The organism is Pseudoduganella violaceinigra DSM 15887 (assembly GCF_000425385.1).
In the GTDB taxonomy this organism is placed as follows: Bacteria; Pseudomonadota; Gammaproteobacteria; order Burkholderiales; family Burkholderiaceae_D; genus Rugamonas; species Rugamonas violaceinigra.
In genome coordinates this window covers 1-56,445 of record NZ_AUDI01000012.1, presented here as the reverse complement: position 1 = coordinate 56,445, position 56,445 = coordinate 1, and the positions used below count along the sequence as shown (strand labels likewise).

Genomic DNA, 56,445 nt, shown 5'->3' with positions numbered 1-56,445 from the left:
GCCCTCAACCTGAGCATCACCAAAGCCAACGTCGAAAAAGGTTCCGCCGCAGCGCGCGAGCTGCTGGCAGCGAAAGATCCCCAAGAATTTTTCGCCAAGAGCTCGGCCCGCGTGCCGAACTTCGATGGCGTCTTTGCCTACAACCGCGAGCTGTTCAGCATTGCCAGCAACACCCAGGCCGAACTGTTCCAGGCCGCGCAAGAGCAGTTGAAGGAAGCGGGCAAGCAGACTGCGCAAGTGCAGCAGCTGGCCACCCCGGTCGCCGTACCGGTGGAAGCCCCGGTCCCGAAAGTCGTCAAACCAATCCCGAAGATTGAAAAGGTCGAAGCCAAGGTCGAAGCGGAAGAAAGCAAGCCGGAAGTCAAGGCCGAAAGCAAGCCGGTCAAGCAGCCTGCCATCTTCCCCGACGCGAAGTCCGAAGCCATCGCCGCAGCCCCCACCGCAGTACCGAAGCAAAAAAAATAAAGCAAAGCCTTCTGATTTAAAAGTCTGGGTCAGCTCTGGCAATCGGACATTTCGCTACGCGCAGCGCAGCGAAATGTCCGATTGCCAGAGCTGACCCAGACTTTCATTCACAAAGCCCGCTCGGCGAAAAATTCAGGGCTGATGTATGCTTGCAGGCTCGCCAGCATTTTTCTTCCAAGCATATGAGTTTATCGCGCCTGATCGGTGGCTTCGTCCGTAGCCATTGGCGTCCTTACGTCGCCGCCGGCGCCATGCTGACCGGCGTCGCCATTATCGGTATCTGGATCCCGCGCCAGATCGGCTTCATGGTCGATGGCCTGGCGGCGGGCAAGCTTGGCCGCGAGGCCTTGTTGCAGGCGATGGGCCTGCTGCTCCTGCTGGGCGTGGCCAATTACGGCTTGCGCGTGGCGTGGCGCATGAAGCTGTTCTCCGCCGCCTATCAGTTGGGTGTCGAGCTGCGCACGCGCTTCTATCGCCGCCTGTCCTTGCAGGGGCCGCAGTTCTTCCAGAAGCAGCGTACCGGCGACCTGATGGCGCTGGCGACCAACGATATCGATGCCATCGAAATGGCGGCCGGCGAGGCCATGCTGGCCGGCTTCGACGGTTCGCTGACGCTGCTGCTGGTGCTGGGCATGATGCTGGTCGGCGTCGACTGGCGCCTGGCTTTGTTTGCGCTGATTCCTTTTCCGCTGATGGCATGGGCCTTCTGGCGTATTTCCTCGCACATCCATACTGCTTCGGCGGATTCGCTCAAGCGCTTCAGCGCCCTGAATGACCACGTGCAGGAAACCCTGTCCGGCGTGCGCACCCTGCGCGCACTGGGCCTGGAGCAGCGCAGCAGCCAGCACTTCGAGGAACTGGCAGGCGCCGCCGCCGATGCCAGCCTGACGGCGCAGCGCTGGGAGGCGGCCTACGAGCCGGCAGTCGGCCTGACGCTGACCGCCGCCACCGGCCTGTCGCTGGGCTTGGGCGGCTTCCTGGTCTGGCGCAACGAGCTGACCATCGGCGAACTGACTTCCTTCAGCATGTACCTGGGCCAGCTGATCTGGCCGATGTTCGCGGCCGGCTGGGTGCTGTCGCTGATTGAACGCGGCCGTGCCGCCTATGCACGCCTGCAGCCCATGCTGGATGCGCCCTTGACCATCGAAGACCATGGCAGCCTGCCGCATGTCGCGCCGGGCAATCTCGAGCTGCGCGGCGTGGGCTTCTCCTATCCCGGCCAGCAGGAAGCGGCGCTGTCCGATATCTCGCTGACGCTGCAGCCGGGCCAGACCCTGGGCCTGGTCGGCCCCACCGGATCCGGCAAATCGACCCTGCTGCGCGTGCTGCTGCGCCAGGTCACGCCGACGCATGGCCGCGCCGAGTGGAGCGGCCATGCGCTGGACCAGTACACCTTGCAGGCCCTGCGCGCGGCAATCAGCTGGGTGCCGCAGGAGTCCTTCCTGTTCTCGGCAACGATTGCCGAGAATATCGCGCTGGCCCGCCCCGGCGCCAGCCGCGCCGAAGTGGAACGCGCCGCCGACCTGGCGGCGATCCATGACGACATCCTGCTGTTCCCGCACCAGTACGAAACGGAAGTCGGCGAAAAAGGCATCACGCTGTCCGGCGGTCAGCGCCAGCGCGTGGCGATCGCGCGCGCGCTCCTGTCCGACAACGATTTGCTGCTGCTGGACGATGCCCTGTCGGCCGTGGATACCGGCACCGAAACGGCCATCCTGGAACACCTGGAGGAGCTGCGCCGCGCCCACACCACGCGCTGCGCCATTATCGCCAGCCACCGCCTGAGCGCCGTGGTGGACGCGGACCAGATCGTGGTGCTGCAGCATGGCCGCATCACGGAATCGGGCACGCACGCAGAACTGCTCGCGCTGAACGGCTGGTACGCCAGCCAGTGGCGCTACCAACAATTGGAGGCCAGCCTTGACGCAGCCTGAAAAACACAGCGCGCGCGAACAGACGCGCCAGGCCGTCGGGCTGCTGCGCGCAGCTTCCGCTCCCGACCTGCACCATCTCGGCTGGGCCGTACTGTTCCTGGTGCTGGCGGCCGGCATGGAAGTGCTTGGCCCCTTGCTGGGCAAACGCCTGATCGACGAACACCTGTTGCCAAGGCAGCTGGACTGGCCGCGCATGGCCTGGCTGCTCGGCGGCGTGCTGCTGACCGGCTGGATCGCGACCTGGGTGCGCTACCGGCAGCTGGTGCGCCTGTCCGGCGTGGCCATGCGCTCGGTGCAGCGCCTGCGCGAGCGCGTCTACAGCCACGTACTGCGGCTGCCGATGGCGTTCTTCGACCGCGCCATCACCGGCCAGCTGGTGTCGCGCGTGACCAACGATACCGAAGCGGTGAAGGGGCTGTACATCCAGGTGCTGTTCGTGATCCTGGACAGCACCATCGTCCTGCTCGGCACCGTCGCCGCCATGGCCTGGCTGGACTGGCGCCTGATGACCATCGTGGTGGCCTTGCTGCCCTTCGTGCTGGTGATCGTCTGGGCCTACCAGCGCCTGAGCGCCCCGGCCGTGACGCGCGCGCGCCAGCTGCGCAGCGATATCAATGCGCAGATCGCCGAATCGATCGGCGGCATGACGGTGCTGCAGGCGAACAATGCGGAGCAGCGCTTCGGCGAACGCTTCGCCGCCACCAATGCGGAACATTACACCCAGCGCCTGGCGGAAATCCGCGCCAACGCCTGGCTGCTGCGCCCCGCGCTCGATATGCTGAACGTCCTGCTGCTGGCATCCGTGATCTTCATGTTCGGCCAGCGCGATATGAGCGCGGCGGAAGTGGGCGTGCTATATGCATTCATCAACTACATCGCACGCGTGATCGAGCCGCTGATCCAGATCACCATGCAATTCAGCCAGCTGCAGCAGTCGGTGGTGGCGACGTCGCGTGTGGCGATCCTGCTTGGCGAACAGAGCGCGCCCGAACATCGTGCTGGCGCCAATGCCCATGCGCGCCACGCCGCCAACGATGAAGGCGCGCCGGCCATCGATATCCGCAACCTGGATTTCGAATACATCGAAGGCCAGCGCGTGCTGCACCAGCTGTCGCTGGAAATCCCGCAAGGCGCCTTCTTCGGCATCGTCGGCCATACTGGCAGCGGCAAGTCGACCCTGCTGTCGCTGCTGCTGCGCTACTACCCGGCACCGCAGGGCAGCATCCGCATGAACGGCATGCAGCTCGATGAAATCGACAATGAGCAGTTCCGCGCCGAAGTCGGCCTGGTGCCGCAGGACCCGTTCCTGCTGGCCGCGTCGGCGCGCGAGAACATCGACATGGGGCGCGGACTGTCGCAGCAGGAGATCGAGGCGGCGGCGCGCGCCGCCCACTGCCACGACTTCATCATGGCGATGGAAGACGGCTACGATACCGTGATGGGGGAAGGCGGCTCGCGCCTGTCATCCGGCCAGAAGCAGCTGATCGCCATTGCCCGCGCATTGGCCGGCAAGCCGCGCATCCTGCTGCTCGATGAAGCCACGTCGCGCATCGATTCGCACACGGAGCAGATCGTCCAGGTGGCGCTGAAGGAGCTGCGCGGCCAGGTCACCATCATCGCCATCGCGCACCGCCTGTCGACCATCCGCGAGGCGGACCGCATCGTGGTGCTGAACCATGGCCGCATTGCGGAACAGGGACCACATGAAGAACTAATGCAAATCGACAACGGTTTGTATCAGCGCCTCTACCTTTTACAACAACTGGCCGCCTGATTTTTTGTTTCCGCACGAAAAGAATTACTAGTCAAAATGTAGTCGGGGTATGCTGCCCTCAGAGGAGGACAGTGCCATGCCAAAGAATCTTTCCATCAAGCGGATCTTCATCGCGTTTTTCACCATCACAGTGGTGTTGGCGGCATTGACGATGCTGTCGCTGCTGCGCGTGTCGAGCAAGGAGGCGGAAGCAAAACGGGCCGCCGATTCGCGCTACCAGTCCTACCTGCTGGCCGACGAATTGCGGCAAAGTTCGGACGACCTGACCCGCCTGGCGCGTACCTATGTGGTGTCGGGCGAGGCCGCCTACGAGCAGCAATACATGGACATCCTGGCCATCCGCAACGGCCAGAAACCGCGCCCGCAGCATTATGAACGCATCTACTGGGACTTCGTCGCGGCTGGCGCTCCCGTACCGCCCTCCTCGGGCCAGACCATCGCCCTGTCGGAGCTGATGAAACGCGCCGGCTTCACCGACCAGGAATTCGCCAAGCTGAAAGAAGCGGAAGCCAATTCCAATGAGCTGGTTCACACCGAGGTGATCGCGATGAACGCGGTCAAAGGCAAATTCGATGACGGCAAAGGCGGCTTCACCCGCGAAGCGCCGCCCGATCCCGAGATGGCGCGCCGCATCATGCACGACAAGGCCTACCACCAGAACAAGGCCAAGATCATGCAGCCGGTGAATGAATTCCTGGCCCTGCTCGACGAACGCACCAGCGCCGAAGTGGCGTCCGCCAGCGCGGCCTTCGACAAGGCGCAGTTCCTGGCACAGTTGCTGCAGGCGCTGTCGGTGATCGCCGCCGTGGCCTGCCTGTTGTTCGCCTACCGTTACATCCGTGCCGGCCTGCAGGAGGCGATCGATACCGCGGAATGCATCGCAGGCGGCGACCTGAGCCGCGATATCGACGCTTCGCGCAGCGATGAAATCGGCCAGCTGCTGCAGGCGATGGAGCATATCAACAAGGGCCTGGCGGACATGATCGGCAATATCCGCAGCAGTACCAACCAGATGACCGTAGCAACCGGCGAAATCGCCACCGGCAACGCGGACCTCTCTTCCCGCACGGAGTCGCAGGCGTCCTCGCTGGAAGAAACGGCCAGCGCCATGGAAACCCTGACCGATACCGTGCAGCAGAATGCCAGCAACGCCAACCAGGCCAACCAGCTGGCGGCCGAAGCGGCGCATGTGGCGGAACAAGGCGGCGACGTGGTGTCCCAGGTGGTCACCACGATGGGGGCGATCAAGGACAGCTCGGCGCGCATCGGCGACATCATCGGCGTAATCGACGGCATTGCCTTCCAGACCAACATCCTGGCGCTGAACGCGGCGGTGGAAGCGGCGCGCGCCGGCGAACAGGGGCGCGGCTTCGCGGTGGTGGCATCGGAAGTGCGCAACCTGGCGCAGCGCAGCGCGGCGGCGGCCAAGGAAATCAAGGAATTGATCGGCGCCTCGGTGGCGCGCGTCGAGGAAGGCGGGCGCTTGGTCGACGCGGCGGGCGACACCATGCACCGCATTGTCGCCTCTGTGCACAAAGTGGCCGGCATCATGGGCGAGATCACCAACGCCAGCCAGGAGCAGAGCAGCGGCATCGGAGAGGTCAACACGGCCATCGGCCAGATGGATGCCATCACCCAGCAGAATGCCGCGCTGGTCGAGCAGGCCGCCGCGGCGGCGGAAAGCCTTCAGGAACAGGCGCAGGCACTGGCCAAGGCGGTCAGCATCTTCCGCATCAAAGGCGGCATCGCGCAACGGGCGCCTGCCGCCGCCCCGGTGCGCGCTGTCGCGCCCCGGCCTGCCGCTGTGGCGCCCAAAGTGACGCGCGCTGCGCCCGTCAAACCGGCCGCGCAAACGCCGGCGCCGGCGCGCAAGGCCGCTGCCGCCGATGAATGGGAAGAGTTCTAAGGCGATGAGCGGCAGGCCTGCGTGACAAAGCGGGAGATTTGGCGTCTTAAGGCTGAGGTAAGGTGGCAGGGTTACTTCGTCCTGGAGAAAGCCGTGAAACGAAGCGTCCTTGCCTATCTGCTCTGTCTGCCCGGCGTTGCCTGTGGCGAGGAACCATCCGGCCCGAATGAACGCCCCGCTTACCTGCAAGCCTACGAATCCAATTACGCGATGTACCGGCGTGCGAGTCCGGACAAGAATACCTTCACCGCCCACTATTCATTCCGCTACCTGCTCTCCGAACCAGTAAACCCAGGCACGCAACAGCCGCAAGGCTGCGCGCTGGCCACCTTTTGGCATTGCAAGCCGGAGTACTTCGCGGCCTATACCGGCGAATTCGACTTTTATTGGAACACGAGGCCCTCCTCGCCCGTCATCAACCGCATCAACAATCCCGCCCTGCATATGCGGTGGATTGCCGAGCAGCTGAGCTGGTTCGATCTGGGGCTGGAGCATCGCTCGGACGGGCAAAGCCTCGACATCAAGGATGCGGACGTGCGAGCCCGCGCCGACCAGGCATACCGCTCCGGCGACCGGGCATTTTTCGATACGATCAGCCGCAGCGCCAACTATCTTTCATTCACCGGTGCCTGGCCCGGACCAGGAAGCACCCAGAACCAGGGCGGGCAACTGATGCTCCAATTGAAGCAATACGTGTTCGGCGAAGAGAGCGACGTTACCTGGGGGCCGCTGAGCCACTCGCATCCGCGTTTCGCCGATTACGACCGCTTGCGCATTTCGGCAATCGCATGGCGTTCGGACGGGACTGAATTCAGCCTGCACTGGAGCTTGGGGAACAAGGGGCTGAAGACCGACTCTGCAAACGCCGATCTCGCGTTTCGGGTTCGGGGAACGCCAACGCTGACCATGTATCTGCGCTACCACCACGGGCCCATGTTCACCTTATCGAATTACACGCAGCCGCAAAACTCCATCGGCATCGGATTCAAGCTTATCCCCTTTGCCAATGCACATGGCTTCAATCCCGCGCCATACTAGCCGCCCGCCATTCTCCTAATAGGCTCCCCTGCGGGTGTGGACAAGTCCCGCCACCCAAGCCAGGCAAGCGGCCAGGCCCCACGCAGCCGCACTGGCTGCATTGGCGGCTCCGTTGAAGCCAACCAGATCGAGCGCCGCCTCCTTCGGCGTGTTCAGCGCCACATACCATGTGAACAGGAACAGCGCCATAAACAGCCGTGCCCCGCGCGTCAGGCTTCCCAGCAAGCTGGCGGCCGATGCCAGCGCCAGCATCCCGGCGAAGGCGGCGGCAGCCCGCGTGGGCGATTCGCCGCTCCAGCGCAGCGCCACCACGCCTAATGGAAGCGCGAGCACCAGGCTCGCAGCCCAATGCCGCAGGTAGCGCCGCAGCGCGCCGCCCGGCAGCACGCCAGTCATCGCATCGGCGCCGTTCTGCCAGTCGCGCGGCACGATACCGCACACAATCACGCCCCAGCAGGCGACGCCGATCGTCATCACCCCCTGCAGCGCCGCACCGCGGGCCAGCATCGCTGCCGCCCCGATTCCGGCCAGCGCCAGCGTGGCGGCAGGCGACATGGCCAGCACCAGGGCCACTTCCGCCAGCACTTCGCCCGCGAATCCGGGCACGCGCATCGCCAGGGCCGGCAACGGGCGCACCAGCCAGCCCACCGGACGCAGGATGCGGTCCGCCAGCGCCAATAAGCGGTTGCGGCGCGAAGAGCGCGGCCGCACCCGGTCCGGCGAATAGCGGTGGAAGAATAACGACGCTGGCGCCAGCAACGAAATCGACAACAACAGCGTGCAGGAACGGATCGACCAGGCGCGCAGCGTCCACAGCGAATCCGGAATCACGACCGGCGCTACCGCCGGATCGAATCCGTGCCGCCCCAATGCGAAGTAGGTCGTGGCGAAATGATCGCGCAGCGTAGTGACGGCAACGGACAGGCCGGAGAAATCAATATACATCGGCCAGGTTGTCCCTGGATGTTCGGTCACGCCCGCCACGGCGCCAAACTGCATACACCACAGGAAGAAATACAGCACGTCGCCGCGCTTGCCCACCAGCGCGCCGATATTGTCGAACAGGACGGCGCAGGCCGCGCAGTAGCTGGCAATCGGCAGCAGCATCAGGATGTAGGTCTGCAGATAGACCAGCGGCTGTATCGGCCCTTCGCCCCGCAGCGCATGCAGCGCCAGCGTGGAACCAAGGTAGGCCAGTACAAATAGAAGCAGGTAGCACACGCCGCCCAGCCAGCGCCCCAGCGCCAGCAGCGCATTGCCCGCGCCCGTTGCGCCGATCACGGCGCCCATGCCGCTTTGCAGGTCTTCGGCCGCGCGTCCGCGCACCAGGTAGAAGCCGGCCAGGCCGAGCAGCAGCCCGGCGATATGAGCGCTGCCAAAGGCCAGCGCCTGGCTGGTGTACAGGACCCGCTTCTTGTCGATCACCATCATCGTCACGCCGGTGGCAGGATCGGCAATCGCCAGCCAGCACAGTCCCACCACCGCCAGCAGCACCACCAGCGTGGACAGGCGGCGCAGCCGCAGCCGGACTTCGTTCAGCGCAAGCACGCGCAAAGCGTGGCCGTTCATGCCGCCACCGCGATCGGTTCGGACATTGCATAGCGCTGCGCCATCAAGGCCTCTTCGAGGCTCGGCTCCACCTGCTGCGCCCCGGACAGCGGCGGCCCCGGATGCGCCACGCGCAGCTGCACTTGCGTGCCCTGGCGCTGCGCCTGCAGTACATGCAAGCGGCTGCGCAGCGCTTCGTAATCGGCTGCATCGACGCTGGCCTGCCATACCTGGCCGCGGGCGCGCTGCAGGATGGCCTCCGGCGTTTCCAGCGCCAGCAAGCGGCCCTTGCGCATGATGGCCAGCTGGCCGGCGATGCTCTCCACATCGGACACGATATGCGTCGACACGATCACCAGCTTGCCGAAGCCAAGTTCGGACAACAGGCGGCGGAAACGCAGCCGCTCTTCCGGATCCAGGCCTGCGGTCGGTTCATCCACGATCAGGATGTCGGGATCGTTCAACAGCGCCTGTGCGATGCCCAGCCGGCGCCGCATGCCGCCCGAGAACGAGGCGGCCGGCCGCCGCGCATGCTCGGACAGGTTCACCAGCTCCAGCAGGTGGCGGATGCGGGCCGGATCGCGCACGCCTTTCAGCGCCGCGAAATACTGCATGCACTCCAGCGCCGTCAGGTTCGGATAGACGCCGAACTCCTGCGGCAGGAAGCCAAGGCGGCGCCGCATCGCTTCCGGATTGCGGACAATATCGATGCCGTCGAACAGGATGCTGCCGGCACTTGGCCGCGACAGCGTGGCAAGCAGTTGCATCAGGGTGGTCTTGCCGGCGCCATTGTGACCAATAAGCCCAACCACGCCACTACCAAGTTTCAATGAAATATCGTCGACGGCTTTCAGCTCACGGTAAGCCTTACTGACATTGCGCAGTTCCAGCATGTTGTACTCGCCTCAAAGTTCAAGATGAAGCGACTGTAGCGCCGCCCCCACGCGGGCCGCATGGCCAATGCGACGAACGGTTGAAACGGAAGGATGGACGGAAGAGCAACTCATTACATAACTGAAAAAACCACTTGCATTTTCCCCACAGTTAAGCCGCCTGGCATGCAAATTGTGAGTCAGGAGAAGGCTTTCCCGCTTGCAACAGGCATATAATGAAGCGCACACGCTGCTCACGCGACCCACAAGGACCCAAGTTGCCAGGCTTTCCGGTTTCGACCTTTTCCATGCGCCTGCGCTTAATGGCCTGCGCCGGCTTGCTCGCGCCCTTCCTTGCCCTGGCCCAGACGCAGCTTGACACCGACATCGCCCAGGTCCGGGAAGTGGTCCGCTTCGTCCCCGACAAAGCCCTGGTCCAGCTGCAGCAGATGGAGCCGGCGGCCCGCTCCGCCACGCCCCTGACCCGCGCCGAATTCCTGACCCAGCTCAGCCTGACGCACCGCAGCCTGGGCAGATACAAGACCGCGCTTGCACTGGCCGACGAGCTGTACGACTATGGCCGCGCACAGGACAACAAGATCATCATCGCCAAGGGCCTGCTGACCAGGGCCTATGTGCGTTCGGCGATGAACGAGCGCCAGGTGTCGCACGAACTGGCCTTCGAGGCGGAAAAACTGGCCGGCACCACGGACGACCTGGTGCTGCGCGTGCAGGCCACCATCACGGCGGGCCAGAGCTATGCCGAACAGGGCAACTACCCGGTCGCCTTGAGCCGGCTGCAGTCGGCGGTGGAACTGGCGCACCAGATCAAAGACGACAATGTGCCGCTGGCCAGCGCCCTGAATGCCCTGACGCTGCTGTACACCCAGATGCGCGAGTACGAAAAGGCCTGGGAAACCCTGGGTGAAACCTTCGAAGTATCGGAAGCGCTGAATTCGCCGGGCCGCATGGCGATCGCCAACAATACCGAGTACGGCCTGGCGGTCGACACCGGCCAGTACAAGCGCGGCATGCGCGCCCTGCTGTCCAACCTCGAGCTGGTACGCAAGCTCGGCGCCCAGCGCATGCTCGCCACCACGCTGGTCAACCTGTCCGACGTCAACCTGAAACTGCACGAATTCCCGAGCGCGCTGCGCTACGCCAATGAGGCCTCCGCCGCGGCACGCGATGCGAACGATGAAGCCAATGAAGCGACGGCGCGCATCAATGCCGGCCAGGCCTATATGGCCACCGGCAAGGTAGCCGAAGGCAAGAAATCCTTCGCACAAGGCATGGCCTACTACGAAAAGACCGGCGACAAGCCCGAACTGCAGGCGCTGTTGACCGAGTACGGCGAAGCACTCGAACGGGTTGGCGACTACCAGGGCGCGGTGGAAGCGTATCACCGCGAACGCAAGCTATCGAACGAGATGTTCGAAGCGCAGCGCAAGAAAGCCATGTGGGAGCTGCAGGAAAAATACGATACCGAAAAGAAGAAGCGCCAGATCGAACAGCTGTCGCACGAAAACCAGGCCAAGGGGGCGGAACTGACCGCGCGCCGCCTGCAGCAGCGTATCTGGTGGCTGCTGGCGATCGTGTTCGCCATGGCGGCGGTGATTGTCGGCATGCTGTACCGCAAGGTGCGCCAGGCAAATGCCCAGCTGGAGGTGAAGAACCTGGAGCTGAAAGCGCAAAGCTCGCTCGACCCGCTCACGTCCCTGTACAACCGCCGCCACTTCCAGGAATACATGCGCTCGCATAACCAGGTCGAGCGCCGCGGCGCCAACGGCGAGGACATCGTCGGCGCCCTGTTCCTGCTCGATGTGGACCACTTCAAGCACGTCAACGACACCTATGGCCACGCGGCCGGCGATTCGGTGCTGAAGATGATTGCGGAGAGCCTGCGTGTTGCGCTGCGCGAGACGGACATGATCGTACGCTGGGGCGGCGAGGAATTCCTGGCCTTCCTGCCGGCCATCCCGCGCAACGGCGTGGATGAAATCGCACGCCGCATCCTGGGCTGCGTATCGTCGCAGCCGGTGCCGTTCCAGGAGCAGAACATCTATGTCAACGTGTCGGTCGGTTTCGCGCCCTTCCCGCTGGCCCCGGGCGGTACGCCGCTCCCGTGGGAGCGCGCGGTCAACCTGGTCGACATGGCGCTCTACCTGGCCAAAGCCCATGGCCGCAACCGCGCCTACGGCGTGCGCGGCTTTACCAACTTCGAGAAGACCTCGATGGAAGCCATCGAACAGAACCTGGAGCAGGCCTGGCGCACCGGCTTCGTCGACTTGACCCTGGTGCTGGGCAGCACGCCCGACGATCCGCCGCCATCCAATGTGGTGCCGCTGAAAAGCAAGTCCGGCAATTAATTCTTTTCCTTGCGCGCTTCGCGGGCCGATTGCTGCATGTCCTTGCCCGCCTGCTCGACTTTCTCGCCCAGTTTTTCCGTTGCCTGGTTCAGCTTTTCGCCGGCGTGCTGGGCCGCCTCGTCCAGCTTCTGGCCGGCCTGGTCCAGCTTTTCGCCGGCATGCAGCGCCGCCTGGTCCAGCTTCTGGCCGGCCTGGTCCAGCTTTTCGCCGGCCTGGACGGCAGCCTTGTCGATCTCGCGACCAGCCTGTTCGGCCGGGCCGATGCGCTTGTCCTCCGGTTTGTGGCAGCCGCTCACCGCGGCCATCGCCAGCGCCGCAAACAACACTGCGATCATGCTTTTCATGGAAGTCTCCTTTGGTTCCTGCATAGGGGAAATGTTACGCTAGAATACCCCAATGGACGCGCACATTCCCATCCTTAAGCGGGCGGGCATGGTGCTGGTGGTGCTGGGCACCTGCGACTTGCTGGCCCTACGGTCCGGCGTGTTCCTGCTCAGCGCGGCGGCCGGTATCGGTTTGCTGTGCGGCAGCCTGCACGTGGCCTCGATGGTGCGCTGGATCGCCGCCTTCGGCCTGTGCGCCCTCGGCGTGATGATGCTGGCCTGGCCGCTGATGCAGCCGGTCGACCTGACCCTGGCCCAGCTCAAGCTGCAGCCGCGCATCCTCCCCTCGCTTCTCACCAGCGCCACCTGGCTGGTCCTGCTGCACTGGCTGTACCGCACCCTGGGCGCCCCCGCTGTGCTGGCCGCGCGCAATGCCGCCGGCCACAAGCCGCGCCATATGGGGCTGCCTGCCGCCAGCGGCGCCGGACTGGCCGCGCTGCTGTGCGCCATGGCGGCCCTGCTCCTGCATGGCGAAGCGGCCGAACGCGCCCTGCTGGCGGCAGAACGCCAGTTCGGGCCCGATTACCGTTATCACGTGGCGGCGCTGAAAGTGTCGAACTCGGGCAATAGCAAACAGGTGGAGGGCTTGGTCACGGCATGGAACGCCAGCGAGATCCGCCATATCCCCGTCGCCTGGCAAGAGGAGGCTAGTGGCGGCCAATGACGAAGGCGCCGACCAGGGCGGCCACGCCGAAGACGAGCAGGGTGCTGCAGAAAGCCAGATTGAGGAATTTGGAAAGGTTCAGCACGCCGATGACGGCAGCGCCAAGAAAGGCCACGCCAACGAACAACAGCCAGCCGGCCGTATCGGTGGACATCATATCGGTCCCGCGCGCCCTCGCATGATGCATGAACAGATGCCGGGCAATATTGGAAGCCAGCAACACCAGCACGAATGCACCGCCAACAGAGAATAAACCGGTGTCCATCTGCCCTCCGGATTTCAGCGTTGGGAAGATGGTAACACCGACCTGGCCTTATTCGGCGACGATTTTTTTCGGCGGCGGCGGCGGGGCGAAAGCGACGTTATCGCTGTCGGGTGCCGAATCCATTGCTTCCGAAAACTCGAGCCAGCGATCCAGGCTGGCGCGGCGGCGGATGGTGATGCCGCTGGTGCTGATGTAGCCGATCTGTTCAAAATTGTCCAGTTTGCAAACCATCTTCGAGGTGGTGGGCAGATTGTCGAGCAGGCGGTCATAGGCCTTGCGCGCCTTGTTCTCCCATTTCGCCAGCGCGGGGTCGTTGAAGCGGTTGCTCTCGTAGTAGATGGTCAAGGTATGGTCGTGATTGCCGAAGCCGACCACCGCCGCCCCTTTGCGCACAGCCGCCAGGACGTCTTCCTTGATATTGGCGGTGGGCACGAAAACGGCCGCCCGATTATCCGCATCGTCGGGCCGCTGCAGCGGTAAATCCTGGCCAAACTGTATTCCCATTGCTGCCCCCGCGAGATGGTAGGCCGGGGTGGTCAAATGTTTCTCCCTAGCCATATTCTCCCGATTCTACATCGGCCCCTATCCCGGTTCAAGCCGCGCCACACCGTATAATGCGCAGGCCTCATCCTCTTTATAGCCGAAAATGAACGCTTTTCCACCTGCCGTCCGGGATGCGGCCGCCCGCAATGTCCGCGACCTGCTTACCCACGCCATCGAATACGCCCCGCCACAGCAGGCGCTGTTGGTTTTTGACCAGCGCAGCCCGCTGGCCGAAGTGCTGGCCGGCGCCTACCGTGCCGCCCTGCCCGACGGGCATTTCATCGACTTCGACACGGTTCAGCCCGAGCAGGTACTTGCGGCTTTCGAGCAACTGAAGGCCGGCGACCTGGTGGTCCTGGTCCAGACCACCAGCTTCCGCCTGAACGAATACCGCATCCGCATGGAGCTGTTCAAGCGCGGGCTGAAGGTGATCGAGCATATGCACCTGTCGCGCATGCCGGACGGGCAAGGGCTGGTGTATGTCGACGCGCTGGCCTATGACCCGGTCTATTACCGCGGCGTCGGCCACGCGCTCAAGGCGCGCATCGACCGCGCGCAATCGGGCGTGGTGGAAAGCGGCGGCGAACGCCTGCTGTTCGCTTCGCCGTTCGAGGAGGCCAAGCTGAATATCGGCGATTACAGCGCCATGAAAAACGTTGGCGGTCTGTTCCCTATCGGCGAAGTATTCACCGAGGCGCAGGACTTGGAAGCGGTGAACGGCCGCGCCAAAGTCTTCGTATTCGGCGATACCACCTTCCACGTCAACCGGCCGGCCACGCCGATCACCATGATCGTGGAAAAAGGCCGTGTTGTCGGCGCCGAACACAGCACGCCGGAGTTCGACAATATGCTGTCCATCATCCGCGCGCATGAAGGCGAGGTATGGGTGCGCGAGCTCGGCTTCGGCATGAACCGCGCCTTTTCGCGCGAACGCACGGTGGACGATATCGGCACCTATGAGCGTATGTGCGGCATCCACCTCTCGCTGGGCGCCAAGCACGGGCAGTACCAGAAGCCTCAGTTCAAGCGCAAGGACGCCCGCTTCCACGTCGACGTGTTCGTCCAGACCGACGCGGTCTATCTTGATGACGATCAAGTCTACCGCGACGGCGGCTGGGTGGCCCAGTGCTAGCATAGCTAGACGGAGGAGCGCAGCGATCCCGCTGCCCCTGACGTTGGCCTAATCGCCGGATTTAGACTTCACATCTGATTCGTTTGGTTCCCCGGATCGCACCACATTCCAATTCGTAATTGCACGCAACACCCACTCTGCCGGGCCGTAGACATGGCGCGTGGTCCACCATGCGCTGAGCGCCATCTGCGCCAGATAGATCACCGGCACCAGCCCTATCACGGCGATTGGCGATAGCTTGTCGCACAACCCAAGTCCATAACCGGTGAACAGCAGCGCCATCACCAGCGACTGCAGCAGGTAATTGCTCAAGGCGAGCTTACCCATCGGCGCCAGCGCCGCAACCACGCGCGCGCCATAGCGGCTTTCGAACAGCAGCATCATGCCTACGCCATATGCCGCAGTCAGCAACGGTGCTGTCAGGTAGCTGAGCGCCGTGGCGAATAATATCAGCGCACCGCCCGGTGCAAACGCCGAAGCAGCTGCGTACAGCAGGGCGCCGCCAAGCCCCAACATAGCACCGAGACGCAGGATCGGCGCCACCAGCGGACGGAATGCGTCGACGCTTTGCAGCAGGCCCAAGCGCCCCGCCCCCAGGCCGAACAGGAACATTGCCAGGGCGCTCGGCCCCTGGCCAAACATCAGCAGGGCCGCGATCCCGGGGAACTCGCCCGAGGTATAGGCCAGGGTGCTGCCCGCGCCGCCGTGAAAGGCGGCCAGCTTGGCGGATACGCCCGCCAAATCCGGCGCCGCCGCTTCCGGCGTAAGCATGACCAGCACACCCAGCACCACCAGCATCAAGGCCGCCACCATCAGCAGAACCGCTCCCGCTTCCGCCGTGCGCCGCAGGCGCTCATGCAAAGCCACCAACAGCAAACAAAGCAGGCCATACAGGTTCAGGATGTCGCCATAGAACAGCAGGCAACCATGCAGGACGCCCAGCACAACCAGGCCAGCCGACCGGCGCAGCATGCGCGGACGGAATGCGGCGCCCGCGCGCTCGGCCGCCGCCATCTGCAGCGTGAAGCTGTAGCCGAACAGGAAGGAGAACAGCAGATAGAACTTGGCCTCGAACAGCAGCGTCGTCATGAAACGCACCGCCACGTCGAGCACCTCGTGATAGCGCGGGTTGTTCATGCCGGACGAGAAATAGGGATCGGCGAACGACCAGATATTGACGGCCAGGATGCCCAGCAGCGCAAAACCGCGCAGAGCATCGACATGGTGGAGGCGATAATTATTCATCTGTAGTTTATATATTTAACAATCCCGCATCCAGCAGCGCTTTGTCCCAGGGCGGCAGCGGCTGGTATTCCGCCACCAGGAAGTCAATCAGCGCCCTCACCTTCGGCGACAGCTGGCGCGTGGCCGGGTACAGGGCGCTCAAATGGTTCAGCGGAAGTTCCCAGTCCGCCAGCACCGGCACCAGGCGTCCCTCGATGATGTCGCGCCAGGCCAGGAAGGTGGTGGAGTACACAATTCCCAGCCCGCGCAGCGCCGCATGCTGCAGCACCATGCCATTATTGGCGGTAAAGGACGGCGCCACCCGCACCGTGGTTTGTTCCTCGCCGCGCGCGAAGTGCCAGGCGATGCCGCCGGTGAGGTGGCTGAAATGCAGGCACTGGTGGCGATGCAGATCCTCCGGTGCTTCCGGCCGTCCCGCCTTGGCAAGGTAAGCCGGCGAGGCGCACAGCACGCCGCGGCAAGGCGCCAGCGGCCGGATCGCCAGCGCACGGCTATCGGGAATCCCTCCCACGCGAATGGTCAGGTCAAAGCCATGTTCGATCGGGTCCAGCAGCGCGTCGTCCACATGCAGCAGCGGCTGCAACTGGGGGTGCGGCAGGCTGAATCGCGCCAACGCGTCGGCCAGCCACTCGCTGCCGAAGCTGGACGGCGCCTGGATCCGCAGCGGCCCTGCCAGCTCGATGCCGGCGTGCGTCACGACCCGCGCCGCTTCCTGCGCCTGCAGCACCGCCAGGGCGCAGGGCTCCAGATAGGCCTGGCCGGCATCGGTCAGGCTCACATCGCGGGTCGAACGGTGCAGCAAGCGCGCATTCAGGCGCTCCTCGAGCGCGATCACATGCTTGCTCACCATGGCGCGCGAAATGCCCAGCCGGCGCGCCGCGCCGCTGAAGCTGCGCTGGCGCGCCACCTCCACGAAGATTTCCATTGCCCTGAGCTGGTCCATGCGGCCAATTGTCTCCATATTGAAGACAATGTGTCAACCGTTTGCGCATTGTTGGCCACCAATGGCTTCCTTAAAATGACCTGCATTAAGAACAGGAGCAGCAATATGTTGACCGACGCCCAAAAGGCCCAATACGCAAAAGACGGCTTCATCGTCATCCCCGGCTTCAAAACCGCCGAAGAAATCGCCGCCCTGCGCGCGCGCGCCGCACAGGTCGTGAACGAGTTCGACCCGGCGGTCGCACAAGGCATCTTCACCACCAAGGAACAGGAAAAGAAAGCCGACGACTATTTCCTCGGCTCCGACAACACCGTGCGCTGCTTCTTTGAAGAGGAAGCCTTCGGCCCGGACGGTCAGCTGAAGCAGGCCAAGGAACTGTCGATCAACAAGATCGGCCATGCCATGCACGACCTGGACCCGGCCTTCCGCGCCTTCACGGCCGACGCCCGTCTGGAGCAGATCGCACGCGATATCGGCCTGGCCGAACCGCAGGTATGGCAGTCGATGTACATCTTCAAGCAGCCCGGCATCGGCGGCGAGGTGCGCTGGCACCAGGACGCCACCTATTTCGATACCACGCCGGTCAGCGTCACCACCTTCTGGTTTGCGCTGGAAGACGCCACCCTGGAAAACGGCTGCATGTGGGCGGAACCGGGCGGCCACCGCTCGCCGCTGCGCGAACGCTTCATCCGCGAGGGCGACCAGGTGAGCGTGGAAAAGCTGGACGACACGCCGTGGCCGACCAACGCCACCGCCGTCCCGCTGGAATGCAAGGCCGGCTCGCTGGTCTGCTTCCATGGGCTGCTGCCGCACTACAGCGCGCCGAACCGCTCGCCGGTTTCGCGCCATGCCTACACCCTGCATGTGACCGACGGCCGCACCGCCTACTCCAAGCGTAACTGGATCCAGCGCGACGCATCCTTCCCAGTGCGAGGCTTCCTGTGAAAATCAGCATCTTCGCACCGCACTGGGGCAGCAACGAGCTGCCGCCGGACGTCTTCATCGCCAAGGTCAAGGAGGCCGGCTTCGACGGCATCGAAATGTCCCTGCCGCTGGACCGCGCCCAGCGCGACAACTGGGTCTACAAGGTCGCCAACGCCGGGCTGGACCTGATTGTCGCCCAATGGGAGACAGTGTTCCACAGCGACTTTGCCGCCCACAAACAGGCCCTCGGCGAACTGCTGCGCAATGCCTGCGAAGTGCAGCCGGTGCTGGTCAACTCGCATACCGGCAAGGACTGGTACACGCCGCAACAGAACGAGGAACTGATCGCGCTGGCCGCCGATATCTCGAAAGAGTACGGCGTGCCGGTGGTGCATGAAATCCACCGCAGCCGCTTCAGCGGCCACCCGATGCTGCTGCTGCCCTACCTCGATCGCTTGCCGGAGCTGCACCTGAACGCCGATCTTTCGCACTGGTGCGTGGCCTGCGAATCGCTGCTGGAAGACCAGGAGCTGATGCTGGCCAAGGTATTGCCGCGCGTGCGCCACATCCACGCCCGTATCGGCCACCAGCAAGGCCCGCAAGTCGCCGACTTCCGCGCACCGGAAAGCGCGGACGCGTTGAAGGCCCATCTGGCCTGGTGGGACCGCGTCATCGAATTGCGCCGCAATGCCGGCGCCGAACGCATGACGCTCACCCCCGAGTTCGGCCCCGCGCCCTACACCTTCACCCTGCCCTACACCGGGCAGCCGGTCAGCAACGCCTGGGACCAGAATGTCGCGATGCTGAATCTGCTGCGCCAGCGCTATTGCTCCTAACGCAGGGGGGCGCGCACGGTTCGCAGCGTTTTGCGATTCGCCAATTAGCTGCCATAATATTAATTGCAATTTCGCAATATTTATCTTGAAGCTTTGAATGGGTGCCGACCGGATCGCAGAAATTTCCACTCTGATACGTGAAGTTTTGGAAAGCTACGCCAGCTCGCCATCGGATTCCGATGACGAGCTGTGCGCCACGCTGGAGGTGGACGGGCATCCCGAAGCATGGGTGCAATTCGTTTTCGGCACATTGAACTTCGCCTATCCGGCCCAGCAAGCGCCGGACGCCGTGCTGGCCGACGTGCTCGACCAGCTTCCCGGCTGGCGCATCGAATCGTGGGAAGCGGAAAAGTATGCCACGGTCAATTTTGACCACGAGACCAGTGTCGCCAGGATCGCCAACGCCATCGACGCGCTGTTCACCCAGCTTTTCTCGCTGGACGATTTCTCGATCGACGGCAGGCTCGAAGAAATTTCATGCGGTTCCGATGATCCATCGCCGCCTGAACTCATCGCGATCGACCACGATGACTACCATGCCGCGTTTGTCGGGACAACTGCCGATGGCCGGCAGTTCTTCCTGACGACGCCGTTCGAACCAGCCGTCGGCGGCCGCGATGGCGAGGAATTTTTGGCCCTCTATCTGTTCGATGCGGACGGCATGCTGCTGGACGCGAAAATCGACCGCTGCGGCAGCCGGGCCACAATGGACCGGTCGGCACGCCAGTCCCTCCAGCAAAAGCGTCTGGCCGATTTGGGACCGGTGACCTACCAGAGGATCGAGATCGCCCCGTTCGCAGTTGAAAAGTTCGGTACGACTTTCGGCCTGGTGCTGCGCGCGCCCGAAGACGAAGATGATGTCTGGGCAGTCGAGGCCCAGCCGGGCAACTATATGGCATTCTTCGAGCCTTGGGATAGCGGCCAATACGATACTTGATCAAATGGCTTGCGCAAGCAAGGCCGTCCCTTGCCGTTCCTCGAACCTCCGTCAGCATCGCCCTCGCCACCTTCCCGGCACGTATCAATCGTGCCCGCAAATATCCAGCAACACGGAACATCCGCTTTTAACGCATGAAAAAATTGGGAAATAAAATCGCCTTTGGCCTTGCCGCATTGCTTTCGAGCGGCGGCGTCCACGCGGGAGGCAAGACATCTGACGTGCTCGAACATATGACCGTTGGCATCTGGGCCGAATCTCCGCTTGGTACCTCGGCCCGCCTGGGACTGGCTGTCCCGACTGGCGCCAATGAGGCCATTACCATCGGCCATGAGTTCGGACTATATGGCAGCAAGGATTTTGTCGGCTACCGCGCTGCAGCGACCGGCCATGGCGTCTTCTTCGGCGCCATCGACCTGGCACGCTGGAAAACAAGGTCGCATCCATGGTTGGCGGAGGAGGGAACCGTGTATTACGGGGTCGAAGCGCAGTTGCTGATTCTGCGCGCCGGCCTCATGTTCCCCAAAGGCTCGGACCACCACCCGACAGTGACCTTCGGCCTCGGTTTCGGGTTCTAGGCCGGCATTCACTCTGAGGCGGTCACGTCAAAGGAAACAATGAAACAATTCGAAAACAAAATCGCTTTCGCCCTTGCAGCATTGCTTTCGAGCGGCGCCGTACAGGCGGGCACTCAAGTCTCTGATCTTCTCGAATACACAACCATGGGCCTCTAGCTCCACTCGGCGTCTCGGCGCGACTTGGGCTGGCTGTCCCTATCAGCTCTGACGAAGCAGTGACCGTCGGCCATGAATTCGGACTCTATGGGAGCAAGGACTTCGTCGGCTACCGGATTGGTGGCCGAAGCCATGGGATCTTCAATGGCGGCGTCGACCTGGCTCGCTGGAAAACGAGATCGCATCCATGGTTGGCGGAAAAGCAGACCGAATACTATGGGATCGAAGGCTAGCTGCTGATTATGCGCGCCGGCCTTATGTTCCCCAAGGGTTCGGGCCACCACCCGACAGTCACTATCGGCTTCGGCAGTGGGTTCTGAAGTACAGCGATATCTCGCGTAGTACCGTCCGCAACTCAAGCGTTGGTAAAGGAATTGGCATATGTTGGATTGGGAATCGGTCGTTGCGGCCATCCATGAGCTGCGCCTTGAGAGCAGGTTAAAGGAGCTTGGGGGCGAAAGTTTGGAGAGATGGTCTCCAAGCCTGATCGTTCCCGTGCCTGGATATTTGGAGTGTTCAGGTGGACCAATTCCATTTCGGGCCATCGAATACCTGATGGTAAAAAGACTCAGGACAACGGCACGGGGGCGTCTGGTAGCCCCGCTAGTCGAAGATTTGACTGCCCAGTTGTGTCGGGCGCTGGATACCGCTGGTGCGAACTATTGCATCGAGCCAGAAGCGATTTGCATTTCTGCCCGCCACTAGTGGCGCTTGCGAGTTCAGCATCAAAAGGCTAATCACATAATTTGACTTAGAGGTTTCCTTGAAAGGTTTTCCATCCAATCCCGAAGGACCGCAACCTACTGCTACGAGGTTCACAACGATATGGTCGCATTTACGTGGCTAGAGCAACGTAGTGCCTAGCATTGCCATTCATGCCGCACTTGGGCTTGCCCCAAAACAGGAGAAACAGATCGGGGCCAACGCCGCATCGATTTCGCGCTGCCCGATTTCGGCAAATAACGGATTAAACATGTTGCTATTCCCGTGCCGCGGTGGCGGTTCACTCAAATTGATGGTGCACTGCCCTTGAAAAAAATTCTGCTCGCGCTTGCTTCGCTTTGCTTGTCCCTAAGCGCCAATGCCGACTCCACGCGCGCGCCGCGCCCATTAGGGAAGTCCAGTGAAAACGGCTCGTATGTCGTACACGTGACACCGGGGAAAAGCATGGGCGATGTCTTTGGCTATTCCGGTAGGGAAAAAGGCCCGTATGCGGTTGCGGAATGGTACAAATACGATGGCGAGAACTACACATTGGTTAGCCGTGCCACACTGCTTAACCCGATTGCTCCTCAACAAATTGAGGTAACAGAAGGCGGAAACCTGATTACGCTGGATAACTGGCACAATCAAGGAATTGGCGCAGCGCTGGTCATCTACTCGCCGGACGGAAGCATCGTAAAACAATACACCCTGCTCGATCTCTTCTCGGAACGCGATCTGAAGCGAATTCGCACCACCACCTCATCGATTCATTGGCGGTGCAACGGATTTTCCGCTCTTCTCGACACGCCTAGCAGACTCTGGATCGAAGATAGCCTGGGTGGAAGGTTTATCGTCGACGTAGAGACTGGACAATTCAATTATTCAGCCGCTGGCGGCAGCTGCGGGCGGTCACCAGGATAAGCATTTCGCTCACCGCTCCAACAATTTTTAACGGCCTTACCAATGAGAGATGACAAAGCAGCAGTAGTCGCGTTTTTCGTCGCACCGGTTGTGCCTGCCATCTTTTTCGCCTTGTCTAGCCCGGGCCTCGGAGGCGGGTTCGGTACCGATTTTGCGTCGCTGTTAACGCTATCGGTCCTCGGCTATTTCTGTTCGCTTGTTGCGGTTGGGCTAATGGGCCTCCAGGCATTCCTGATCCTGCGCAGATACGCCCTCGATACTGTCTCAGTAACAATAGCGGCTGGCGGGCTACTTGGATTGCTTGTCGCGTTCGTTATAACAGCACGACTATCCTATCTTTCAGCGCTGGATTGGCTCTGGCAAAGTCGAGAGTTGGTCATTATCGGTGGCACAACCGCTTTGGCATTTGGGGCTGTGCGTGCCTTGGGGCTACGGGGAGCATCGACAGCAGCTAAGCTTGGAAGCGACAGCGACAAGCGGCACATCGGTTAGCATTTCAATTACCCTGCAGTCCCCAAAAAACCCCAAACAGAACGTTGCCCCACCACAGGCTTCAGTCCAAATAAGGTTTATCAATCACGTATGAAAAATAATGGACAGCTTTGCGCCGAATTGGCGGCAATCCTGGCGAAGGAACTTGCGAACGGCAATTCGTTAATCGAAAAGCCGGTAGTCGCCGACTGGCCCAAAACGGGATCGGTCTTCGCACATCTGGCCAAAGACCTCACCACGCCCAAAAGCGCACTGCCAGACATCATCGAAGCGTCGATATGCAATGACCCGCATTACGGCTGGTACCAGGAGCTATGCTGCCGCAAGCATCAGCACTTGCTGGTGGCGGGAAGTCCCAAGCCCGGCCAGCCAATGTGGACTGACTTTTAGAACCGCGCTTCGCGAAGAATTCCCTGCTTCACTTGTTCTTGCGTTAGTATTTCCTCCGCCGTTCGTCCCGAAGTTTCCGACTTACGAGGAGCCCATGAAAGCCATCGCAATCGCATTCATCGCATGTGGAACAGCAGTGCCGGCATCAGCCCAATCCCAGAATAACTCGACGTTCGAGCGATATCAGGCGATGGAGCGCGGCTTCGATCCCGCCGTCGCCGACCTCTATTGCGACAACGCGATCATTCGCAACACGCGCACCTATCCGGACGGCCAGCAACGCACGCTGGAAATCCCCGCTCCGAAGTACAAGCAGCTGATTCGGACCTCGATGCCGATGGCAAAAGCCAAGGGCGATTACAGCACCTATTCAGACATCAAGTATTCTCCCGAGGGCTTAAATACCCGCATCAACGCCAGCCGCTATTCGGTATTGAAAAAATATTCGAGTCCGATTTCAATCTTGCTGGGTCCTTGCGGAGACTCCTGGGGCATTATTGAAGAAATCAGCCAATCGCAGCCTTGATTACAGGAGCATTCGTATGCTGATCGTTGCCGCCCTGCTGTTGTTCCTGACCGGTATCGCCCACTCGTATCTTGGTGAGCGCTACATCCTGATCCGGCTTTTCAAACGCGACAACCTGCCGCAGCTTTTCGGCGGAACTGACTTCACCACCAGCACGCTGCGCTTCGTCTGGCATCTCCTGACCGTTGTATGGTGGGGCATCGCCATCCTGGTTTTGCAGGCCTCGGGGCAGCAGCTGCAATCGCGCTCCGTGCTGGAAATGTTCAGCGCCATCGCTTTCGTCTCCGGCATGTTCCCCTTTTTCCTCACCCGCGGCCGGCATCTATCGTGGGTGGTTTTCTTTGCCGTTTCGGCCCTGCTTTGGGTCGCGGCGCCGGGAGGCTGAACATGTACCACGCCATTGTCCGCCGCAAGATCACACAGGTCTTCGCGGGACTCAGCGAAGGGCGAATCGAGGCGGTCACCGACGAACTGGCCCCGTCCGCCACGCATTACTTTGTCGGCACCCACGCCCTGTCGGGCACGCGGCGCACGCCGGAGGCCATCCGGGCCTGGTATGAAAGGCTGCTTCGCCTGCTGCAGGGGATTAACTTCACGCTGCATGAAGTACGGGTCTCGGGCTGGCCATGGCATACGCAGGTCGAAGCGATTTGGACCGAGACGAACAGTGGCACCGATGGCGTGAAAACTACCGCCGAAGGTGTTAATCTCATCGAAATCCGGTGGGGCCGGGTAACCAGTGTTCGCATCTATCCGGATACCGCTGCGCTGGAAAGAACCCTGCATCGGATCGCTGCAAAGGGCACCGCGGAAGCGATGGCCACTCCAATCACATCGTAATCGGCAATAAAAGAACCAATGATCACCTGCTATCTCCGCTACATCATCGATCCATTCAAACTCATGGAATTCGAATACTACGGCAAGACCTGGATTCCGCTGGTCGAGAAATTTGGCGGCACGCACCACGGGTATTTCATGCCATCCGAAGGGGCGAACAATGTCGCGCTGGCGATGTTTTCCTTCCCCAGCCTCGCCAAGTACGAAGAGTACAGAACCAGATCGCTCGAAGACCCGGAATGCCAGGCCGCATTCAAATACGCAGAAGAGACGCGCTGCATCATCAGCTATGAGCGGAGCTTCTTCCGGCCGGTTTTCGAATGAAGCTCGCAATCTGCAGTTGCTGCGGAAAGCAGCTTCCAATTAACGAAATCGAGCTGTGCTTCCGCCGCCCGGACGACTTTCTTCTTATTCCGCTTGACGAGCGGGAGGCCAGGACTCAGGCCAATGACGACCTGTGTGCAATTTGGGGCGAAGGCGATGCCGATCACCGATGTTTCGTCCGCGGTTTGTTGTCATTGAATGTGAAGGACTGGGGTAGTACGTACAGCCTTGGCGCGTGGCTCGAAGTCTCGCAGACCGACTTCAAACGCATTTATGATCTGTGGGATGAAGCAGATCAGTCCAGCGAGCCGCCGTTTTCCGCCAAACTTGCCAATGCCGTTCCTTTTCATTCGTCCACGCGCAACCTTTCAGGGGAGCTGCTCCTGACCGGCCCGACGACCAGACCGAGTTTTCGACTGTCCGAATCGTCCAACTCATTGTTTGAAGAGCAAAGCCGCGGCATCAGCGCACACAGGGCAAACCAGTATGCCGCGCTGGCGGCAAAATGAATGTGGAGCGCACAGTTTCAAAAGCGTCGATGCCGCGGATATTTGATTTCCGTGACCTGGATTAAATTTGCTAAGATTTACGCAGGGACCACGTCATACGGAAAGTCCATGCCAAGCAAAAGCATCGATAGCTTTGAGGTTGAATTCACCGGCGAACTATTGGAGGGCACCAAGCAATGGGGCGCCTACGTTTCCATTTTCGCCCCGTCCACAAACCCCATGCATATGACGCACATCTTTCCGAAACGCCGCGTCTCGGCGGATCTGACCTTGCTGGACCAGCGCTCCGCCGAGGAAGAGGCGGAACGCGCCGCATTGAAAATTCTGGAAGCGCTGCGCTCCTAGCGCCACGCCGGCTACTGCATGTGCAGCAAGTCGTTTTCGGAGAGTTCGTCCTTGGCGGGGACTTTGCGGGGCAAGGTGAGGATGACGGTGGTGCCTTTGCCCGGTTCGGATTCGACCCGGATGGTGCCGCGCAGGACGCCGGTCACCAGGTTGTAGACGATGTTCATGCCCAGCCCTGAACCGCCCTGTCCCATCTTGGTGGTGAAGAAGGGATCGTAGACCTGGTGCAGGGTGCGCGGGCTCATGCCGACCCCGTCGTCGGCGAAGCGCAACTCGGCCGATTGCTCGTCCACCTCGCTCGCGCTGATCGTAATATGGCCGGAGCTGCGGCCTTCAAACGCGTGCATCATCGCATTCTGGATCAGGTTGCTCAGCACCTGGCCCACGCTGCCCGGGTAGGAAATGAAATTCATCGGATCGGGAATCGCCACCTTCACGTCGCAATTGGCACGCCGCAGCTGCGCCGAGTAGGTCGCCAGCGTATCGTGCACCACGCCGTACAGGTTGAAGTTGCGGCGCTTGTCCGACGTCTGGTCGACCGCCACCTGCTTGAAGGAGTGAATCAGGTCCGCAGCGCGCGTCAGGGAATTGGTGATGATGGAGCACGCCATGCGCGCGTCTTTCAAATGCGTATCGAGCGCCGAGCGCTTGATGCCGCCCTCGCCAAGTTGGCGTTCGAATTCCTTGCACATATCGCTCAGCGCCGTTGCCGTCAGCAGGCTGTTGCCGATCGGCGTGTTCAGTTCATGCGCGATCCCGGCCACTAGCGCGCCGAGCGATGCCATTTTCTCGGACGTGATCAGGCTGGCCTGCGCCTGTTTCAAAGTCAGCAACACGGCCGACAAGTCCTTGTGGGCCAGTTCCACATTGGCTTTCTGCAGCGCCAGCTCATTCAGGCTGCGCTCCAGGCCATGCTTGGTATCGACCAGCGCGGCTTCGGTCTGCTTGCGTTCGGTGATATCGATGATCACCCACACGCAGCCCTTGCGCGGCTCGCTCTGGTCCAGCATGCGGCCATTCACCATGCACCACAGCCGCTTGCCGCTCGCGCCGGCCAGTTCAAGCTCAAAATGCATCGAAGCGCCGTCCGCCGCACAGGTAAAGGGGTCATTAACGCCGGCCGTCAGCACGCTGCAAGAACGGCCGGACAACTCGCCGGGCGGGTAGCCCATCATCTCCTCCAACCCGCGGTTGCAGCGGACGATATGACCGTTGGCGAACAGGCCGATGCCGACGATGGCGCTATCCTGCAGGGCGCGCAGCTCGTCGGCCGTGACGCGCAGTTTTTGCGCCAGGGCGCGGCGGCGCTGCAAGGTCAAGATCTGGGCGCCGATCAGGGCGCTGATGATAAAGCCCGCCATCCCGATCACGGAAACCAGGCGGTAGTCGCGGCTATAGCGTTCGCTCGCGTGGCCCTCGAAGCCCATATCCCAGCGCCGCTCGCCGACATCGAGAGCGACCTTGTCGACCAGCCCGGGCAGCGGCGGCAAGCGGGTGCCGGAACCGAGCTTGCCGAAACTGTCGAACATCAGGTTATCGACCGACGGCGGAGTGCCGCGTCCAGTGCTCAGATAGCCCGCGTCATGGATGCTGACATAGAGATTTTGCAGCATCGGGCTGTCGATGGTTTCCGACATCAGGTCGTTCACACGGAACACGATGGCGACGAAGCCCACCAGCGCCGCATCGCGCTCCGCCTCCGTCAGCAAGGAAGCGCCGCGCCGGTAGATAGGGGCGCGCGCCACGAAACCGGGCTGGCCGCTGGCATCCTGTACCAGCGTGATGCGTTCGGTGGCAATCACGCGGCCGGTCGCCTTCCCAAGTTGCAAGGCCAGGTAATGCGGCGGCAAGGCAGCGAGGTCGAGGCCGAAGGCGTTTTCATTGCCCTTCATCGGCTCGTTGTATTCGACCACAAAGTGCTCGGGCCGCACCGATACCGGATGTACCTTGAAGTCCGGGTAGCCGCCGCTTTGCAGGCTGTCGTCGGCGCGGATACGGTCTGCATAAGCGTCCAGCTGGCTCGACTTCACGCGCCGCACGAACTGGATCGCCTGGAAGCCAGGATAGCGGCGCTTCAGGTCCAGCTCGCGCACGTAGCGGCTGAACTCCAGGCGCGACACATCCTCATGCACCGCGAACACGCCCTTGATGCTAAGCAGCATGTCGAAATAAGTTTGCAGGCGCACCTGGGTATCGTGCGCAATCTTCTGCGTGTCGCGCTGAAAGGCTTCCTTGGTCTGCTGGTCCTGCACGTTCATGACGAACATGCAAACCCATACGGTAACGCAAATACCGACAATAAAGGCCAGGTATCCGTGTAGGCGCATGCTCGCTCCGGCGGGATGGTGTTGCCGACTATAGCATATGGAAACCCGCAATACGCTGGGGAAAAAGCTAAACCGTCGCGTCCTGGTATCGCGCCGAGATTTCCCTGATTTGCTCCTCCTCGGCGAGCAGGGCGTCGACCACGTCCGGATCGAACTGCTCGCCGCTGCCCTGGCGGATCAGCTCGATCGCCGTCTCGTGGGTGAAGGCCGGGCGGTAGACCCGGGCCGACACCAGCGCATCGTAGACATCGGCCACGGCGACCAGGCGCGCCGACACGGGGATGGCATCGCCCGCCAGCCCCTGCGGATAGCCGGATCCATCGTAACGTTCCTGGTGGGAGTAGGTGATTTCACGCGCAAAACGCAGGAAGGTATTGGAAAAGCCCAGCTCCCGCTCGACGCTGGCGATGGCATCGCGGCCATGCGCGGCGTGCTGCTTCATGACCTCGAATTCCTCCGGCGTCAGGCGGCCCGGCTTGAGCAGGATCGCATCGGGGATGCGTACCTTGCCGATATCATGCAGCGGCGCCGCCTTGAACATCAGCGGGATATGCGGCTCCGTCAATTCATCGGCGAAACGCGGATTGCCCTGCAGCCAGCGCGCCAGGGCCAGGACAATGTACTGGATGCGGCGCAGGTGCGAGGGATCTTCCGCATCGCGCCATTCGGCCAGGGTGGCGATGGCCCATACCGCGGCGTCGGTGATCTGGGTCAGTTCGGCTATCCGCCCCCCCTGGCGCTGCACCTTGGCCTGCGCCTCGCGCAGCTGCAATTGGGTGGCGATACGCGCGAGCAGCATTTCCGGCACCAGCGGCCGCGCCACCACTTCGGACGCGCCTTCGGCGATCGCACTGCACTCCTGCTCCGGATGGCCGCGCTCGATCATCGCCAGCAAGGGGATGCCGGCCGTATCGGGATTGCTGCGCAGGCGCTGGAAGACGGCAAAGCCGTCCTGCACCACGTCGACCAGGATCAGGTCCGGACGCGGCAATTGCTGGGCCATGGCGAGCGCGGCATCGCACTCGGCCACTGGACGCACGGCATACTTGTCTTCCAGTAAATAGCAGAGCTGTTGCAGGTGGTCGGCCGATCCATCAACGATCAGCAGCAGCGGCTTGGTCTTTGGGCTCTTCATTGCGGCATGATACCGCAGGGACTGTTCAATCCGCGAGTGCCGGCGAGCCATCGGGCAGGAAAGCGCCGAAACAGCGTGTGCATTCGATACAGAACAGGTGGGCGACCCGTACATTCCTCTGGCGCAAGACCAGCTGCAAGTGGCCTTCCTCGCAGATCGGACAGGTTTCGCGCATGGTGCCGCAGGCCAGGACGTCGTCGGCCAGGTAGTTGTCGTCATAGCGCACGCCGTCGACGACGCGCTGCGGATCGAGTTCGACCAGGAACAGGTTCGGCTCAAAGCCGCGCTGGTCGGGCACCGGGTAGGCACCAGAATGATAGTGATTCATCTGATTCATTGTCATCCCCTTTTCCCAGCGCAGCTTACGGGCACTTTAACAATAGTCAAAGATTCCCCTTGAGGCAAGGTCGACAGGGAGTTTAGCTTGCAATTAGATCGCGCACTATCTATACTGCCGGCATGGATAGCAAAACCTACAATCTCGCGCAAGTTCCCAAGCTCGACCAGCAACTGTGCTTCGCTCTGTATTCGACTTCCCTGGCGATGAACAAGCTGTACCGCAAGCTGCTGCGCAAGCTGGGCCTGACTTACTCCCAATACCTGGTGATGATGGTGTTGTGGGAGCAGGACGAGCAAACGGTATCCGCCCTGGGCGAGCGCCTCTTCCTCGATTCGGCCACGCTGACGCCGCTGCTCAAGCGGATGGAGCAGGCTGGACTGATCACCCGCACCCGCTGCCCGCAGGATGAGCGCCAGGTGATCATCGCCCTCACCCCGCACGGCAGCGAGCTGCGCAATGAAGGCGCCAAACTGCCAGCCTGCGTGCTGCGCGCCAGCGGCTGCGATATTGAGCAAGTGATACGCCTGCAGCGCGAACTATCGGATCTGCGCAGCAGCCTGACGAACAACGCATAGCAGTCTAAAAGTCGGGGTCAGGTCAGGCAATCGGACAAAGCGCTGCGCGTTTTGTCCGATTGCCTGACCTGACCCCGACTTTACTTTTGCATGTTTCAGGATTTTTACAAATAAACTAAATGTTCTCCGGAAAGCTCCCCTAGAATAGCCCAGCATTTATTAAAACAATTCTGGGGATTCGATGAAACGCTTTCAAATTGGTCTTGCCGCACTCTGCCTGACGGCGACGGCTTTTGCAGCCGAGCCTTTCGAAGATAAGTTCCGCCAGCTCGATGAGCTGCTGCCGTCCGCCAACCAGTACCGCACCGCTTCCGGCGCTCCCGGTCATGCTTATTGGCAACAGCGCGCCGACTATACGATCCGCGCCGCGCTGGACGAGGCCAACCGTTCCATCACCGGCAGCGGCCAGGTGACCTACCACAATAATTCGCCGGATACCCTGAACTACCTGTGGCTGCAACTCGACCAGAATATCTACAAGCCCGATTCGGATGCCCGCATGACCCTGACCGCGCCTTCGCGCGAAGCCTGGGCCAATGCGCGCGGCGCCGAGGAAGGCATGAAATTCGAAGGCTTGCGCTCGATTCTGGCGGGCCGCGATTTCGACGGCGGTTTCAAGATCGGCGCCGTCAAAGGCCCCAACGGCGCGGCGTTGAAGACCACCGTCAACCGCACCATGATGCGCATCGACCTGCAGCAGCCGCTCAAGCCGGGCGAGAAGTTCACCTTCTCCATCGACTGGTCCTACAAGATCAATGAGCAGAAAGTGCTGGGCGGCCGCTCCGGCTACGAGTACTTCAGCGAAGACAAGAATGCCCTGTTCGAAATCGCCCAGTGGTTCCCGCGCATGGCGGCTTACTACGACGTGTACGGCTGGCAGCATAAGCAGTTCCTGGGCTCCGGCGAATTCACCCTGGAATTCGGCGACTACGATGTGCAGATTACCGTGCCCGCCGACCATATCGTCGCGTCCACCGGCGAACTGCAAAACCCCAACGATGTCCTGAGCGCCGCCCAGCGCGAGCGCCTGTCCAAGGCCCGCACCAGCAAGACCCCGGTCGTCATCGTGACCCAGGCCGAAGCCGAGGAAGCGGAGAAGCACCAGGCGTCGGGGAGCAAGACCTGGCACTTCAAGGCCAGGAACGTGCGCGATTTCGCGTGGGCGTCGTCGCGCAAATTCATCTGGGATGCCCAGGGCTACAAGAAGGACGGCAGCAACCTGATGGCCATGTCCTACTACCCGAAAGAGGGTAATCCGCTGTGGGAGAAGTATTCGACCGCCGCTATCATCCACACCATCGAGCAGTACAACAAGTACAGCCTGGATTATCCATACCCGACAGCGATTTCCGTCAACGGCCCGGTGGGCGGCATGGAGTATCCGATGATCTCCTTCAACGGCCCGCGTCCGGTGAAGGACAAGAAAACCGGCGAGATCACTTACACCAAGCGCGCCAAATACGGCCTGATCGGCGTGGTGATCCACGAAGTGGGCCATAACTACTTCCCGATGATCGTCAACAGCGACGAGCGCCAGTGGACCTGGATGGATGAGGGCCTGAACACCTTCGTGCAATCCCTGGCCCAGGAAGCCTGGGAGGAGAACTACCCGGCCGGCCGCGGCGATCCGCGCTTCATCGTCGACTACATGCGCTCCAAAAACCAGGTGCCGATCATGACCAACTCGGAGTCGCTGCTCCAGTTCGGCAACAATGCCTACGCCAAGCCTGCCGCTGCCTTGAACATCCTGCGCGAGACCGTGCTGGGACGCGAGTTATTCGACTATGCCTTCCGCGAGTACGCGCGCCGCTGGAAGTTCAAGCGCCCTACCCCGGCCGACTTCTTCCGCACCATGGAAGATGCTTCGGGCACCGACCTTGACTGGTTCTGGCGCGGCTGGTTCTACACCACCGATGCGGTGGATGTGTCGATCGACGGCATCAGCGAATACGGCGTGAGCAGCAAGGATCCGCAAACCGAGAAAGCCTGGAAGAAAGCACAGCACGACGGCGAGCCGGTCTCCCTGATCGACCAGCGCAACAAGGGCATGGTGCGCAAGGTCGACGAGCAGCCGAACCTGAAGGACTTCTACAACGAGCACGACGACTACACCGTCACCAATGTCGACCGCAACAAGTTTGCCGAGCAGACCGCCGACCTGGAACAGTGGGAGAAGGACCTGCTGGCGCAGGGCAAGCACCTGTACCTGGTGGACTTCTCCAACCTGGGCGGTCTGGTGACTCCGCTGGTGCTGCAGATCGAACTGAAGTCGGGCAAGAAGTACATCGAGCGCATTCCGGCCGAAGTGTGGCGCTATTCGCCGAAGAAGATCACCAAGATCATCGTGACCGACGAGCCGCTGGTGTCGCTGGTGCAGGACCCGTACTGGGAAACCGCCGATATCGACCAGTCGAACAACGCCTGGCCGCGCAAGGTCACCCCGTCGCGCCTGGAACTGTACAAGGCGCGCCAGCCGGATAATATGATGAAAGACTTCAACACCCCGCTGAAGAAGAAGCAGGACGCGGAAACCGATAGCAAGTGATGATGCGTTGCAAAGCCGTCCTGGCGGCGGCGCTGCTCTGGTGCAGCGCCGCCGCCCACGCCCATAATTTCCACGTCGGCTTGACGGAGATCAGCTTCAACCCGCGCACAGGCAGCACGGAGGTGGTGCATACTTACACAGCGCATGATGTGGAAGCGCTGCTGATGAATCTGTACCAGCGCCAGTTTGACCTTGGGTTGGAGGAGGACCAGGCCGTGTTCCGCCGCTACCTTGAAAAGCAGTTCCGCATCAGCGCCGGCGGCAAGCCCCTGCCGCTGCAGTGGGTCGGCATGCAGGCCAATATCGACAGCATCAACGTATTCCAGGAAATCGAAAAGACCGCGCTGCCGCCGGGCGCCGTTCTTGTCGACGGCGTGCTGACCGATTTCCTGCCGCAGCAAGTCAACAACGTCAACGTCAGCGGCCCCGGCCGCCCGACGGCATCGATCGTCTTCAACCGCGAACGCCGTGAACAGCCGCTCCCGTAAGCTGGCATTCGCCTGCCTGCTGGCGCCGGCGGCGGCCCATGCCGACGATCCCTTCATGCAGCGCGTGCTGGTGGAAGGCGCCCGCGCCAGCCAGGTCGGCGTGGCCGATGCCGCCGGCATGGGCAGCGTTTCCCAGCGCCAGCTGGAGGCGCGCACCATTTACCGTCCCGGCGAACTGCTGGAAGCGACGCCCGGCCTGGTGGCCAGCCAGCATAGCGGCGAGGGCAAGGCCAACCAGTTCTACCTGCGCGGCTTCAACCTGGACCACGGTACCGACCTGCGCACCACGCTGGACGGGATGCCGGTCAACCAGCGCAGCCATGCCCATGGCCAGGGCTGGACCGACCTGAATTTCATCATCCCCGAACTGGTGGCCAGGCTCGATTACAGCAAGGGGCCATACAACGCCGGCAGCGGCGACTTTTCTTCCGCCGGCGCGACTGCGATCAATTACGCTGCCCGCCTGCCGCAGGACCGCGCCAGCCTCACTGCGGGCCAGAACGGCTACGGCCGCGGCCTGCTGGCCGGTTCGCGCGAGAGCGGGGACAGCGGCGACAGCGGCGCATTGCTGTATGCGCTGGAGACGGCCCATAGCGACGGCCCGTTCACGCGCGGCGACAATTACCGCAAGCTGAACGCGGTGCTGCGCTACAGCGCGGGCTTCGCCAACAACGGCTACGCCATCACCGCCATGGCCTATCGCGGCGCCTGGCATGCCACCGACCAGATCCCGCAGCGTGCCGTGGCTAGCGGCCTGCTGGGACGCTTCGACGGCATCGACCCGACCGACGGCGGCCAGGCGCGCCGCTACAGCCTGTCCGCCGCCTGGGCGCGCAGCGGCGACAAGCAGAGCACGCGCGCCAATGCCTACGTGATCAACAACCGGCTGGAGCTGTTCTCCAACTTCACCTACTTCCTCGACGATCCCGTACATGGCGACCAGTTCGCCCAGCCGGACCGCCGCGTCACCAGCGGCTTTGAGGCAAGCCACAGCTGGCATGACCATAGCGACGACATGGCGTGGAGCACCACGCTCGGCGCGCAGGCGCAGAACGACAATATCTTCAATGCCCTGCAGCATACCGAAGCGCGGCAGGTACTTGGCACCGTGCGCGCCGACCATATCGTGGAAAGCAGCGCCGCCCTGTATCTGCAGCAGCGCCTGCGCGTCGCGCCCTGGCTGCGCGGCGAAGCCGGGCTGCGGCTGGACCGCTACCGCTTTGCCGTCGGCCAAGCGCGCGCCGGCGACACGCTCGCCAGCCCGAGCGTCAGCCTGGCCTTCGGCCCCTGGTCGCGCACGGAGTTCTACCTCAATGCGGGCCGCGGTTTCCACAGCAACGATGCGCGCGGCGTGACGCAGGCGCAGGATCCGGCCACCGCCTTGGCCCGTTCGCGCGGCCTGGAATTCGGCCTGCGCAGCGAAGCGCTCAAGGGCCTGCAGACGGTGCTGGCGCTGTACCGCCTCGACTTCGATTCGGAACTGGTCTACCTCGGCGATGCGGGCAGCACGGAAGCGGGCCGCCCGAGCCGCCGCTACGGCGTGGAATTCTCCAACTATTACAAACCGGCCAAATGGCTGTCGCTGGACGCCGACCTGGCCTTTGCGCGCGGCCGCTTCCGCCGCGCCGCCGGGGAAGGCGACCGCATTCCCGGCGCGGTGGAAGGCGTGGCCCAGCTGGCCGCCACGTTCACGCCATCCGGCCCCTGGTCGGGCGCCCTGCGCCTGCGCTGGTTCGGTCCGCGCCCGCTGGTGGAGGACAATGCCGTGCGCTCCAAGGCCAGCACCACGGTCAACGGCCGCCTGGCCTACAAGCTGGCCGGCCGCACCACGCTGGAACTGGAGGGATTCAACCTCGCCAACCGCCAGGTGTCAGCCATCGACTACTTCTATGCATCGCGCTTGAAGGGCGAAGCCGCGCCGCGGGAAGACGTGCATTTCCACCCCATCGAGTCGCGGTCTTTCCGCCTCAGCCTGAATCACGCATTCTAAGTACAATAGGAGCATGATGACGCCACTGCCCCAATTGATCCACACCCTGCGCAGCGCAGGCTATGCCTTGCTCAAACCGGCCGACGTGGCCAGCCTGGCCGGCTGCACGCTGGACGAACTGAACGCCATGCTCCCGAGCTGGGACAGCCTGGCCCCGGACAACTATCTGAAGGATGGCGGCCGTTATCGCCGCCGCCGCCATTCCTGCTTCGTGCTGGACGGCCTGGCGCTGGAACAGGTCGAACACCGCGCGCATTGGCAGCCGGTCGAATACAACGCCCTGCACGGCGGCATGCGCCGCCTGTTCCAGCCGGTCGAGGCGCGGACCACGGCCAATCCGGCCTGGCAGAAGCTGCTGTCCGCCATCGGCCAGGCCTGCGGCCAGGTGCGCGGCCAAGGCCCATGGTATGTGGAAGCCCACCAGTTCCGCATCGACACCACCGACGGCATCGGCCGTCCCACGCCGGAAGGGGCGCACCGCGACGGCGTCGACTTCGTGGCCGTGCTGCTGGTCGGCCGCCACGGCATCAAGGGCGGCGAGACGCGCGTGTTCGAAGCCGACGGTCCGAACGGCAAGCGCTTCACCATGACCGAGCCCTGGACCATGCTGCTGCTCGACGATGCGGCTGTCATCCATGAATCCACTCCGATCCAGCCTGTATCCGGCCACGGGTACCGCGACACCCTGGTCGTCACCTATCGTGACGGCGGTTTCCAAGGCGGCTAAAAAAACGGTATAGTCTGAACACCCAACCATTTTGGAGGTGCCTTGGACTCCAGCTACGATATCGCACCCGATGAGATGGAAATCCTCATCGTGGAAGACAGTCCGACCCAGGCCGAACGCCTGCGCCGGCTGATCCAGTCCTCGGCTTATCACGCCAGGGTGGCTGCCAACGGGAAGCTGGCCCTGGCCGACATCAACGAACACAAGCCGCACCTGGTCCTGTCGGACATCGTCATGCCGGAGATGAACGGCTATGAGCTGTGCCGCGCCATCAAGGCCGACCCGGCCCTGCGCGATATTCCGGTGATCCTGGTCACCTCGCTGACCGATCCCCGGGACATCATCCGCGGCATCGAATGCGGCGCCGACAACTTCATCCGCAAGCCTTACGCCGACGACTACCTGCTGAACCGCATCGGCCAGATGCTGGTCAACCAGAAGCTGCGCAAGAATTCCAGCATGGAAGTCGGCATCGCCCTCTACCTGGGCGACCAGAAGCACTTTATCAACGCCGAGCGCCAGCAGATCCTGGACCTGCTGATCTCGACCTACGAACAGGCGGTGCAGGTCAACAGCGAGCTGCAGGCGCGCGAGCGCCAGGTGATCGAACTGAATATGCGCCTGGCCCACCATGCCGGCGAGCTGGAAACCATCAACCGCGAAATCGCGCTGAAGAACCTGGAGCTGGCCGAGGCGAGCCGCATGAAGTCGGCCTTCATCGCCAATATGTCGCACGAACTGCGCACGCCGCTGAACGCCATCATCGGCTTTACCGGCGCCCTGCTGATGAAGCTACCCGGCCCGCTGACCGACGAACAGGACCGCCAGCTCAACACCATCCGCTCCAGTGCGCGCCACCTGCTTTCGCTGATCAACGATATCCTCGACGTGGCCAAGATCGAAGCGGGCAAGGTCACCCTGTCGCTGGAATCGGTGCACTGCCAGCAGTTGATGGGCGAAGTGGCCGAGACCCTGCGTCCGCTGGCCGCCCAGAAAGGCCTGGAGGTCTTCATCGAAATGCCGGAACAGCCCATCGTCCTGCAGTCCGACCGCCGCGCCCTGGCCCAGATCATGATCAACCTGGCCAACAACGCCATCAAATTTACCGAGAAGGGCATGGTCAAGCTGGCCTTGTCGCAGCGCACCGACGATGACCAGGCGCTGATCACGGAATTCAGCGTGACCGACAGCGGCAGCGGCATCAAGGCTGAGGACCAGGCCAAGCTGTTCCAGGCCTTTTCGCAGTTGGACAACACGTCGACCCGGCATGCGGAAGGCGCCGGCCTCGGCCTTTATCTAAGCCAGAACCTGGCCAACCTGCTGGGCGGCTCGCTGTTCTTCAGCAGCGACTTCGGCAAGGGCAGCACATTCACCCTCGCACTCAAATGCCGGCCCGCGTCCTGATCATCGAAGACAACCAGGCGAATATGGACCTGGTGACGTATTTGCTGCAAGCCTATGGCTACCAAGCCCTGTGCGCAAGCGACGGCGACATGGGCGTGCAGCTGGCCTTGCGCGAGAAGCCGGACCTGATCCTGTGCGACCTGCACTTGCCGAAGATCGACGGGCTGGGCGTGGTGGCGCGCCTGCGCGCCGATCCCTCCACCCGCCGTATCCCTATCCTGGCCGCCAGCGCGCTGCCCGTCACCGACGGCTGCGCCGCGCTGCGCCGCGCCGGTTTTTCCGGCTGCCTGCCCAAATCGATGGAGCCGGATGTCCTGATTCCCTCGCTGGAGAGCTTCCTGCCCGCCCACCTGCGCGCCGGGGCCGGGCCCGCCGCGCCCGCGCCGGCCGCAAGCCCGGCGGCCGCCGCGGAACCTGCGGCGGGACGGGGCCGCCTGCTGCTGCTCGACGCGGCGCCCGAGAATGCCGGCCTGGTAGCGGCCATCCTGGCCCATAGCGGCTACGCGCTCAGTACCGCAGCCAACCCCAAGGATGCCGGCGTTCTGCTCGACAGCCACCGCTACGACCTGCTGATCTGCGAACTGGGTTTGCTGGAGGCGGGCCGCCTGTCCTTCCTCGCGGATGCGCTGGACATGGCGCCCGGCCTGCCGGTGCTGGTGATACGGCCCGACGACGACGACGACCTGGGCACGCTCGGCGCCGGCCGGCGCCGCGCCCTGCTGTCGCACCCGCTCGACCCACAGCAGCTGGTCGCGGCGATCGGCAACATCCTGTCCGAGTAAGGGTTTCCACAACTTGAGTTGGTAATGATTCGCATTTATTATTGCGCATTTCTCAATTTCATGAATCCAGTTCAATGCGCAAACACCTCTTGTTGGCGGCCGGCCTGCTGGCTGCCGCCCTGCCCGCCGTAGCGGATGAAAACCTGTTCGGCTATGTCCGCGGTTCCGAAGTGCTACCCAAAGGCAGCGGCGAGTTTTACCAGTGGGTCACCCAGCGTAACAACAAGGGCAGCGGCCATTACCGCGCGGTCGATACCAAGACCGAAATCGAATACGGCGTGACCGACCGCTTCCAGGTGTCGGCTGAAGTGAACGGCCTGGCGGTGAAAAGCCAGGGCCTGCTGATCGACGGCTACCTGCCGAAGGACATCGACTCCAACCTGCGCCTGCAAGGCTTTGAAGTCGCCACCAAGTACAACTTCCTCAGCCCGGCCAAGGACGATTTCGGCCTGTCCGCCTACACCTCCTTCGAGTACGGCCGCCTGGACGTGCATTCGGGCCAGCGCAAGCGCGAACTGGAATTCGAAGCGCAGCTGCAGGCGCAGAAGTACTTCCTGGAAGGCCAGCTGACCTGGGTCGGCAACATCGGCCTGCGCGCGGCGCATGAAAAGCGCTACGCGATCGACAACCTGCCGGAAGGCTTCGACTGGCCGACCAAGCCGGAAATGGAAATCTCGACCAAGATCGGCACCGGCCTGTCCTACCGTTTCGCACCGGGCTGGTATGCTGGCGGCGAAGTCCTGTTCGAGAACGAATATGAAACCGAAGTTGGCCAGGAGCGCTGGTCCGTCTTCGGCGGCCCGTCCCTGCACTACGGCGGCAAGCAATGGTGGGCAACCCTGACCGTGTTCCGCCAGCTGCGCGGCGGCGGCGAGCGTTACGAGGGCCAGCCTGAGCGCCAGCTGCACCTGATCGAGCGCACCAAGAACGAGCTGCGCCTGAAGGTCGGCTACAACTTCTAACGGAGAGCACGATGACCGCACATCGCTGGAGCGCCTTCTTCCTGCCGGTCGCCGTACTGGCCGGCCCCACCGCCTATGCCACCGACTATCTGACGGCGGCGCAGGCGCAGGAGCAGCTGTTCCCCGGCGCCCAGTTCAGCGAGCAAACGCTGAAATTCAGCGGCGAGCAGCGCGACCGCATCAAGGCCGCTGCCGGTGTGCGGCAACGCACGGATGAAATGAAGCTGTGGCGCGCCGAAAAGAACGGCAAGCTGCAGGGCTGGCTGATGGTCGACGAGGTGATCGGCAAGCATGAGTTCATCACCTACGCCACCGCCATCGGCGCGGACGGCAAGGTGATCGGCGTCGAAATCATGAGCTACCGCGAAACGCACGGCGGCCAGGTGCGCGAGCAGTCCTGGCGCAAGCAGTTCGCCGGCAAATCGCTGTCCGATCCCTTCAAGCTGGACCAGGATATCCAGAACATCAGCGGCGCCACCCTGTCGTGCCGCAATGTGATGGACGGCGTCAAACGCATGCTGGTGATCCAGCAGATGTTCCTCAAGACCTGATGGACGCAGTACGGCGCATGCGCCCCGCGCTGGGCACCTTCGTCGAGGCGGGGGCCTGCGGCGGCGCGGGTCTGGCCGCCATCGAGGCGGCTTTTTCCGTTTTGGCGCAGGCGCAGGAGCTGTGGAGCTTCCAGGACCCGGCCAGCGAGCTGTCGCGCATCAACGCCAGCGATGGCGGCTGGATCGCCGTGCATCCCGATAGCGCGCGGCTGCTGCGCCTTGCGCGCGGCCTGATGACGGCCAGCGGCGGCTATTTCAACTTCACCATCGGCGGCGCGCAAGTGCTGCGCGGCAGCCTGCCCGACCACGGCGGCCGGCCCGCGCTGGCATGCGGCACGGCCCAGGACGTGGAACTGCGGGGCAATGCGGTACGCCTGCGGCGGCCGGTACGCCTGGTATTCGACGGCATCGCCAAAGGCTTCGCGGTCGACCTGGCCTGCCGCGCCATGCGCCGCGCCGGAGCGGCGGCCGGCTGGATCAATGCCGGCGGCGATCTGCGCGTCTTCGGCGGGCTCGATTTACCGCTTGTCCTGCGCGGCGAGGATGGCGCCGTGCGCCCCTGCGGCACGCTGCGCAACGCGGCCTTCGCCACGTCGCAGGTGTCCGCTGATGGCGGCGACACCTTCCCCGCCGACATCATCGCGCCAGCCGGAAGCTCGCCGCAAGCGGGCGTCTGGTCGGTGCTGGCACGCAGCGCCTGGCGCGCCGACGCACTGACCAAGGTGGCCGCAACGGCGCCGGCCAGCGTGCGTGCGGAGCTGCTGGAGCGCTTGAAAGGAAAGTTGATATGAAAGGCTATCCGCGCTGGTTCCTGCGCGCGCTGATAGGCGCCCTCTTGTTAATGCTGCTGACCGGGCTGCTGCTCGCTCCCGGCACCCTGGTCATGCGTGGGGAGATGGACCTGCCCTGGCGCTTGCCGGGCGATGCCCGCGTCTACACGGCCATGCTGCACGCCGCCGGCGGCTTCGGCCTGGCCGCATTCACGGGATCGCTGTGGAGCCTGCATATGCGGGCCGGCTGGCGGCGCAAGAAGCACCGCGGCAGCGGCCTGTTTCTGGGCTTGATTCTGGTAGCGCTATGCATGAGCGCCGTGGCGATTTATTACCTGGGCGAAGAACAAGCGGGCACCATCGCCGCCCTGCTGCACCTGGGCCTGGGCCTGCTGCTCATCGGCCCCTTCGGCTGGCATTGGGTACGCGGCCATCGCAGCCGGCATTAAACCAGCAGTATCCAGCTCAGGAAAACGACGCTGAACGCCACGGTCAACAAGGCCATGGCGTCTTCCGACCGTTCATCGTCGCTGATCAAACTCCAGAGGAACCTCAGCATTGCTTCCTCCCACGCCATGCCAGCGCCAGGCGGCCGTCAGGCGTAGCTGCAGATAATCGAGAAACACGCGCACCCGGAGCGGCAGCTTGCGGCCATGCGGCAGGATCGCCTGCAGCGGCGCGGCCGGCATGGAATACGCCGGCAGGAGCCGCTGCAACTTCCCGTCCAGCAGGTCGTCGCCCACATCCCAGATCGATTTTACTACGATGCCCGACCCTTGCAGCGCCAGCGCATGCGCCGCCTGGCCGTCGTTGGTGAGAAAGGCCGCGGCCACCCGCACCGTAACGGTCTCCTCGCCCTCGAAGCGCCAGTCGGCGTGGCGCCTATCGCCCATCACGATGCAGCGGTGGGCGCCCAGCTGTGCCGGATTGGCCGGGCTTCCATGCTGCGCCAGGTAGGCCGGCGCAGCGCACACGACACGGAAATTCGGCGCCAGCCGGCGCACCACCAGGTGGGGTTCTTGCGCGCCGCCGAAGCGGATGGCCAGGTCCTGGCCCGTCTCCAGCAGGTTTACCAGCGTATCGCTCAGTTCCAGCTGCACCTGCAGCGCGGGATGCTGCCGCTGGAAGTCGGCGATGATGGGCACGATATGCTGGCGTCCCAGCTCGGCAGGAGCACTCAGGCGCAACAGCCCCGCCACGTCGCCGCGGCTGTCGGCCACGAGCGCCTCGGCCTGCGCCACCTCGTCAAGGATGCGCAGGACGCGCGCGTGGAACTGGGCGCCGTCCGCCGTCAGCGTCTGGCGCCGGGTCGTGCGCTGCAGCAGGCGAATTCCCGTGCTCTTCTCCAGCTGCGCCAGCCGTTTGCTGACCACGGACAAGGGCAATGCCAGTTCCCTGGCGGCGGCCGACATGCTGCCAGCGGCCACGATCCGGGCGAAGGCCTTCAAGGCCGGCAAATCATCAAGCATCGTTCATTATTCGCAATCTGGAAAATATGTATTCGTCGTTCGGGGCTATTTTACGCACACTTGGCGAAATACGATGCAATCCTTTCCAAAGGAGATAATATGAAACGCCTTAGCACCCTGATCGCCGCGTCCCTCGCCATGGCTGGCGCGCATGCCGCGCCGGACGCGCAACTGGTCCGCCCGCAAGTGCAGATCGTCGATTCATCCCTGCCGGCGGCCAAGGCCGAGGCCAACATCCTTGCAGCCCGCCGCTACGCCTCGTTCTGGAACAATGGCGACGAAGCGCTGGCGCGCGCGGCCCTGGCGGCGGACTTCACGGATCGCACCCTGCCGCCCGGCCGCGCACAAGGCTTGCCCGGCCCGCTGGCCGCTTCCGCCTTCGTGCGGCGCGCCGTGCCCGATATGCGCGCCGACATCGAGCAGTTGATCGCCAGCGGCGACCGGGTCATCGTGCATCTGCGCTTTCGGGGCCACTTCACTGGCAGCTTCCAAGGCGTGCTGGGCAAAGGCCAGGCGATCGACTTTATCGCCACCGACATCTACCGCATCGCCGACGGCCGCATTGCCGACAACTGGCATATCGAGGACAACCTCGCCTTCCTGCGCCAGCTCGGCGTGATCGGGGAGTAAGGCCATGCGCAGCGTGAAAGACGACGCGGCGCGGCCTGCGCGCCGGCGCTTCATGGCCCGGGCAGGGGCAGGCATCCTCGCAACGGGCGGCATACTGGCGGGCGGCGGGGTTTCCGCCGCGCCGCAAATGTCGGGCAGCGCGGCCACCTTCTGGCCGGACGGCGCCAGGCTGGTGATTTCGATCTCGATGCAATTCGAAGCAGGCGGCCAGCCGGCAAAAGGAACCGATAGCCCATTTCCCAACGTGGATTTTCCGGCCAGCGTGCCGGCCGACCTTGCAGCCAACACATGGTTCGCCTACGGCTACCGCGAGGGCATCCCGCGCATGCTCGACCTGTGGGACAAGCATGGCGTGCAAGTGACTTCGCACATGATCGGCGAGGCGGCGTTCCGCCATCCGGAGCTTGCCCGCGAAATCGTGCGGCGCGGCCATGAGGCAGCTGCGCATGGCCCGCGCTGGACGTCCCAGTACGCAATGCCCCGCGCACAGGAACGCCGCTTCCTGGACGACGCTGCCGGCATGGTGCGGCAGGCAACGGGGCAGCGCCCGGTGGGCTATAACTGCAACTGGCTACGCCGCAGCCCGCACACCCTGGAGCTGCTGCAGGAACTGGGCTACCTGTATCACATCGACGACTTGAGCCGGGACGAGCCGTTCATTGAACAGGTCAAGGGCAAGGATTTCGTCGTGGTGCCTTATACGCTGCGCAACAACGATATCCTGCTGGTGGAGGGCCGCCACTATTCGCCTGGCCAGTTCCTGGAACAGATAAAGCTGGACTTCGACCAGCTATATGCGGAAGGTGCTGCACGGCGGCGCATGATGTCGATCAGCGCGCATGACCGCATCAGCGGCACGCCGCAGATGGTGCGGGCCTGGGATGAATTCCTGCGCTACGCCAAGTCGCATCCCGGCGTCGCCTTCATGCGCAAAGACGCTATCGCCCGCTACGCGCTGGCCAGCCCGCTGACCTTGCGCGAAGCAGAAACCATCTGAGTTCAAGCCAGCAGGTGCAGCGGCGCGCCGCCCGGCAAGCCAGGGAAGGTGCGGGCCAGTGCCGTATCGGGCAGGCGCAGGTGGCGCTCGGCCACATGCGCCAGCACCTGGCGGAAGTCGGTGGTCACCGGCAGGTCGCGTCCTTCGTTCAACTGCCCGCTGGCCAATCCCTTCCATTCGCCGGCCACCTTGCCGCCCTGGACTTTGCCGCCCAGCAGCCAGATGGCGTTGCCGTGGCCATGGTCGGTGCCGCGGTTGCCGTTCTCGCGCGCGGTGCGGCCGAATTCCGACATCACCACGATCACCGTATCGTCGAACAGCGGGCCAAGGCGCTGCGCCAAGGTCGCCAGCCCCTGCCCCAGCGGCTGCAGCCGGTTGGCCAGCTGGCCTTTGCCGGCGCCCTGGTTGGCGTGGGTATCCCAGCCGCCCAGGGCAATGAAGGCCAGCTGGATATTCGGATTGTTGCGCATCAGCGTGGCCAGGCGGCCGGCGTCGTCGGGGAAGCCGTTGGGCAGCGGCGCACCGTTATCGGCGGCCTGCATTTCCGACATCATGCCGCCGTTGGCCGCCGCCATCACTTCCTCGTGCGCCATGCGCCCTTCCGTGTAGACCTTGCCGAAGCGCTCGTTGTTTGCGTACAGCGCGTCAAAAGCCTTGGCCACCTGCGGCCGGTCCAGCGGCGTGGCGCGCGTGGCGGCCGCACCGTTGGCGAGATTGGTGGCGGGCAGCGCGCCGGAGAGCACGCGCGGCATCACCGGGCCGATCGACAGCGCCCGCGTCGGCGTGGTGTCGCCGGGCAGCACGCCCAGCAGGCGGTTCATCCAGCCGTCCTGGGTGCCCTTCACGCCCGGCGTGGCCGATTCCATATAGTCCTGCGCATCGAAGTGGGAGCGGCTGGCGTCGGGCGAGCCGCTGGCATGCACGAAGGCGAGCTTCTTCTGCTCCCACAGCGGCAGCAAGGGCGCCAGCGCCGGATGCAGGCCGAAGTAGCCATCCAGGTTCAAGGCCCCGTCTTCGGCGCCCGGCCTGGCCAGCGCGATGTTCGGGCGCAGGCGCGCATATTCGGCGTCGGCCACCGGAGCGACCACGTTCATGCCGTCGACAGCGCCGCGCAGCATGACGACGATCAGCTTCTTCGAGGTGGGGGACGCGGCGCCGGGGGCCATGGTGGCGGCCCAGGCGTGCGGGCCCAGGGGCAGCATCAGGCCGGCGCTGGCAGCGAAGGCGTTCAGGAATTGGCGTCGTTGCATGGTGGTCCTCAGTGTTGCATGAAGTCTGGGCTGCCGAGCAGCATGGCGGCGCGCAGGCGCTCGTTGCTGCCGGCGACGATGGAGGCGGTGTTCTTCGAGACCGAAGCACCCAGCGCGTCCTGCACTGTGGCGGCGTCGGCGCCGGAGGAAAGCGACATCGCATAGCTGATGCGGCGGCTCAGACCATCCGGGTTGAGCCAGGCGCTCTCCGTATTCTTGTAGCCGTCCGGCGTCTGGCAGCCGTACAGCGGCTGGCCGAGGCGGGACAGGATGCCCACCAGCGGCTTGACGTCGGCCACCGGCATGGCCGACGCACGCGACGCCGATACCACGAACTGGTAAGGGGTCTTGAATTTGGCGCCCGCGTACTGCTGGTCCATGAATTCAGGGCTGGAGAACAGGGTGCGCAGCACCGAGCGGATATCGCCGTTGCTGCCGATCCAGGTCTGCGCCATGCGCTCCACCAGCGCCGGCGGCGGCTGGTCGGCCACGAAGTACTGCGCCAGCTTGCGGCTGATATTGCGCGCGGTCGACGGATGCACCGCCAGTACGTCCAGCGCATATTCGCCTTCCGCGGCCCCGCGCGCACCGACCGTCTTGCCCAGCCAGGTCTTGGAGCCGGTGTCATGGCGGCGCGGGTCGAAGGCGAACTGGGCGTCGCGCTTCGGGCGGTAGGTCCAGCCGGTCAGCATGCGCGCCAGCTCGGTCACGTCCTTCTGCGTATAGCCGCCGTCCACGCCCAGCGTATGCAGCTCCATCAGCTCGCGCGCATAGTTTTCGTTCAAGCCGCCGGCCTTGGAAACCCAGTTATCCAGGTAGAACAGCATGGCCGGGTGGTGGGCGGTGGCGCCCAGCATCTGGCGGAAAGAGCCGAACACGTAGGGCCGGATGGCGTCGCGCTCATAGCTGGCCACCAGGGCGCGGTCCTGGCCCTTGCCGGCAAAGACATTGAAGTGGTTGTACCAGAAGTCGACCATCACCTCTTCCAGCTGGCGCGGACTTTCGACGGCGCGCAGCAGGCGCGCTTCGGCCGCTTCCGCCGCCAATTGCTGTACCACCTCGCGCCGTTCGCCCTGCTCGCCCTGGCGCGCATCCTGGAACCGCTGCAGCGCGTCGCCGGCGCTCATTTTCAGCGTTTCCAGCTTGTCCAGCCGCTGGGCCAGCGCAGGCGGCAGCGGCGGCGGGTTCAGTTGCTCGTCGATATAGGCCGCGACCCCGGCCTGGCGCACCCGCTCGATATCGCCCGGGCGCGGGCCGTAGGCCAGGCGGTTCAGCACATGCACCGCGGCTTGCTCGCCGCTCAGGGGCGCCGCCCATACGGCGGCTTGGGGTAATGTCGCGATGACGGCGGCCAGCATCCAGCGTCGCATGATGTCGTCCCAATACAATGATTAGCAGGACTTTCTTTATACGCTAGGCGCCGAATCGAGGGCAAAGACTCCTTTGTATCAGGATGTTAATTGGTTGATTTATATGCTCTAATTCACGTTGCGCAAAATGAAAGGAAGGCATGAAAAGATATCGTGGCCCATTATCGATGGCGGCCGTGCTGGCGCTCAGCGCCTGCGGCGTCACCGGGCCGGCCAACAAGGTCGCGGCGGACGCGCCGCAGCAATGGCAGGCGCCCCTGCCCCACAACGGCAGCACCGCCGAATTGGCCAACTGGTGGCAAGGCCAGTCCGATCCGCTGCTGGTCCAGCTGATCGAGGCCGCGCAGGCGGCCAGTCCCACGGTCGCCAGCGCCCAAGCGCGCTTCGCCGCCGCCACCGCCGAGCGCACCGCCGCCGGCGCGGCCCTGGCGCCATCGTTGACCGGCGTGCTGTCGTCCACCCGCATGAGCCAGCAGTCGGCCAGCGCCCCCATGAACACCACCACCCAGCTGCTGGCCCAGGCCCAGTGGGAAATCGACCTGTTCGGCGGCGGCCGGGCGCGCCGCAAGGCCGCCATCGCGCGCCATGAGGGCGCCCAGGCGGGCTGGCACGAGGCGCGCGTCTCCGTGGCCGCCGAAACGGCCAACCAGTACTACAGCCTGCGCGCCTGCGAGAAGCTGCTGGACACGGCGCGCCGGGACGCCGCCTCGCGCGCCCATACCGCGCGCCTGACCGACATCACCGCCAAGGCCGGCTTCCAGTCGCCTTCCGCCAACGCCCTGGCGCGCGCCAGCGCCGCCGACGGCAACAACCGCGCCGTGGCCCAGCGCGCGGCCTGCGACAGCGACATGAAAGTACTGGTGGCGCTGACTGCCATTGCAGAACCGGACCTGCGCGCTCGGCTTGCCTCGAACGCCCCGGATGCGGCCCTGTCGCCGGCCGCCGGCATCGCCATCGATTCGCTGCCGGCCCAGATCCTGGCCCAGCGCCCGGACGTCTACAGCGCCGAACGCGAATTGGCCGCCGCCAGCTACGACGTGGCCAGCGCGCGCGCCGACCGCTGGCCGCGCCTGGGCCTGAGCGGCTCCGTGGGCCGCGGCCGCCTGCACACCCAAGGCGAGGACATCACCGCCAACGTGTGGACTCTCGGCCCGCTGCAAATGACGCTGCCGATCATTGACTGGGGCCTGCGCCGCGCCAATGTCGACGCCTCGCGCGCCCGCTACGACGCCGCCGTATCGGCCTACCAGGCCAGCGTGCGCCAGGCCGTTGCGGAAGTCGAGCAGGCCCTGGTGGCCCTGCAAAGCACCCAGGAGCGGGAACAGGATGCGCAAACCGCGCTGGACGGCTACCGCACCTTCTTCGACGCGACGGAAGAACGCTACAAGAACGGGCTGGCCAGCCTGCTCGAACTGGAAGACGCCCGCCGCACCCGGCTGGCCGCAGAAAACACGGTGGTGAACCTGCAGCGCGAACGCAGCGCCGCCTGGATCGCCCTGTACCGTGCGGCGGGAGGCGGCTGGACCGCCCCGGCCGCGCAATAAGATTGGATAAGACATGAAACCATTGCACCGCACTCCCTCCGCCATCGCCGCCCTGGCGGTCGCCACCGCCCTTGCCGCCCTGGCCCAGGCGCCGCTGGCCCAGGCCGAAGACAAGAAAGCCGCCGCCGCCAAGCCTGCCCTGACCGTCAGCACCGTGCGCCCGGAAAAAACCAGCCTGCCGATCCGCCTGACCGCCAACGGCAACGTCGCCGCCTGGCAGGAAGCCGTCATCAGCAGCGAGTCGAACGGCCTGCGGCTGTCCGACGTCAAGGTGAATGTGGGCGACGTGGTCGCCAAAGGCGAAGTGCTGGCCGTGTTTGCCCCCGAAACCCCGCAGGCGGAAGTGGCGCAGGCCAGGGCCGCGCTGATGGAGGCGGAAGCTGCCGCCGCCGAAGCCAAGGCCAACGCCGACCGCGCGCGCTCGATTGAATCGACCGGCGCCCTGAGCGCCCAGCAGATCAGCCAGTACACCACGGCCGAAGCGACGGGCCAGGCGCGCGCCGCATCGGCCCGCGCCATGCTGGCCTCGGCCGAACTGCGCCTGCGCTACACCAGGGTGGTCGCGCCGGACGCCGGCGTGATCTCGGCGCGCAGCGCCACCGTGGGCGCGGTGGCCGGCCCCGGCACCGAATTATTCCGCATGATCCGCCAGGGCCGCCTGGAATGGCGCGCCGAAGTCACGGCCGCCGACCTGCGCAACCTCAAGACCGGCACCAGCGCCGTGGTCAAAGCCGCCAACGGCAGCGAACTGACGGGCAAGGTGCGCATGGTGGCGCCGACCATCGACCCGCAGACGCGCTCCGCCCTGGTCTATGTGGACCTGCCGGCGGCGAATGGCAAGCAGCCGCCGTTCAAGGCAGGCATGTTCGCCACCGGCCAGTTCGAACTGGGTTCTTCCGATGCGCTGACCGTGCCGCAGCAGGCGATCACGGTGCGCGACGGCTTCAGCTACGTGTTCCGCCTGAACCAGGACCAGCGCGTGAGCCAGGTCAAGGTGCAGCCGGGCCGCCGTATCGGCGACCGTATCGAAGTGCTGTCCGGCCTGGCGACCGATGCGCTGATCGTGGCGGCCGGCGCGGGCTTCCTGAATGACGGCGACCTGGTACGCAATACCGGTGCGCCGGCGCAGGCGGCGGCAGCGGCCAAGCCGGCCCGCTAAGGAGACGCCGTGAATTTCTCAGCCCTCTCCATCAAGCACCCGGTTCCGGCCATCATGCTGTTCATCCTGCTGTCCCTGGCAGGCTGGATGGCGTACATCGCCAACCCGGTGCAGGACTTTCCGGACATCGAACTGCCTATCGTGACCGTCTCCGCTTCCCTGCCCGGCGCCGCGCCGGCCCAGCTGGAAACCGAGGTGGCGCGCAAGATCGAGGATTCGGTCGCGACGCTGCAAGGCGTGAAGAATATCTATGCCAAGGTGCTGGACGGCACCGCCACCATCACCGTTGAATTCATCCTCGAGAAGAACCTGTCCGACGCCGTCAACGAGGTGCGCGACGCGGTGACCCAGGTGCGGGCCGATATGCCCGGCGAGATGCGCGATCCGGTGGTCAGCAAGGTTTCCACCGCGGGCCGCGTGATCCTGGCCTTCGTCGTCACGCCCAAGGAAGGCGCCAACATCGACGACGCCGACCTGAGCTGGTATGTGGACAACGCCGTCTCCAAAAAGCTGCTCTCGGTGAAAGGCGTGGGCGCGGTCAAGCGCGTCGGCGGCGTGAACCGCGAAATCCGCGTCGAGCTCGATGACGAACGCATGGCGGCCCTGCGTGTTTCGGCGCTGGACGTCTCGCGCATGCTGCGCCAGGTGCAGAAGGAAGCGCCGGGCGGGCGCGGCGACATCAGCGGCGCCGAACAGTCGGTACGCACCATCGCCACCGTGCGCAGCGCGCAGGAACTGTCGCAGATGGACATCCCGCTGGGCGACGGCCGCCATATCCGCCTGGAGCAGGTGGCCAGCGTGACCGACACCATCGCCGAGCCGCGCGCCGAAGCGACGCAGGACGGCAAGAAGTTGGTGGCCTTCGAAATCTTCCGCACCAAGGGCGCCAGCGAAACCCAGGTCGCCAACGATTCGCGCGCCGCCGTGGAAGAACTGCGCAAGGCGCACCCCACCATCGACATCACGCAATCGATCGACAATGCCGAACCGGTTGCGGAAAACTTCTCGGGCTCGATGGAGCTGCTGTATGAAGGCGCCATCCTGGCCGTGCTGGTGGTGTGGTGGTTCCTGCGCGACTGGCGCGCCACGCTGGTGGCCGCCTCCGCCCTGCCGCTGTCGGTGCTGCCGGCCTTCCTCGGCATGTACTGGATGGGCTTCACGCTAAATACCGTGACCCTGCTCTCGCTGGCCCTGGTGGTCGGCGTGCTGGTGGACGACGCCATCGTGGAAATCGAAAACATCGAGCGCCACCTGCATATGGGTAAGACGCCGATGCAGGCCGCCATGGAAGCGGCCGACGAAATCGGCATGGCGGTGATCGCCACCACCTTCGCCCTGGTGGCCGTGTTCCTGCCGACAGCCTTCATGGGCGGCATTCCGGGCAAATTCTTCAAGCAATTCGGCTGGGCCGCCGTGCTGGCCGTCCTGGCCTCGCTGGTGGTGGCGCGCTTGCTGACGCCGATGATGGCGGCCCACCTGCTGAAACAGACCAACAAGCCGCAGGCGCCGGACGGCTGGATCATGCAGCGCTATATGAAAGCCATGCGCTGGTGCCTGAGCAACCGCTGGAAAACCGCCCTCGGGGCCCTGGTCTTCTTCGTCTCGTCCATCATGCTGGTGGGCCTGCTGCCGACAGGCTTTGTGCCGCCTGCCGACCGCGCCCAGACCATGGTCAACCTGGAGCTGCCGCCCGGCTCCACCCTGGCCGAGACGCGCGACGTGGCCGAACGCGCACGCCTGGCGATCATGCAGGTCAAGCCGGTGACCCATGTCTTCAGCTCCATCGGCGGCGGCTCCGCCGGCGACGCTTTCGCACCGGGCGCAGCGGCCGAAGCGCGCCGCGCCGTGCTGACCATCACCACCAAGCACCGCAACGACCGCAAGGAATCGATGGCGCAGATCGACGATATGATCCGCGAGAAGCTGTCCACCCTGCCGGGCGCCCGCTTCACCGTCGGCCCGCCCGATACGGGCGTGAAAATGCAGCTGGTGCTGCGCTCGGAAGACCCGGTGGCGCTGCTCGACTCGGCGCGCAAGGTGGAGCGCGATTTGCGCACCCTGCATGGCATCGGCAATGTCACCTCCAGCGCCTCATTGGTGCGTCCCGAGATCATCGTGCGCCCCGACTTCGCCAAGGCCGCCGACCTGGGCGTGACCGCCAACGCCATCGGCGAAACGGTGCGTGTCGCCACCGCCGGCGACTACGACTTCGACCTGACCAAGATGAACCTGGCCGAACGCCAGGTGCCGATCCGCGTCAAGCTACCCGACAGCGTGCGCGCCGACCTCGATGCCATCGGCCGCCTGACCGTCCCCGGCCGCAACGGCCCGGTCATGCTGGCCAATGTGGCCGCCATCACCATGGAATCCGGCCCGGCCCAGATCGACCGCCTGAACCGCAGCCGCAACGTGACCCTGGACGTGGAACTGGGCAGCCGCACCCTGGGCGAGCTCGATGAAGAAGCGCGCCAGCTGCCGTCGATGAAGAACCTGCCGCCGTCGGTGACCAAGGCGGAACTGGGCGACACCCAGGAAATGCAGAACCTGTTCGTCAGCTTCATCATCGCCATGCTGATCGGGGTGCTGTGCATCTACGGCGTGCTGGTGCTGCTGTTCCACGACTTCCTGCAACCGCTGACCATCCTGGCCGCGCTGCCGCTGTCGATCGGCGGCGCCTTCGTGGCGCTGCTGGTGACGCAGAAGGCCTTGTCGATGCCGTCCATGATCGGCCTGATCATGCTGATGGGGATCGTCACCAAGAACTCGATCCTGCTGGTCGATTACGCCATCCTGGCGCGCGCCGAAGGCATGAGCCGCTTCGACGCCCTGGTCGACGCCTGCCACAAGCGTAGCCGCCCGATCCTGATGACCACCATCGCCATGGGCGTGGGCATGATGCCGCTGGCCCTGGGCTGGGGCGCAGACCCGAGCTTCCGCTCGCCGATGGCGACCGCCGTGATCGGCGGCCTGATTACATCGACCCTGCTGTCCTTGCTGGTGGTGCCTGCGGTCTTCACGATTGTCGACGACGGCGAGCAGCTGTTGAAACGCATGGTGCGCGGGCTGCGCAAACCGCGTAAGCACGCAGCCTCGCCGCTTACCGAATAAGGAGCCCGTCATGAAAGTACGTGTTGTAGAAATTGAACCCGCCCGCGTGGCCTACCTGCGCCACACGGGGCCTTTCGGCCCGGCGCTGGGCGAATTCTGGCGCGGCGTGGTCGCGCCATGGATGCAGGACAATGGCCTGATGGGCCGGGTGACCTACGGCGTGGCGATGGACGATCCCGCCAACACGCCGCCGGAGAAGTGCCGCTACGACGCCTGCGTTGAAGTCGGCCACGACGATGCGGCGCCGCCGCCGGCCGCACTGGCGACCATCCCCGGCGGCCGCTATGCCGTGGTGGATTACTACGGCCCGGCGGGCGGCATCGGCGAGGTGTGGCATGCCTTTTATTCGCAGGGTCTGCCCGAAGCGGGCCTGAAGGACCGCCCCGGCCCCTGCTTCGAGCGCTACGCAGCCGATTTCCGCGCCGATCCGGAAACCGGCGAATTCGCCTGCGAACTGTTCATCCCCCTCGACCAGGAAGAAGAAGCATGAGCGCCCAACCGGGACACGACAGCGACCACCTACGCTTCCACCGCGAACATGAGCACCTGACCAAAACTTTCGGCGCCGACACCTTCGGGCTGAAGGCCGAAGCGTTCGCGCGCTTCTTCGGTACACCCCTATTTCTGGGCGGGCAGACTCTGCTCGTCGCGACCTGGATCGGCGCCAATATCTGGGGCCTGACGCAGTTCGACCGCTATCCTTTCATTTTGCTGAATTTGGCCTTCAGCCTGCAGGCTGCCTACGCGGCGCCCCTGATCCTGCTGGCCCAGACGCGCCAGGCCGAACGCGACAAGGCGCATAACGACGCCGACGCCCGCCACCGCGAGGCGCTGGCGCAGCAGGCGGCCCGCCATACCACCCAGATGATGGAGCTGCTGCGCCAGAACACCGAGCTGACGGCCACTACCAAGCAGCTGGTTGAACGCATCGACAAACTGACGGCCGAAATGCACGGCCACATCCTGCAGGAACGAAAGGATTAGGAGCGCCTGACAAAGCCGTTCGATATACAGCCAACGAGTGAGCTAGCAGGCAAGCGAAAAAAACGCCCTATGTATGCCCGCTCGTCGTTCGTGCCGAATGCCCGGTCTGCGAACGCGGTGTAGCCAGCTGTGCGCTCGAGATTTGGTCAACTAGCGGCAGCCCACGCTGATCCGCCAAGTAATAGTGTCTGCGCCGAATTTTCGACGATCACTCGGCTTTCGGCCCGCATCCTCGCCACCGGCAGGTGCACGTACATCGGCGGCGTGACCGCTAGCTCCATTCCAAATGATCCGGTCGTGCTTGCGCAACCGTCGAAGAAGCTCCTTTACGACCGCTATCGCCCCAATTCGGACCTTTGTCGACATTTCGGTTTCGAGCAAAGCGACAAATCAAAGCGAAGTACAAAGTTCTATCGTCCAAGCCGCAGGTGATCATCACAAAAGCAGGCGTCCACCTACTTGATCGAAATAGCCAAGGCTTTCGATGTAAATTATGCTTCCACCGATTGTTTCGTTTGTTCGTTTGTTCTTGAATATCGGATCGTAAGTCGACGGACCAATACGCTCCCAGTTTTCCAACGGCTCCACTGTGAATCCTCTGTTGTCGCGATAAGGCGATACCATTTTTGACTTGTCCGATAAATATCCAAGCTGATGTGCTTGCAGAACTAAATTTCGAGCCTCTTGTTTTGCTTTGGAGTGCGGAATCTGAAATTCGTCACTGTGATAATTGTCGCCAAGCCAATACGCAAACATCGCTGATATCGCGCCCAATAATGCCGCCCCTTCTTCCTTCTTGGCGAACATTAGCCCAATAAGGAAGGCCCCTCCACCCCAAATGAGTGCATTCTTGATACAGTTTTGACGGAACCATGGTTTCCACTTCTCATGCATGGCATTTGATGCCAGAGCTTCATGCTCCTTAATTTTTTTACTTACTTCTTGAAAGTATGTGGCAAGAGATTCGAGTTCCATTCGACGGTCTTGAGCTTCCCGCCAACTACGGTGCCTTTCATCGCTTTCTGCCTGCTCAAGATCACGTATTCGCTGGATTCTTTCCGCCTCGCGTTTGGCCGCAGCGGATAGGCCCGATGCATCGATTGCGCCCCACGATGCAAGAAGTGCAGAGACTTTTTCTACTGCGCCTTGGGGGGTAAGCCGGAAAAATTCGCCAGTTTCACGTAATCTTGCTAGTTCAGAAAAAATGCGTTGCTCCCACAAATAGGCGTCTTCAAGAAGCCAGCTTTGGTGGACCATCCACTTACCGGGAACACCAGTCGTATTGCTTAGCTCTTGTGCACGAGTATTGGGAGCTCGATCCGTATAGCCAATTTTCACTAGATCCGGCACGTAGCAATTGGTGAGGATATAGACATAGCCGTCGGCCATAGTTTTGGACCTCCACCTTATCCATTCAACGGCTCTTGATAAATTGCAGCGGCTTCCTTTGACCTTGAGGCCCAAGAATGTCCACACCTACAAACGCACTGAAATGAGCCATTAAGATTTTTCCTGGCGACCTCAACGTGTAGGTAGATATCCGTCTCAACTTTACCTCGTGCGATGTTGTGGGCGTTAGCGTCTCGGCATTCACTGCAATAGATAGGCCGTGTGGGCATTGGTTGGCTCTGAACGAAAGTACGTGGCCGATGGGGCTAAATAGCGTGGATCCGCAACATGGCGTGTTGCAGACCACGGTATCACATTGGCCGGCCATTCGCCGAAAATCCATAGCCCACCACCGTCTTTGCATCATTGGTGAGTGCAATCGCAAGTAGGCACTTTAGTGACTGCGGCTGGCCGAGGTCTGCCATTAATTGTGTAGGTAACGACCGACGTTCACGACCCAAGCGCCAAACGTCGCTATAAAACCTATGCCCAAGAAGGCCGCACCTATGCGAAAAGCACTTCGACTCTCGGTACCGCGAACTAAGCGTGCCAACACTATAGGAATCGTCCAAACCAAAACTGCAACTCCAGCAAGGCAAGCAACTATCAGCGCAGAAGTTGCAACGACACCATACAAGGAATGTGGATTGAATATCGTGCCGCCAATCCTTGGTACAAGCGCAGCAACGACTACAACGAACACCACAAACAGTAGCCATGCCTCGGCCGCCAGCATCAATCGAACAGTCTTCGACAGCATGGTTGTGCCTCCGGAACTTTTACGAAATTGCCCCTCTCAGGCGCCTTCTAAAATGGAAATATATATCAGAACAGGTACCAAATAAAACGTCTGGAAATGGCCGGATACTGCCTGCATCGAATGGTTCGCACCAGTGCTAATTATTCGTCAACCCATCCGACCTTGTTACCGATGTTGTTCCAAGCGCGTTGGATGACGTGAGGGCGTCTGACTCGATGACGATCAGACTAAGCAGATGATCCGACGAGAAAGCCACTCTCTTCCCATCCACCAAAGAAGCGATCTCCACGAAGTCTTCGCCACGAACAAATTCGGGTGACGACAACGCGACGACCTCATGCCCCTGGGCCGCAATCTCATCCAGAAAGAGCACGACGCACGGCCGCCATTCGGCATTATCGAACGAGTACCCCCATTTGTAGTCCAGCCAGAGTGCATCGGGATCTGTTGGCCTTCCAAGAGGATACAAACGGTACATTTTTCAATTTCTCCTAGCTTCGAAGCTGATCATCTCCAATGCCGACTTCTGGCCGGCTGCTGCTGGCCGGCAAAAAGGCAGTCAGAAATTATCCCAATCGATGAAATTTCGAAAAACTTCTTCATCTGGTGTGCTGATAAAGTAATTAATCTCTTCCATGGCCAACGCAAACGCGGCAGCCCCTCTCGCAGACTTCTCAATCTGTGGATCCACATATACCGCATCAAGGTGCTCAGCCAGGGTGGCTGCACAAAGGCATTGAACGGCAAAGTCCACGGTACTGCGCCCGCTGGCAGTGCTGAAGCCAAAGCCTTCCTCATCCGTCCAGAATTCGAAATATGCTGATGCGGGTTCGCACACGTCTTCTCGGGTAAGGCTTGCTGGCGCACTCAATACTTTCATAATAAGTACGCCAGTTCTACATTCAGATAAGAAATTCGGCGGAAACTCAATTGCTATACCATGTCGCGCTAGGGCCGGCACCCATATAGCGGGCAAGTTGGTAGGACGTACATCGCTCTGAACTTCTAATGAAAATGCCATCTATGTTCCTAAGTTTTGCTATTTCAAATATTCTGAATTGTTAAACGTGCGGCCGCTGCCGGCCGATTGTACACGTTCGCCTGGCTGGCGCATCCGCCCCTTCTCGGACCTTCGGCTTTATTGTTCGGATATTCGAAGCTACTTGAAGACTAGGCCCTTTTGTGAATCTGCGTCTGCCAGTTGCGCAGCGTCGTTTAAATGCTCTCTAGCAGGCTGCTGAAATACTGCTGAATTCGCATTGATCATGCAGCTGTATTTGCGGCGCCGCTCATCTTTGTGTCGCAATGTGGGAAATCGGCCTAATTGCAGAGCGTTTTCCTTGTTTTTGCGGCGCATCCTGCTGGATTTCTTTTATGTCGCTCCCTGCGGACGGATTTGTCCCAAGGAGCGCATGCGCACCAAGTTGTACGCCGCCATAGTCAGCACGAACATCTGATCAACTTTCTTTAGTCGGCGCACCATCACCTGACGTATGCCGCCGACGTATTTGGCCCAACCAAATCCTTGCACGATGAGCTTTCGTTTTTGCTGCGAAATCGCATACCCAGCGCTCTGCGCGATCGCTTCGGGCACCGCCGATCTTCGCCCCGACTTGTTCTGCGCC

56 protein-coding genes and 1 pseudogene (1 of these 57 only partly in view) are annotated in these 56,445 nt (G+C 63.0%); 39 read left to right on the top strand and 18 right to left on the bottom strand.

Going from position 1 to position 56,445, the window contains the following annotated elements; genetic code table 11:
* From H597_RS33160 to H597_RS0108230, 5 genes are all read left to right on the top strand, one after another.
* Positions 1-465 carry the 3' portion of a phasin family protein gene (locus H597_RS33160; protein ID WP_051293625.1) on the top strand. 114 nt of this gene lie to the left of the window's left edge, so the window shows 465 of its 579 coding nt (coding positions 115-579); the start codon falls outside the window, past its left edge; the stop codon is at positions 463-465.
* A gap of 182 nt (positions 466-647) precedes the next feature.
* On the top strand, positions 648-2,399 hold the full coding sequence (locus H597_RS0108245) for an ABC transporter ATP-binding protein (protein WP_028101717.1): 1,752 nt from the start codon (positions 648-650) through the stop codon (positions 2,397-2,399).
* Between the two features lie 115 nt (positions 2,400-2,514).
* Positions 2,515-4,173, top strand: coding sequence for an ABC transporter ATP-binding protein (locus H597_RS0108240; protein WP_229632133.1), 1,659 nt, complete (start codon positions 2,515-2,517; stop codon positions 4,171-4,173).
* A 76-nt stretch (positions 4,174-4,249) separates the two neighbouring features.
* Positions 4,250-6,079: a methyl-accepting chemotaxis protein gene (locus H597_RS30205; RefSeq protein WP_083941008.1), complete on the top strand. Its 1,830-nt coding sequence runs from the start codon at positions 4,250-4,252 to the stop codon at positions 6,077-6,079.
* Between the two features lie 93 nt (positions 6,080-6,172).
* Positions 6,173-7,117 (top strand): hypothetical protein, encoded by a 945-nt coding sequence (locus tag H597_RS0108230; RefSeq protein ID WP_028101715.1) that lies wholly within the window; start codon positions 6,173-6,175, stop codon positions 7,115-7,117.
* A gap of 15 nt (positions 7,118-7,132) precedes the next feature.
* Here the strand turns inward: H597_RS0108230 and H597_RS30200 are convergent, their stop codons facing one another.
* Together H597_RS30200 and H597_RS30195 are read right to left on the bottom strand one after the other, a co-directional pair.
* On the bottom strand, positions 7,133-8,686 hold the full coding sequence (locus tag H597_RS30200; RefSeq protein WP_051293624.1) for a hypothetical protein: 1,554 nt from the start codon (positions 8,684-8,686) through the stop codon (positions 7,133-7,135).
* Positions 8,683-9,558 carry an ABC transporter ATP-binding protein gene (locus H597_RS30195; RefSeq protein WP_035373542.1) on the bottom strand — a complete coding sequence of 292 codons (876 nt, stop codon included), beginning with the start codon at positions 9,556-9,558 and terminating at the stop codon, positions 8,683-8,685. The genes H597_RS30200 and H597_RS30195 overlap by 4 nt, the downstream gene beginning before the upstream one ends.
* Positions 9,559-9,845: 287 nt before the next feature.
* Here H597_RS30195 and H597_RS30190 point away from each other — a divergent pair, with 287 nt between their 5' ends.
* Positions 9,846-11,906 (top strand): tetratricopeptide repeat-containing diguanylate cyclase, encoded by a 2,061-nt coding sequence (locus tag H597_RS30190; protein ID WP_035373541.1) that lies wholly within the window; start codon positions 9,846-9,848, stop codon positions 11,904-11,906.
* On the opposite strand, the gene H597_RS0108210 is transcribed toward H597_RS30190, so the two are convergent.
* Positions 11,903-12,250: a hypothetical protein gene (locus H597_RS0108210; protein ID WP_035373540.1), complete on the bottom strand. Its 348-nt coding sequence runs from the start codon at positions 12,248-12,250 to the stop codon at positions 11,903-11,905. The genes H597_RS30190 and H597_RS0108210 overlap by 4 nt on opposite strands.
* Positions 12,251-12,302: 52 nt before the next feature.
* On the opposite strand from H597_RS0108210, the gene H597_RS0108205 reads away from it, so the two are divergent.
* Positions 12,303-12,953: a hypothetical protein gene (locus tag H597_RS0108205; RefSeq protein WP_028101713.1), complete on the top strand. Its 651-nt coding sequence runs from the start codon at positions 12,303-12,305 to the stop codon at positions 12,951-12,953.
* Here H597_RS0108205 and H597_RS30185 read toward each other — a convergent pair.
* Together H597_RS30185 and H597_RS30180 are read right to left on the bottom strand one after the other, a co-directional pair.
* A complete protein-coding gene (locus H597_RS30185) occupies positions 12,937-13,218 on the bottom strand; it encodes a hypothetical protein (protein WP_051293623.1) in 282 nt (93 codons plus the stop codon). The genes H597_RS0108205 and H597_RS30185 overlap by 17 nt on opposite strands.
* Positions 13,219-13,266: 48 nt before the next feature.
* On the bottom strand, positions 13,267-13,722 hold the full coding sequence (locus H597_RS30180) for a hypothetical protein (RefSeq protein WP_028101712.1): 456 nt from the start codon (positions 13,720-13,722) through the stop codon (positions 13,267-13,269).
* 142 nt (positions 13,723-13,864) lie between these two features.
* Between H597_RS30180 and H597_RS30175 the strand changes: the two genes are divergently transcribed.
* A complete protein-coding gene (locus H597_RS30175; RefSeq protein WP_035373539.1) occupies positions 13,865-14,893 on the top strand; it encodes a M29 family metallopeptidase in 1,029 nt (342 codons plus the stop codon).
* A gap of 48 nt (positions 14,894-14,941) precedes the next feature.
* Here the strand turns inward: H597_RS30175 and H597_RS30170 are convergent, their stop codons facing one another.
* Both H597_RS30170 and H597_RS0108180 read right to left on the bottom strand, forming a co-directional pair.
* Positions 14,942-16,138, bottom strand: coding sequence for a DUF418 domain-containing protein (locus H597_RS30170; protein ID WP_051293622.1), 1,197 nt, complete (start codon positions 16,136-16,138; stop codon positions 14,942-14,944).
* Positions 16,139-16,145: 7 nt separating this feature from the next.
* Positions 16,146-17,081, bottom strand: a complete 936-nt coding sequence (locus H597_RS0108180) for a LysR family transcriptional regulator (RefSeq protein WP_028101711.1) — start codon at positions 17,079-17,081, stop codon at positions 16,146-16,148.
* Positions 17,082-17,186: 105 nt separating this feature from the next.
* On the opposite strand from H597_RS0108180, the gene H597_RS0108175 reads away from it, so the two are divergent.
* The 13 genes from H597_RS0108175 (at position 17,187) to H597_RS0108115 (ending at position 25,564) form a co-directional block, all read left to right on the top strand.
* Positions 17,187-18,026 carry a phytanoyl-CoA dioxygenase family protein gene (locus tag H597_RS0108175; RefSeq protein WP_028101710.1) on the top strand — a complete coding sequence of 280 codons (840 nt, stop codon included), beginning with the start codon at positions 17,187-17,189 and terminating at the stop codon, positions 18,024-18,026.
* Positions 18,023-18,841: a sugar phosphate isomerase/epimerase family protein gene (locus H597_RS0108170; RefSeq protein ID WP_028101709.1), complete on the top strand. Its 819-nt coding sequence runs from the start codon at positions 18,023-18,025 to the stop codon at positions 18,839-18,841. Before H597_RS0108175 ends, H597_RS0108170 begins: the two co-directional genes overlap by 4 nt.
* A 97-nt stretch (positions 18,842-18,938) precedes the next feature.
* Positions 18,939-19,778 (top strand): hypothetical protein, encoded by an 840-nt coding sequence (locus H597_RS35845; RefSeq protein ID WP_229632124.1) that lies wholly within the window; start codon positions 18,939-18,941, stop codon positions 19,776-19,778.
* Positions 19,779-19,912: 134 nt separating this feature from the next.
* Positions 19,913-20,356, top strand: coding sequence for a hypothetical protein (locus H597_RS0108160; protein ID WP_028101707.1), 444 nt, complete (start codon positions 19,913-19,915; stop codon positions 20,354-20,356).
* 537 nt (positions 20,357-20,893) lie between these two features.
* Positions 20,894-21,217 (top strand): DUF6678 family protein, encoded by a 324-nt coding sequence (locus H597_RS36210; protein WP_371850722.1) that lies wholly within the window; start codon positions 20,894-20,896, stop codon positions 21,215-21,217.
* Between the two features lie 324 nt (positions 21,218-21,541).
* Complete coding sequence (locus H597_RS34735; RefSeq protein WP_154668022.1) at positions 21,542-22,138, top strand: hypothetical protein; 597 nt, start codon at positions 21,542-21,544, stop codon at positions 22,136-22,138.
* Between the two features lie 582 nt (positions 22,139-22,720).
* Positions 22,721-23,020 carry a hypothetical protein gene (locus tag H597_RS0108145; RefSeq protein WP_028101706.1) on the top strand — a complete coding sequence of 100 codons (300 nt, stop codon included), beginning with the start codon at positions 22,721-22,723 and terminating at the stop codon, positions 23,018-23,020.
* 94 nt (positions 23,021-23,114) lie between these two features.
* On the top strand, positions 23,115-23,546 hold the full coding sequence (locus H597_RS0108140) for a hypothetical protein (protein ID WP_154668021.1): 432 nt from the start codon (positions 23,115-23,117) through the stop codon (positions 23,544-23,546).
* A complete protein-coding gene (locus H597_RS0108135) occupies positions 23,518-23,931 on the top strand; it encodes a hypothetical protein (RefSeq protein WP_211232026.1) in 414 nt (137 codons plus the stop codon). Before H597_RS0108140 ends, H597_RS0108135 begins: the two co-directional genes overlap by 29 nt.
* A 2-nt stretch (positions 23,932-23,933) precedes the next feature.
* Complete coding sequence (locus H597_RS0108130) at positions 23,934-24,386, top strand: nuclear transport factor 2 family protein (protein ID WP_028101703.1); 453 nt, start codon at positions 23,934-23,936, stop codon at positions 24,384-24,386.
* Positions 24,387-24,404: 18 nt separating this feature from the next.
* Positions 24,405-24,710 (top strand): NIPSNAP family protein, encoded by a 306-nt coding sequence (locus tag H597_RS0108125; RefSeq protein ID WP_028101702.1) that lies wholly within the window; start codon positions 24,405-24,407, stop codon positions 24,708-24,710.
* A complete protein-coding gene (locus H597_RS0108120; protein ID WP_035373532.1) occupies positions 24,707-25,219 on the top strand; it encodes a DUF2199 domain-containing protein in 513 nt (170 codons plus the stop codon). The genes H597_RS0108125 and H597_RS0108120 overlap by 4 nt, the downstream gene beginning before the upstream one ends.
* 108 nt (positions 25,220-25,327) lie before the next feature.
* Positions 25,328-25,564 carry a hypothetical protein gene (locus tag H597_RS0108115; RefSeq protein ID WP_028101700.1) on the top strand — a complete coding sequence of 79 codons (237 nt, stop codon included), beginning with the start codon at positions 25,328-25,330 and terminating at the stop codon, positions 25,562-25,564.
* 11 nt (positions 25,565-25,575) lie between these two features.
* Here the strand turns inward: H597_RS0108115 and H597_RS33155 are convergent, their stop codons facing one another.
* The 3 genes from H597_RS33155 to H597_RS0108100 form a co-directional block, all read right to left on the bottom strand.
* Entirely contained in the window at positions 25,576-27,891 is a 2,316-nt protein-coding gene (locus H597_RS33155) for a CHASE domain-containing protein (protein ID WP_083941007.1), read from the bottom strand.
* Between the two features lie 67 nt (positions 27,892-27,958).
* On the bottom strand, positions 27,959-29,026 hold the full coding sequence (locus H597_RS0108105; protein WP_028101699.1) for an HD-GYP domain-containing protein: 1,068 nt from the start codon (positions 29,024-29,026) through the stop codon (positions 27,959-27,961).
* Between the two features lie 25 nt (positions 29,027-29,051).
* Positions 29,052-29,363, bottom strand: coding sequence for a hypothetical protein (locus H597_RS0108100; protein WP_154668020.1), 312 nt, complete (start codon positions 29,361-29,363; stop codon positions 29,052-29,054).
* Positions 29,364-29,485: 122 nt separating this feature from the next.
* On the opposite strand from H597_RS0108100, the gene H597_RS0108095 reads away from it, so the two are divergent.
* The 11 genes from H597_RS0108095 (at position 29,486) to H597_RS30140 (ending at position 40,609) form a co-directional block, all read left to right on the top strand.
* Positions 29,486-29,941 (top strand): MarR family winged helix-turn-helix transcriptional regulator, encoded by a 456-nt coding sequence (locus H597_RS0108095; RefSeq protein WP_028101697.1) that lies wholly within the window; start codon positions 29,486-29,488, stop codon positions 29,939-29,941.
* A 181-nt stretch (positions 29,942-30,122) separates the two neighbouring features.
* Complete coding sequence (locus tag H597_RS0108090; protein WP_028101696.1) at positions 30,123-32,486, top strand: M1 family metallopeptidase; 2,364 nt, start codon at positions 30,123-30,125, stop codon at positions 32,484-32,486.
* Positions 32,486-32,974 (top strand): DUF6702 family protein, encoded by a 489-nt coding sequence (locus H597_RS0108085; protein ID WP_035373529.1) that lies wholly within the window; start codon positions 32,486-32,488, stop codon positions 32,972-32,974. Before H597_RS0108090 ends, H597_RS0108085 begins: the two co-directional genes overlap by 1 nt.
* A gap of 55 nt (positions 32,975-33,029) precedes the next feature.
* Positions 33,030-34,964 (top strand): TonB-dependent receptor, encoded by a 1,935-nt coding sequence (locus H597_RS30150; protein WP_083941020.1) that lies wholly within the window; start codon positions 33,030-33,032, stop codon positions 34,962-34,964.
* A gap of 13 nt (positions 34,965-34,977) precedes the next feature.
* Positions 34,978-35,691 carry a 2OG-Fe dioxygenase family protein gene (locus tag H597_RS0108075; protein ID WP_028101694.1) on the top strand — a complete coding sequence of 238 codons (714 nt, stop codon included), beginning with the start codon at positions 34,978-34,980 and terminating at the stop codon, positions 35,689-35,691.
* Positions 35,692-35,733: 42 nt separating this feature from the next.
* Positions 35,734-37,095, top strand: a complete 1,362-nt coding sequence (locus tag H597_RS0108070; RefSeq protein ID WP_028101693.1) for a hybrid sensor histidine kinase/response regulator — start codon at positions 35,734-35,736, stop codon at positions 37,093-37,095.
* The gene (locus H597_RS35655) at positions 37,077-37,877 is read left to right on the top strand and encodes a response regulator (protein ID WP_083941006.1); all 801 of its coding nucleotides are present in this window, start codon (positions 37,077-37,079) and stop codon (positions 37,875-37,877) included. Before H597_RS0108070 ends, H597_RS35655 begins: the two co-directional genes overlap by 19 nt.
* Positions 37,878-37,951: 74 nt before the next feature.
* Complete coding sequence (locus tag H597_RS0108060; RefSeq protein ID WP_028101692.1) at positions 37,952-38,839, top strand: DUF6662 family protein; 888 nt, start codon at positions 37,952-37,954, stop codon at positions 38,837-38,839.
* An 11-nt stretch (positions 38,840-38,850) separates the two neighbouring features.
* On the top strand, positions 38,851-39,390 hold the full coding sequence (locus H597_RS0108055) for an FMN-binding protein (protein WP_028101691.1): 540 nt from the start codon (positions 38,851-38,853) through the stop codon (positions 39,388-39,390).
* A complete protein-coding gene (locus H597_RS0108050; protein WP_035373526.1) occupies positions 39,390-40,181 on the top strand; it encodes an FAD:protein FMN transferase in 792 nt (263 codons plus the stop codon). The genes H597_RS0108055 and H597_RS0108050 overlap by 1 nt, the downstream gene beginning before the upstream one ends.
* A complete protein-coding gene (locus H597_RS30140; protein WP_051293619.1) occupies positions 40,178-40,609 on the top strand; it encodes a hypothetical protein in 432 nt (143 codons plus the stop codon). Before H597_RS0108050 ends, H597_RS30140 begins: the two co-directional genes overlap by 4 nt.
* Before the next feature lie 72 nt (positions 40,610-40,681).
* On the opposite strand, the gene H597_RS30135 is transcribed toward H597_RS30140, so the two are convergent.
* Positions 40,682-41,629, bottom strand: coding sequence for a LysR family transcriptional regulator (locus H597_RS30135; RefSeq protein WP_051293618.1), 948 nt, complete (start codon positions 41,627-41,629; stop codon positions 40,682-40,684).
* A 99-nt stretch (positions 41,630-41,728) separates the two neighbouring features.
* Between H597_RS30135 and H597_RS0108030 the strand changes: the two genes are divergently transcribed.
* A complete protein-coding gene (locus H597_RS0108030; RefSeq protein ID WP_028101689.1) occupies positions 41,729-42,259 on the top strand; it encodes an ester cyclase in 531 nt (176 codons plus the stop codon).
* Between the two features lie 4 nt (positions 42,260-42,263).
* Positions 42,264-43,256 (top strand): polysaccharide deacetylase family protein, encoded by a 993-nt coding sequence (locus H597_RS0108025; RefSeq protein WP_028101688.1) that lies wholly within the window; start codon positions 42,264-42,266, stop codon positions 43,254-43,256.
* Between the two features lie 2 nt (positions 43,257-43,258).
* On the opposite strand, the gene H597_RS0108020 is transcribed toward H597_RS0108025, so the two are convergent.
* On the bottom strand, positions 43,259-44,506 hold the full coding sequence (locus tag H597_RS0108020; protein ID WP_028101687.1) for a DUF1501 domain-containing protein: 1,248 nt from the start codon (positions 44,504-44,506) through the stop codon (positions 43,259-43,261).
* An 8-nt stretch (positions 44,507-44,514) separates the two neighbouring features.
* The gene (locus tag H597_RS0108015) at positions 44,515-45,876 is read right to left on the bottom strand and encodes a DUF1800 domain-containing protein (protein ID WP_028101686.1); all 1,362 of its coding nucleotides are present in this window, start codon (positions 45,874-45,876) and stop codon (positions 44,515-44,517) included.
* A 140-nt stretch (positions 45,877-46,016) separates the two neighbouring features.
* Here H597_RS0108015 and H597_RS0108010 point away from each other — a divergent pair, with 140 nt between their 5' ends.
* The 5 genes from H597_RS0108010 to H597_RS0107990 are packed head-to-tail and all read left to right on the top strand — an operon-like array spanning position 46,017 to position 52,671.
* Positions 46,017-47,420, top strand: coding sequence for an efflux transporter outer membrane subunit (locus tag H597_RS0108010; protein ID WP_083941005.1), 1,404 nt, complete (start codon positions 46,017-46,019; stop codon positions 47,418-47,420).
* Positions 47,421-47,433: 13 nt separating this feature from the next.
* Positions 47,434-48,579 carry an efflux RND transporter periplasmic adaptor subunit gene (locus tag H597_RS0108005; protein ID WP_028101684.1) on the top strand — a complete coding sequence of 382 codons (1,146 nt, stop codon included), beginning with the start codon at positions 47,434-47,436 and terminating at the stop codon, positions 48,577-48,579.
* 9 nt (positions 48,580-48,588) lie between these two features.
* A complete protein-coding gene (locus H597_RS0108000) occupies positions 48,589-51,687 on the top strand; it encodes an efflux RND transporter permease subunit (protein WP_028101683.1) in 3,099 nt (1,032 codons plus the stop codon).
* A gap of 10 nt (positions 51,688-51,697) precedes the next feature.
* The gene (locus tag H597_RS30130; protein WP_035373522.1) at positions 51,698-52,177 is read left to right on the top strand and encodes an AraC family transcriptional regulator; all 480 of its coding nucleotides are present in this window, start codon (positions 51,698-51,700) and stop codon (positions 52,175-52,177) included.
* Positions 52,174-52,671 (top strand): DUF1003 domain-containing protein, encoded by a 498-nt coding sequence (locus H597_RS0107990; RefSeq protein ID WP_028101682.1) that lies wholly within the window; start codon positions 52,174-52,176, stop codon positions 52,669-52,671. Before H597_RS30130 ends, H597_RS0107990 begins: the two co-directional genes overlap by 4 nt.
* A 435-nt stretch (positions 52,672-53,106) precedes the next feature.
* Here the strand turns inward: H597_RS0107990 and H597_RS34020 are convergent, their stop codons facing one another.
* The 5 genes and pseudogenes from H597_RS34020 to H597_RS0107965 form a co-directional block, all read right to left on the bottom strand.
* Positions 53,107-54,060 carry a GIY-YIG nuclease family protein gene (locus H597_RS34020; RefSeq protein WP_083941004.1) on the bottom strand — a complete coding sequence of 318 codons (954 nt, stop codon included), beginning with the start codon at positions 54,058-54,060 and terminating at the stop codon, positions 53,107-53,109.
* 424 nt (positions 54,061-54,484) lie between these two features.
* A complete protein-coding gene (locus tag H597_RS34725) occupies positions 54,485-54,820 on the bottom strand; it encodes a hypothetical protein (RefSeq protein ID WP_154668019.1) in 336 nt (111 codons plus the stop codon).
* A 136-nt stretch (positions 54,821-54,956) separates the two neighbouring features.
* Positions 54,957-55,298, bottom strand: coding sequence for a hypothetical protein (locus tag H597_RS0107975; RefSeq protein ID WP_028101680.1), 342 nt, complete (start codon positions 55,296-55,298; stop codon positions 54,957-54,959).
* An 81-nt stretch (positions 55,299-55,379) separates the two neighbouring features.
* A complete protein-coding gene (locus tag H597_RS0107970) occupies positions 55,380-55,841 on the bottom strand; it encodes a hypothetical protein (RefSeq protein ID WP_154668018.1) in 462 nt (153 codons plus the stop codon).
* Between the two features lie 351 nt (positions 55,842-56,192).
* Positions 56,193-56,445 (bottom strand): annotated as a pseudogene (locus tag H597_RS0107965) (IS5/IS1182 family transposase); the annotation flags it as partial.

Excerpts from the sequence above, each read along its gene's own strand:
- H597_RS35845 (WP_229632124.1), top strand. The coding sequence starts at position 18,939 with ATGGGTGCCGACCGGATCGCAGAAATTTCCACTCTGATACGTGAAGTT.
- H597_RS0108005 (WP_028101684.1), top strand. The coding sequence starts at position 47,434 with ATGAAACCATTGCACCGCACTCCCTCCGCCATCGCCGCCCTGGCGGTC.
- H597_RS33155 (WP_083941007.1), bottom strand. The coding sequence starts at position 27,891 with ATGCGCCTACACGGATACCTGGCCTTTATTGTCGGTATTTGCGTTACC.
- H597_RS30135 (WP_051293618.1), bottom strand. The coding sequence starts at position 41,629 with ATGCTTGATGATTTGCCGGCCTTGAAGGCCTTCGCCCGGATCGTGGCC.
- H597_RS0108075 (WP_028101694.1), top strand. The coding sequence starts at position 34,978 with ATGATGACGCCACTGCCCCAATTGATCCACACCCTGCGCAGCGCAGGC.
- H597_RS0108060 (WP_028101692.1), top strand. The coding sequence starts at position 37,952 with ATGCGCAAACACCTCTTGTTGGCGGCCGGCCTGCTGGCTGCCGCCCTG.
- H597_RS0108210 (WP_035373540.1), bottom strand. The coding sequence starts at position 12,250 with ATGAAAAGCATGATCGCAGTGTTGTTTGCGGCGCTGGCGATGGCCGCG.
- H597_RS30200 (WP_051293624.1), bottom strand. The coding sequence starts at position 8,686 with ATGAACGGCCACGCTTTGCGCGTGCTTGCGCTGAACGAAGTCCGGCTG.
- H597_RS0108130 (WP_028101703.1), top strand. The coding sequence starts at position 23,934 with ATGTACCACGCCATTGTCCGCCGCAAGATCACACAGGTCTTCGCGGGA.
- H597_RS0108115 (WP_028101700.1), top strand. The coding sequence starts at position 25,328 with ATGCCAAGCAAAAGCATCGATAGCTTTGAGGTTGAATTCACCGGCGAA.
- H597_RS0107990 (WP_028101682.1), top strand. The coding sequence starts at position 52,174 with ATGAGCGCCCAACCGGGACACGACAGCGACCACCTACGCTTCCACCGC.
- H597_RS0108010 (WP_083941005.1), top strand. The coding sequence starts at position 46,017 with ATGAAAAGATATCGTGGCCCATTATCGATGGCGGCCGTGCTGGCGCTC.
- H597_RS35655 (WP_083941006.1), top strand. The coding sequence starts at position 37,077 with ATGCCGGCCCGCGTCCTGATCATCGAAGACAACCAGGCGAATATGGAC.
- H597_RS0108120 (WP_035373532.1), top strand. The coding sequence starts at position 24,707 with ATGAAGCTCGCAATCTGCAGTTGCTGCGGAAAGCAGCTTCCAATTAAC.
- H597_RS0108050 (WP_035373526.1), top strand. The coding sequence starts at position 39,390 with ATGGACGCAGTACGGCGCATGCGCCCCGCGCTGGGCACCTTCGTCGAG.
- H597_RS0108125 (WP_028101702.1), top strand. The coding sequence starts at position 24,405 with ATGATCACCTGCTATCTCCGCTACATCATCGATCCATTCAAACTCATG.
- H597_RS0108090 (WP_028101696.1), top strand. The coding sequence starts at position 30,123 with ATGAAACGCTTTCAAATTGGTCTTGCCGCACTCTGCCTGACGGCGACG.
- H597_RS0107975 (WP_028101680.1), bottom strand. The coding sequence starts at position 55,298 with ATGTACCGTTTGTATCCTCTTGGAAGGCCAACAGATCCCGATGCACTC.
- H597_RS0108245 (WP_028101717.1), top strand. The coding sequence starts at position 648 with ATGAGTTTATCGCGCCTGATCGGTGGCTTCGTCCGTAGCCATTGGCGT.
- H597_RS0108095 (WP_028101697.1), top strand. The coding sequence starts at position 29,486 with ATGGATAGCAAAACCTACAATCTCGCGCAAGTTCCCAAGCTCGACCAG.
- H597_RS0108030 (WP_028101689.1), top strand. The coding sequence starts at position 41,729 with ATGAAACGCCTTAGCACCCTGATCGCCGCGTCCCTCGCCATGGCTGGC.
- H597_RS30150 (WP_083941020.1), top strand. The coding sequence starts at position 33,030 with ATGCAGCGCGTGCTGGTGGAAGGCGCCCGCGCCAGCCAGGTCGGCGTG.
- H597_RS0108025 (WP_028101688.1), top strand. The coding sequence starts at position 42,264 with ATGCGCAGCGTGAAAGACGACGCGGCGCGGCCTGCGCGCCGGCGCTTC.
- H597_RS0107970 (WP_154668018.1), bottom strand. The coding sequence starts at position 55,841 with ATGGCATTTTCATTAGAAGTTCAGAGCGATGTACGTCCTACCAACTTG.
- H597_RS0108180 (WP_028101711.1), bottom strand. The coding sequence starts at position 17,081 with ATGGACCAGCTCAGGGCAATGGAAATCTTCGTGGAGGTGGCGCGCCAG.
- H597_RS36210 (WP_371850722.1), top strand. The coding sequence starts at position 20,894 with ATGTTGGATTGGGAATCGGTCGTTGCGGCCATCCATGAGCTGCGCCTT.
- H597_RS30180 (WP_028101712.1), bottom strand. The coding sequence starts at position 13,722 with ATGGGAATACAGTTTGGCCAGGATTTACCGCTGCAGCGGCCCGACGAT.
- H597_RS30170 (WP_051293622.1), bottom strand. The coding sequence starts at position 16,138 with ATGAATAATTATCGCCTCCACCATGTCGATGCTCTGCGCGGTTTTGCG.
- H597_RS0108160 (WP_028101707.1), top strand. The coding sequence starts at position 19,913 with ATGAAAAAATTGGGAAATAAAATCGCCTTTGGCCTTGCCGCATTGCTT.
- H597_RS0108100 (WP_154668020.1), bottom strand. The coding sequence starts at position 29,363 with ATGAATCAGATGAATCACTATCATTCTGGTGCCTACCCGGTGCCCGAC.
- H597_RS30185 (WP_051293623.1), bottom strand. The coding sequence starts at position 13,218 with ATGGACACCGGTTTATTCTCTGTTGGCGGTGCATTCGTGCTGGTGTTG.
- H597_RS0108055 (WP_028101691.1), top strand. The coding sequence starts at position 38,851 with ATGACCGCACATCGCTGGAGCGCCTTCTTCCTGCCGGTCGCCGTACTG.
- H597_RS34725 (WP_154668019.1), bottom strand. The coding sequence starts at position 54,820 with ATGCTGTCGAAGACTGTTCGATTGATGCTGGCGGCCGAGGCATGGCTA.
- H597_RS0108140 (WP_154668021.1), top strand. The coding sequence starts at position 23,115 with ATGAAAGCCATCGCAATCGCATTCATCGCATGTGGAACAGCAGTGCCG.
- H597_RS30205 (WP_083941008.1), top strand. The coding sequence starts at position 4,250 with ATGCCAAAGAATCTTTCCATCAAGCGGATCTTCATCGCGTTTTTCACC.
- H597_RS30130 (WP_035373522.1), top strand. The coding sequence starts at position 51,698 with ATGAAAGTACGTGTTGTAGAAATTGAACCCGCCCGCGTGGCCTACCTG.
- H597_RS0108105 (WP_028101699.1), bottom strand. The coding sequence starts at position 29,026 with ATGAAGAGCCCAAAGACCAAGCCGCTGCTGCTGATCGTTGATGGATCG.
- H597_RS34020 (WP_083941004.1), bottom strand. The coding sequence starts at position 54,060 with ATGGCCGACGGCTATGTCTATATCCTCACCAATTGCTACGTGCCGGAT.
- H597_RS30140 (WP_051293619.1), top strand. The coding sequence starts at position 40,178 with ATGAAAGGCTATCCGCGCTGGTTCCTGCGCGCGCTGATAGGCGCCCTC.
- H597_RS0108175 (WP_028101710.1), top strand. The coding sequence starts at position 17,187 with ATGTTGACCGACGCCCAAAAGGCCCAATACGCAAAAGACGGCTTCATC.
- H597_RS0108020 (WP_028101687.1), bottom strand. The coding sequence starts at position 44,506 with ATGCAACGACGCCAATTCCTGAACGCCTTCGCTGCCAGCGCCGGCCTG.
- H597_RS30175 (WP_035373539.1), top strand. The coding sequence starts at position 13,865 with ATGAACGCTTTTCCACCTGCCGTCCGGGATGCGGCCGCCCGCAATGTC.
- H597_RS0108085 (WP_035373529.1), top strand. The coding sequence starts at position 32,486 with ATGATGCGTTGCAAAGCCGTCCTGGCGGCGGCGCTGCTCTGGTGCAGC.
- H597_RS30195 (WP_035373542.1), bottom strand. The coding sequence starts at position 9,558 with ATGCTGGAACTGCGCAATGTCAGTAAGGCTTACCGTGAGCTGAAAGCC.
- H597_RS0108015 (WP_028101686.1), bottom strand. The coding sequence starts at position 45,876 with ATGCGACGCTGGATGCTGGCCGCCGTCATCGCGACATTACCCCAAGCC.
- H597_RS0108205 (WP_028101713.1), top strand. The coding sequence starts at position 12,303 with ATGGACGCGCACATTCCCATCCTTAAGCGGGCGGGCATGGTGCTGGTG.
- H597_RS30190 (WP_035373541.1), top strand. The coding sequence starts at position 9,846 with ATGCGCCTGCGCTTAATGGCCTGCGCCGGCTTGCTCGCGCCCTTCCTT.
- H597_RS0108240 (WP_229632133.1), top strand. The coding sequence starts at position 2,515 with ATGGAAGTGCTTGGCCCCTTGCTGGGCAAACGCCTGATCGACGAACAC.
- H597_RS0108145 (WP_028101706.1), top strand. The coding sequence starts at position 22,721 with ATGAAAAATAATGGACAGCTTTGCGCCGAATTGGCGGCAATCCTGGCG.